We start from the raw sequence: 56,353 nt of genomic DNA, 5'->3' as shown, positions 1-56,353 counted from the left end.
GAGCGTGGATGCGTTCGACCTGGTCGGTCACAAGTCCAAGGCCGAACAGCCACTGTCGAAGGTACTGGTTTTGGGCATTCTCGCTGCGAAGGCGCTTCGTGACTATGTCGCCGTCTCCGGCATGCTTCCGAGCCCCAACAATGCGGACAGCTCAGTCACCTCACTCACTGTTCGCGCAGTACTTGCTCTCGCGCTGCCCATCAGCGAGTACGAGTCGCATCGCGGTAGCTACTCCGCAGGCTTCGTCGGCACCGCCGCCGAACCCCTCGTACACCAGGTTCGAATCAACAACTTCGTCACGCCGATCACCGTCAGCATCGTCTTCGACAACGTGCTGGTTGTACCGGAGGGGGCGAGTGCGCAGTACGCGATCAATTTCTTCGGTGAGCCACTGATGGAACGACTGCTCTCGGACGTGCGCAGCCATGGCGTGGTGCTCGAGGGTGTGGAGGCGAAGCACTTGCTGGCCGCGACGGACACCATTGGAGTCGATGTGGGGGAGGGGACCGTGAACTTCCCGGTGTTCACCGGCGGCCGCTTCAATGCAGACGCATCGCGCACTCTCACCTCGGGTTACGGAACGGTGCTCGAAAATGCCATCGAGTCGATGACGGAGAAAGGCGATGCGCACGGTTTCGCCGGCCGCAAGCAGTTGGCGGACTTCCTTCAGCTCGATGTCAACCCACTCAAGGCCAAGTTCCACGGCCGTGTCGTGGAAGAGACCGAGGTGGCGTCGGAGTTCTTCGTCCGCGAAGTGGCCATGGAGCTTTCGCGAGTCCTCGATCTGGTCGGTGCAGCAACGCAGGCGATCTACGTCTACGGCGGGGGATCGGGTCCGCTGCGCGAATTCCTGCACAAGGCACTGCTCGAGAAAGTGGTCGAGATGAACGGTGAAGACGCCGCGCCGGTGCTCTACCTCGATTCGACATATTCGCGAGGCCTCAACCGTGAAGGTCTCATCATCGCGGCACGCAACCGCGCGGCCTCTCTTGCGGAGGCAACCACGCCGCCGGCAGTCACGAAGACCTCACGCAAAGCAGCAGCCGCGAAGTAACCCGATCTCGACGTCAGGCCCGGACCTTAATGCGAGCTCCGGGCCTGACGTGCACCTCGGGTCGACGATGACGGGCGAGATCGATCTCGCGCCACCGTGAATGGTCGCCCGCGCCCACCCCTATCGCTGTGGTTCTCGGACGATCACAGCGCCCAACTCATGGGCGAGTAGGTCGAGGGCGTCCAGCATCGGATCCGTAGGCGGTGGGCCTGTCGCCATCAGAGCAGCCCATAGTTGTTCGGAATCTCGCTCACCCGGCCCGGAGGGCACCAGGGTCGGGTACTCGGGCGCGTCCATGTCGGGAGCTGCCGGCGTTGCGAACCTGTTGTCGAGCCAGAGTTGCCAGAGCAATCGTTCTGCACGGTGTCGCACGACACGGTCGGCAGCCACGATTTCGAGCCCGTGTGAGGCCGCTACGTCGTCGAGAGAGCGGGTTCCTACCCGCAAGGTCGATCCGTGTCGCTCGATCAGTCCCGCGATCGTCAGGTCGGCGATGATGTCGTATCCGTTGGAGGGTCGCAGCCGCGCACCTGCGAGAACGTCATCGATGTTCGTGGCATGCCCGGCGACGACCAGTTCGTAAGCGGTCCGGCCGCGCAGTCCGAGAACACTCCACGCTGGATGGACAGGTTCGACGCGGGCTCGCTCGATGCGCGTTCTGTTCGGTTTGTCGATCGCGGGGGTGGTCAAGGCGTATCGGTCGGCGTCGCGCCCGGCCCCACGGGCCACGAGCAACACTGGCGATCCGGGGGTGTCCCGGAGAACGCGCAGAGCAGTCCACACGGAGTCTTCTGACATCAGGCCTGCGGCGTGGGACAAACTGCGTCCTCCGACGGCCACCACGGGCACACCCTCGACCAGTTCTCCCGCCAATGCCGAGCTGTACGCCAGAGCCTGGACTACGGCGAGTAGGACAGGCCGATGTCGGGTACCAACGAATTCTCGATCGATCCACAGCTGGGCGTGTGCCAGCCAATCGCGACGAACACGGTCTTTCAGGTAGGAGCTATTGCCCCCTGTGTGCTTGTTCTTGTGCTGTGGTTCGCGGAATTGGTGGGCAATCCCAGCTGCCCACGTCAGGGCGTTGGCGACATCACGTTGCAAGGCCGTCGTGGCATGCCTGCCGTACTTGTCGAGGTACGAGTGGCGGATCCCTACCCACTCTTTGGTGGCCATGGCCGTCTCGATGTCTGCGGCGCTGCAACCCCGTAGGACTGCATGGCTGATAACGGACTGACGTGCTTCCGAGGGTGATTCCCACAGAGCTTTGAGGGGTTTGGTCAATTTCCCGGTGGCCGCGTATGTCACGACGGCCTCCGGGACGCGTGAGCTGCGGTGAAAACGAGGATCCAAGCGTCTATGCCGACCGACGCCGACAAGGCGCTCGTCCTGCGTGAGGGACGCGGCCACCGCGGCCACTGGTGTGCGGTGCCGAGTCGGAGACATGCCGCCGAGCAGCGCCATCAGACGTGCAGCAGCACCACGGTCGGATCGAGTAACGAACGTGTCGATCGCGACGTCCAGAGCGCCATCGAGACGGCGGTAGCCGCCTTCGCGAGTTGGTGAGCCCGGGGGAGTGATGCAGCCCTGAGCTGCATTGAGCATGGGATCGCAGTCGAGGGTGATCAGGCGTGCAGCGAGGAGCTTCATCAGAACTCGGACGTCGTCGACTCGCATAGGACTGTCGGTCGCCAAAGGAACCAGGACGTGGCGGCCGCCGCTTGTCGAACGATCGGTCACGACGCGTGCGCCGCACTCGTGAAGCCACTCGAGAGCGCGCTCGACGTCAGCGTCGACTTGCTCGGGCGTGTGGTGTTTGGCGTCGAAATCGAGCGCTAGCAGGGTCGTGCGGCCGCGCGCATATATCGGCACTGCGGCCGGTACCTGCGGCAGACGCTTTGTCCAGTTCTGCGCTTCGTCGTTGAACAGCCCGGTGTCGGGATTCCACAGCCGCATGGAGCGCCGCGCACGCACGAATGGTGACAGACGTCTCCATACGAGGTCGGGTGTCGACATCGACGACGCGACACGAGCATCAAATCTTGAACCTTCATCAGGGCAGGATGTACCCTGAGACCTGTCTGGCACGACAGTCCCTTTCATTGGGAAACCGCAGAATCGAGAATCGAGTTGGTACCTCGCTTCTCACCAACCTCGAAAACCCTCGTTCTTCGCTACAAGAGCGGGGGTTTTTCGATGGCTGGGGCCGACTCTGCGTGAGTTACAACCGTGGTCGGGTTCCGTCACGACCAGGCGTTCACGCCTATGCAGTCAGAGGCAAGACCTCCTGTGAATTGTTGAGCTCGCGCGCGAGGTCAGGCCGCCCGACATGAATAGCCAGCACGTCGGAGACGTACTGGCTGAAAGACGATGTGCCGGCTTCCATGCGGCCTTGCTGCAGCTTCTCAATGACCTCCTCGGGCAACCGGATGGTGGGTGCTCGACGTGAACCCTTGCTTTGTGGAGCCATCACGATTCCTTTCCTGGCGAGCTCAACGGTCAACCGCGGTGCATGCGGTCGGTGCTCATGGTGACTCAGAATCACCTAGAACAGTGCGCGACACGCGGTGCGGCATAGAATCAGCACAGTTAACACGAAGAAACGTATCAAATCATTCGAAGCTGACTCTGCATTGTGATGTGGCTCCTCGTCAGCAGGGCCATTCACCGGTAGGTTGTCGGGGTCACAAGACACGGGGGTCTTACTGACGGGTAACCGGGAAGGTGTCATGCATCTACGACGTCGGGTAGCGAAGCGAACGTCCTTGGCAACCATCATGGATTCGATACCGTTGACTCCACCCTGGACGGTTGAGGAGTTCGTCCTGTGGTTGTCGGACTTCAAGGGCAAGCCGGTCACGCTCAAGGAACGTTCGTCGATAGCGTCTCGGATCCTGACGTGCGGGACTTTGTACGTGATGGATGACGGTCTGACCATCATGTACAGCCCAGAGCACTCGAAGCGGCACCAGCGCCAACAGATTTTCCACGAAATCGCGCACATTCTCTGCGATCACCGGGGAAGCGACGTCTATGACGTTCCGGCCTCTGTCCTCACCGACGGCATCGACGAGGCGAAGGTACGGGAGATTCTTTATCGCGGATCCTTCGGCACTGCTACGGAAGCTGAGGCCGAGCTGGTGGGCACGCAGCTCGCGGTCCTCAGCCGTGGCAGCATCACCAACGACATGGACGGCAGCCTGCATCGAAGCGCGTCGCTGATCGAGTTCCCGCATAGATGACGCCGAGTGAACTACTGACCCGGGAGGCGACCAGCAGTCTTCCGGTGGCGGTGAGTTGGGCACTGATCATCTGGATCGCAGCTGTCATAACAGTCCGGCAGTTCGTCCTGGTGGACAAACGACCGGTCGACACAGCCGCGCACGCGCTCATCGGGTTTCTAGTGATCAGCGCGCTGCTACGTCAGGCTTCGGTGCAGTCCGTACTGGGAGAGTTGGGACTCTCCCTCGGAACGATAAGGGTCTTGACGCACACCTCGGCAATAGGTTCTGCGGCCTGCGTATTGGTGGTTGGCCTTCTGTGGAAGCGGAAGGAAACCATGAACTTGCGGAAGGCCATTCCGCTGTTGTCCGCGGGAGTCCTGGCATGCGGCAGCGCTCTTTACGTCATCGCGTGGCCGGCTACATCGAGCGGTCTGGCTGTCGAGGAGTTACTGTCCTGGCGAACCGGAATGTACATGGTGGTCTACAGCCTTCCGACCCCTCTAGCAGCCCTTGTGACCGGGCAAACGGCGCTTGCACATGTACGCCGGCATGTGTCGTGGAACAGGACGATGTTCGGTCTTGTGGTGCTGTTGTGCATCACTGGTAGTTTCCTCGACCACGGCACACGGATGGTGTCGGGCCTGATGCTGTCGACAGGTGTACAGAACGCGTTCACCGAAGCGCGCACACACTCCAACGACCTGTTCTTTCTTCCTGTCGTGGCGGTAATGGTGTGCATAGCAATTCCGTCGATCGTCTCCTCGATCCGCGTACGGCGGGGCCGTGACTCCGCGGCGCATCACGCTCGAACCCTCGAACCTATATGGACCAACCTCAGCGAGACCGTCAGTGAAGTCGGGGTGCCGGCGAGTCACGATATTCCGGTCGATTCGTCGTTCACCGAGTGGCGAATGCTCATCGATATCGAGGACGCCATTCATGCTCTCCTGCCCCACTTTCCCCGTGAACAGGGCGACTCGCCGCAGGATCACGCTCGCGACATCCGTATAGCGGTCCAGAGATACCAGAGCAACCAGGACCCTCTTCACCACAGACCGTTTGCACCGTCCTGGCTGAACGAAAGACCACGATTGCTCGCGGTCGCCGCGGCATGGAACGAACAAGACGAACAACCAGATTGGGATAGGACTATGACCGAAAGCAGTTCGGCTGTCACCGCTCGTCCATCGAAGAAGATGCCACACCCCCCACGTCGGGTCCCTATTCTGGGAGACATCCTCGGAATGGATTCCGAGCGACCAAATCAGCGGACGTTGGAGCAGATGGACAGGCTCGGTCCGCTGTACCGCCGTAGTTTCATCGGTGGGGCGAAGCTGACGTTCGTCGGTTCGGCAGCGTTGCTGCGCGAGGTAGCCGACGAAGCACGCTGGGAGCGGTTCGCGGGTCGGCCCATCCAGCGACTGAAGGTATTGGGCGGTGAGGGCCTGTTCACGACGGCGAACGACTCGGCCGAGTGGGCGGTGGGGCACGAAGCCCTCATGCCTGGGTTCACCAAAGAGGCGATGGTCCGCTACCACGCGGCTATGCAGTCGGTCGCTGACGAAGCCTCATCGACGTTGGCCCAGCGGTCGGAGATCGACGACGTAGCGGCGTTCATGGGAAACGTCGCACTCGAGGTCATCGGGCTCTGCGGGTTCGGGTACTCATTCGAACCCTTCACCAGAACCGATCGTCACCCATTCGCAGAAGCACTCACCCGAACCCTCGCCTACACCCAGCAGTCGGCAATTCCAGTGATCGGAGCGTTGACCGGCCGCGCCCGCGCGAAGCAAGCTGCTGCCGACAGGGAGTTCCTGCGCGCAACCGTTCGTGAGGTGGTCGAAGATCGGCAACGTTCGGGCGAACGGAAGCCTGATCTTCTCGACCTCATGCTGCACAGCGACGGAACGCCGATGGACAGCACGCTGATCGCCGATCAAGTCATCACTTTTCTGGTTGCCGGCCACGAAACGACTGGAAATGTTCTCGCGTTCGCTGCGCACTACATTGCTCAGGATCGGGAGATCTCCCGGCGGATACGCGAAGAAGTCTCTGCCGTCTCCGGCGGTGGGTCGATCGCCCACGGCGACGTGAGCAAGTTGCGATACACGCGCGCTGTCGTCTCGGAGGCCTTGAGGCTATGGCCGACCGCTCCGGGATTCTTCCGAGCAGCTCGGGTCGACACAACGCTGGGCGGCTACGCGATCGAGAAGGGGGAGTGGGTATTCACCTTGCTGCTGGGCGTACATCGCGATGCGAGCGTGTGGGGTGACAACGCTGACGAGTTCGACCCCGAACGCTTCATGGGTCGAGCCCCCGATGCGAGCCAATACAAGCCCTTCGGTACGGGGCCACGAGCCTGCATCGGACGGGCTTTCGCTCTTCACGAGGCAGTGCTCGTGATCGCCACACTTGTCCAGGCACTCGACTTCGAGACCGACTCCAGTTCGCTCGACGTCGAGGAAAACCTGACCCTGCGTCCACGCGGACTACGAATGCGCTTCAACCGTCATGAGCACGCTCACGCAGCCGGCAGCGCCTGAACTTCCGCGATAAGGGCCTCGAACTCGACTCGCGTGAGTCCGTTCGCACGAGCTGCGAAGTAGTCGAGGCCCTTATCGCGGACGATGATCCACAGCCTCAGTCGCTGGTCGATATCGATGTCTCGACCGGAGGTTTCGGTCAGGTATGCCTGGTCGACGCCGAAGAACGCGCAGAGGGCATTCCGAAGCTGTTGGTCGACCTCGTTTTGCGAGATCGAGCCCTTACGCATCTCCGACAGGTAGTCGGGATCGATCTGTCGGTCGAGCTTCTGACCGAGCACCACAGCCACCGACTGCACATCGACCTGGGGCTCGCCTCGGCGATGGTAGAAATCGAAAAGCCTGTTCACCTTGTGAGCCAGGCTGATCTTGAGGTAGTCCATCAGTACTCCGATCTGATCGCGTTCCAACGCTGCTCGTAAGTGTGTACCCGGTCCGGCGACAAGTCGTCGGCCCTGCCTAGTAACCATTGCAGGTAACTGAGTTCGGTTTCGTCCTCGGCGGTAGCCGGTGTCGACGCCCGACTCAGATAGTCCTTCAGGAACATGTCGATCATAAAGTCGTTTTGCAGGTCGTCACCGCCGCACAGCCGCGTCTCGACCTGGACGATGATCCATGCTCGCATGACTCGATCCACATGCAGATCGAGTTCGGCCGATGCATCCTTCAATTCAGCCGACGCGGTCTTTGAGCTCGCGATTCGCTCGATTCTTTGGGCTGCCGTGAGCAGATCCCCCACTGTCCGCATCGACACTGTGACGGAGTCAGGGTTCGGTCCACGTGATTGCGACGGTCGATGTCTGTTGCGGACCTCTTCGAGCGCCTCGGGCTCCTGGCCGTCGAAAGCGCGAGCTGCGGACCCCGATTTCCATTTGAGAACTTCGTCGAGCTTCGTGAAGGTCGCGAAGTGGGGTCGGTTCGTCGTCCCCTGCTCGATGTTGCTGACCGTCACCTGGCTCGGGCCGCCGCTTGCTGCCACGTCATCGAGTGATAGGCCCAGTTCGCGCCGCCGCTTGTTGACGATGGCCCCGAAGCGGGCCATATCAGGTCTACTCACGCAGGTCACCTTAGTTGTGACCACGGGGAGAACTGACGACCGGACCGTCAAGTCCGATAATCCGGGTCGGTTGGTGGATGATTTCTGGAACTTTCTATGTGTCTACTGAATCGCATCGCTGCAGAACTGCAGCTCCGGCCGGTTGAAACTATGGCAACTCTATGTCTATTCTGAGGGTGAGCAGGTTCACCGGGCAGCGTCGCCCGGGAAACATCCTGTGCAGCGTCAAACAGACGCACACCCTCAGCGCCCCACCGTTCGATTTGAGGTCTTCGACGGCACTGAGGTCGCTCTTTCGCGATCCAACGACCAATTACCGATCTAGGCGAAGACGGGCTGCAACCCGCTCATGCCGCAAGACGAACTGCACTCGGTTCGGAGGACGACCATGACATCTTCTTATCCAGGCACAGTGTTACATCGCGATTCCGACCGTAAACCCCTGCTGTGCCAGACGGTGAACATTTCGGTCCCTGGTTTTGCTGTCTGTTCGTTGCGTGAGGGCACGCACGATGTGCATCAACTTCGGTGCGAGGCGACCGGCGAGCTCCTCGGTGAATGGACCGACGCGGACACGACGTTCCGCGAGCCCACCAACGAAATTCAGCGCTATATCGAGTTCAGCAGCACACCGATGCATGAGATCGGCGACGTCGCCTGATTCCCCAATCTCGACTGGTGTCACCCAGTGACCCCGGTCGTGAGTTGCAGGACCCCCTACTTCCTGCAACTCGACGATGGACCGGCGCGAGGATCGCACAGTGACGCTTCACTCATCATGTGCCGAACTGCGCGATCCCGCCGGGACATCAACCATTCCCTGAAAGCCGAACTGATAGAGAGGAATTCACCCCATGCTTTGGATCTTCACGCAGGATTGGTTCTGGCGCACCATCTTCGGGTTCTGAGAATCGAAAGCGATGCGCCCGCCGGGTCGGCGGGCGCATCGCACAGATACTGCACAACCGGCAACATGTCTCCGCCCGTCAAGGGTCGAGACATGTTGCCGAACTCGTTTCGGCAGCGGTCGCAGAGTTGGCTTTAGCTGCTCCGCACTGAGCCCGCCATACGCGCCTGCAGCTCCTCCAGGTCGGCGGCGAGCGCAGTGATGTGTTCGGCGTCCGCGACTGGGTCCAGGACCGAGATGTTCGCACGCAGGTTTCGCACCTGAACGGACCGCTCGGCGGCCATGCGGTCGGTGTCGGAGATGTCCGCTGCATGGGTCACACGCAGCACCGTAGCGTTCCGCATCGGCTCGATCGTTCCGCGGAGATCGGCCGCGAGCTGCTCGGCGATGCGGTGTGCATCCTCGGGGGAGTATGCGCCGACCTCGGTGTGCGAGTTGGGGATCGGGCCGGGCCGGGTGGAGTACACCTCCACATCGAGAACCTCGACAACGGTAGGACCATCGACCGCCGAATCGGGTAGCGGCGGTGACGCTTCGACGATGGCGGCTACTGCGGCGGTGACAACTTGGGGTGCGGAAATGACGGTGCCCAGTACACCGTTCTTGTATGCAGGCAGTGCCGTCAGCGCTGCCGCGAGTTCGCCAGGAGTGCCGATGAAGTCGACATCACGGTGTGAGCTGCCTGGGAGATGTGATGGCGGCTCGTTCGAGACTGAAGCTCGGTATGACCCGAGCGTTGGCGACACTGAGTGTCATGACGGTCGTCGCCGCGGGAAGTGCTGTTACGGGCCTCCAGACGGCAGCAGCCCAGACCCTCGGCGAGGGATGCACGGAATACATGGCCTACATGGTTCCTGGCACGACCGAAACGACCATCGATGCGGATCCGAGCAAGCCGGCTGGGATGCTGGCCAAGGTCGGGACGAAGCTCGAGCAGAAATTCGGCCAGAAGATCACCGTCGTCTACGTCAACTACTCTGCGAGTGCGTTCGACAAGGGCATGACGTACGAGGCCAGCGAAAGCAACGGCGTGCAGGCGACCGCTGGACTGATGGCGAAGTGCCCGACGTCGAAGATCGTCCTCGCAGGCTACAGCCAAGGCGCGCAGGTCGCCGGTGACGTCGCCTGGCACATCGGCCAGGGCCAAGGGCCGGTGCCGGCTGCCTCGGTTCGCGGTGTGGCACTTCTCGCAGATCCCAAGCGCGGATCCGAGAAGTTGGTCGGAGTGAAGCTGGCGGGCAAAGGTGTTGCTGGAGAACGCCCGGGCGGCTACGGCTCCCTCGAAGGACGCATCAAATGGGTGTGCGACGAGGACGACATGTACTGCAACACCGACTCGTCGAACCCGTTCGTCGGGATCATGGGCAAGGCGGTCACCGGGGCGACCGACGAAACTGTTCCTCCACTCGACGGAACTGTCGGGCCGAGTGCTGGTGGCTTCGAAAACCTGGTCTCGGACTTCGGCGACACAGATCTGACAGCGGTGGCGGACAAGGCATCCGAGCTGAAGAACCGGACAGAGGCGCTCACCCGTGAGGGTGCAGGTCTGCCAAGCAAGGCACAGCTCGACAAGATCGGACAGCTGGCGGGGAGCCTGAACAACACGTACAGCTCCACGGCGGACATCAAGAACTTCGCCGACACCAGCGGCACCCGTGAGTTGCTCGGGGCAGAGAAGACGGGCACACCCGGCGCTCAGACCGCGGACGTGCTCTCCACTCTCGACGGGGTCGATCTCGGTGGTCTGATCTCGAACACGGCGTCCATTGCGGAAACGGTGGCCGGACTGACGTCGGGTGACACCAGCACTACCAACCTCGCCGGCGGCGGAGAGGCTCTCAAGTCTCTGGCGACGATGGGTCTGAACGTGGCCTCGCAGGGTGAGGCCCTGAGCAGCATGGACCGGTCCAACCTGACTGCCGCCACGGGAGTACTCGGTGAGCTCAAGATCTCGACAGTGGTCGACACGGCGATGATGACGCTCACCACGGTGCTGTCGACCGATTTCGCGGCCATCGCCGCGAAGGTCAATCAGCTCGGGACCCAGCTCGCAGCGATGGACGCCAAGGGTGCACACGCCAGCGCCGGCGACCTGAACAACATGCTCGCACCTTGGGTCGATCTTGCCGCTGCCGGTAACACCAATGTCATGCCTATGGCTGCGAGCATGATCGAACTGATTCCGGATCCGTCCGGTGGTACCAAGATCGCCGCCGAGGTGATGCGCATCCTCGCGAAGGTCGATGTCAAGAGGCTGGCCGACAATGTCGGTCAGGCCCAAGAGGTGGCATGGTCTGTTGTGGAAGGTAACGCGGCCGAGGCGGTCAAATTGGTGCCGATCGGCATAGACATTGGCATGGTCGGCCTGCAGTCGGTGCTCGGTGGAGTGATGGGCACTCCAGTTGAGAAGACCGGCACCAGCGCGGTCAGCGCCGGCGGGGGCGATCTGGTCTCGATGACATCTCAGCTCGTCAACAGCGTCGGTGGAGCAGGCGGTATCGACACCATCGGCAAGTTCGCGGGAGACATGATGGACTTCGGTTCGTTCATCGCCAGCGGCGTCCATACAAGCGCGTACACGTCGAAGACGTTGGTGGGCAACCTGAATTCGGTCGATTACATGGCCGAGTACTTCATAGTTCAGCTCGGCGGCAAGTCCGACACGAAGACGACGACCACCCCGAGGACGACTGCACCGGCCACCACTACATCGGGCAGCAGCGGCCGATGACGGTGACACTCGGGTAATCGATACAGCAGAAAGCAACACCCCGTCCGGCTCACGCGAGCCGGGCGGGGTGTTGTCGTATGTCCATCTTTCTCTCTTGACCCCAGCAGGGGACCCGTCAGAAAGGAGGCTCTTCGTCCGAGCCGCCGCCGAAGGATCCGCCGGCAGGCGCATTGCTCCAGGGATCGTCATTCGCACCACCGCTGCCGCCCGAGCCGGTGCCGCCACTGCTCCCGCCGCTTCGGTAGGCACCGCCTCCACCCCCGCCGCCACGAGATGCCTTGTTGACCTTCGCGGTTGCGTATCGGAGAGAAGGCCCGATCTCATCGACTTCGAGTTCGACGACAGTTCGCTTCTCACCCTCACGTGTCTCGTACGAGCGCTGCTTGAGTCGACCGGACACAACAACCCGCGCACCCTTGGTGAGGGACTCGGCGACGTTCTCGGCGGCCTCACGCCAGATGCTGCAGCGCATGAATAGCGCATCCCCGTCTTTCCACTCGCTGGTCTGACGGTCGAAGGTGCGGGGCGTCGACGCCACAGTGAAGTTGGCGACCGCGGCCCCGGCCGGAGTGAACCGGAGTTCTGGGTCCGCTGTCAGGTTCCCAATGACGGTGATGACGGTGTCGCCTGCCATGTATAAACTCCCTGGATTCGGTTGTGCGAGTGCACTGATCGTAGCTGCTTTCTGCGTGGGTCGACAGGTACACCACCAAGCACTGAACTGTGTTGTCCAGAAACGCGATTCGCTCAGAACTACGTTTCGGCAGTATCCGTGTCGCGTCGTGCCGATCGGCGAGAATGTCTGCCGCTGTTGACGATATGTTCTGTGTCAGCGGATCGAGATACCTGTGTTGGTGCGCACTATCGTGACGACGGTACTCGGGCCGGGATCCCCGACTTCGTGCCGCAGTTCCCCCGAGAACTCGGACATGTCCGCGATGAGGATCTCATCGCTGTCACCGTCGGCGTAGTCGACGGCGACGGTGTCGTCGTAGAAGTAGCCGTTGTCCCATAGATCGGAGGTGATTTCGACTCGCCGAACAGTGCGGCCGGTCTTCTCCTCGATGTACGCGACGATCCGGTCCTGAACCTGTTGGAACGGATACTGGTCGGAGAAGTCGAGAGCTGCGACAACGTCGAGTTCGATCGTGTCCAGGTGTCGTTCCCACGCGCTGGAGTCGCCCGTCGGCAGCCGGTGCAGCATCGCGATCAGACTCGGTGCGATGTCTGCATCCACCGATAGCTTCTTCTCAATTCCGTCGACGTCGCACGCGACAGCGTCTCCGATGCACAGGTCACGAATGATGACCCGAGTCGCGGCGGGATACTGGGCTGTTGCCAGACGAGCGGTCGTGTACGCCAGCACTTTCCGCTCCTCATCGAGGAGCGAATCGATCTCGTATTCGAGGTTGTGCGTGTGGCTGCGGATCAGTTGGCGTGTGGCTTCGGTGAACGGCATTGCCGAGGTGGTCGCGGGTGCGGACATGGGTGTACTCCAGTTCGTGTGGTGGGGTGCGGGCCGAAGTTCCCGACCACGCTTCCTTGATTGCTGTGCGGCTTGGATCAGCTATGGGCATGGCGAGCACCGCCCCCCAGCGCTGGGTCAGGGCGCTGAGGGGCGGGCGTTGTGGGGTGCGGGACGGACATGGACGCACCGAGGAGGAGGTCAGAAGGGCGATTCGGGCCGGTCGGTCGCGGCAATGAGAGCTGCGGTTACCTCACGGGCGGAAACGATTTCGGCTATGCGTTCGTCGCGGGTGAGATTGTTCCACCGATCGCACTCACTGCAGTCGTCGCTGTAGCTCTCGCAATCAGGGCAGTTCACGCCGAGGACCGCGTAGGAGTACGACATTCCGCCCGCACCCTCTCTGATCGAATTGCACGAGCACCGAAGCTGTTCTCTGGGTGTGTATCCCATGTCCGCCAGGTCCGATTCGGTGATGTCGAGAGTCATTTGCTCCCCTCCACGCGGTAGCCGGCCTTTCGCATGATGTCGGCGATACTGTCGAGGGTTTCGGGCGTCCAGGTGACACCGTCCATCAGTTCCTGGATTGCCAGTAGTACAGCGTCTGAATTCATCGGTGAGTCCTCGTTGATGGTGGGCGACGAGCCAAGGCTGCGGCGGTCAATTCAAGATCAGGGCGATGGCCGTGGCCATTGGCCAGGTGCGCAGGTGACGGTGTTCATCTGCGAACTGGACTGCCATCTCGTTGACGCCGATGATGACGCCCGACACTGCGAAGATTTGTTCGTGGTGAGCAAAGAACACCGTCGCACTCACCGCTCCGAACCCGACAGTCAGCCGGGACGAGATCAGCTCTGCGACAACGTGTGGAGCACTGTGACCGTTAACGGCGCGGGCGATCGCGGCGGCAGAGGAGACGATTTGATCGAGAGCGGAGTCGAGCGAGACTGCGGCGGCCGAGTAGGGGCCGAATGCCGGGACGGCCCGTTCGGTGACCAGGCCTGCAGGTTCACGTGTCATGAGGTCCATCGGTGACTCCTTGGGATATCGGTCCAGTGAGAGGGGTGCGGCGGGCTTCCGACACGTACGCAGTCGAGGTGCGTTCAGCATCGGGGCTGCTATCAGCCACGCGTTTCTACGTGCACGTCCGGCCTGGGCGTTGCCCTGGCGGCTCTTCCGGCGATGGCATCTGTGCGCTCGTCCGGTCAGGCTCTCTTGCGGGGATTACAGGGGCTGCTATTGGTTCGGACCGCCCGCTCGCGACTCTGCGCCTCCAAGGTCTGTTGCCCAGATGTGCTGTCAGAGTGCGCTATCGAGCACTGCAAGGAGCCGTCCGAGGATGGCGTCGGCTCGGTTTTCGATGTCGTCGAGTGTCGAAGTGACATCGGTCAGTGCTTCGTGCGCCCGTCGGCGGGCCTCGATACCGGCCTCGTAGTGTCGATCGTCCAGCACGACCTCGGGGTACACGATCGGCTCGTACGCCGGGGCGTCATCGGTCCTGCGCGCAGGCCTGCGATGCGGGTGATGCGTCGCCGCTTGGCCATTCACGTGTGCAGTGAAGACTCGCGCGATCGATTGTGCCGATAGGACCGATTTTCCGAAGGGCGTGTGTCCCCAGCGGTCGATGGGCGTGAACAGCGGATCCGCCTGATGTTGGGCGGTGCGTTGTTCGGCAGCCTCGCTTGGCGGATAGCTGGTCGGCAAGGTGTCGGTGTCGAGACGGTTCGCGAGTAGTCGGGTGGAGGGGGCTCGGTCCTGGAACGCGAGGATCTCCGACCACTGTTGGTAGATCTGCGCAGGTGAGAGCGAACCGGGTAGATGAAACGGGGGGAGAGTGAGGGTGTGAATGCTTTCGACAACGAGGGTGTCATCGTCGATATGCAGGTCACAGCGACGTAGCGCGCTGATGTGCTCGAAGCTCAGGCCGGAGACGGCGAGAAGTAGAAGCAACCCATCGCGTCGGCCGAACAGTCCCGCTGTCCATCCTGCGGTGGGCAAGTGATCGACGATCTCGGAGATTGTCGATCGAAGTTCCGACAATCGTTGGGCCCGAACCCGACCGATCATTCGCCGGATTGTGTCCGCATTGCCCGGCGCTGGCAGATCCGCGCTGCGATGCATGGTGTTCACAACAGTGATGCGGCGGCGTTGCGTGGCGAGAGCTGCGGGGTTCTCGGCGATGAATGCCCCAAGAGTGAGCGGGTCGGCGGGGAGGGCCGCCATGTCGGCACCGGCGCACCAGTCGTCGAACAGCGCCCATACAGGCCGATCCTTCGCACTGAGAGAGATGGTGAAACCCATCAGAGTCCGATCTCGTTCACAGCGTTATTCATGAGCGGAGCGTTCTCACGGGCGTAGACCTCGAGCATGTCGGTCGACTTGTGGCCTGTCTGGCGCATGATCGAGTGAGCGTCGGCCCCGTTGCGAAATGCCTGAGTGACGAACCCTGCACGCAGCGAGTGCCCGCCGAGGGAGGCAACCAGGTCTTCGTTGTAGCCAGCAGCTCCGGCTCGACGCCGCACAGCGGCGTGAACGCTCGCACCGGACAGCGCGGTGGACGAGAGGTTTCCGTTCTTGGCGATGGATCGGAAGAACGGAGAGGATGCAGGGGTTCGCGGGCCAGTCGTTCGGCAGAGATGTTCGGTGAAGTCGGAGGGTCCGCGTAGGAGCCTGATCACCGCCGGCCGGCCGCCGCGTTCGTGGGCAGCAACGACCTCCCACCATCGCATCGCGGCGCACGGCGGGCAGCTCTGGTGGGTGACAGTGAACGGCAGAGCTTTGACAGTGCCGCGCCCGCTCTGGTCGGTCTTGGATTTGCGCAGTTGGACATGAAGTCCGTCGAGACGGTTGACGGAGACGTCGGCGCACCGTAGGTCCGCAAGCTCGCTGCGACGAAATGCGCCGGCGAACCCCATCAGCAGGAGAGCACTGTCGCGGCGCTCGAGTACTTCGCTCGCCCAGCCGGTGATGGTCTCGCGGGCGATCCCCACCATCGTCACGATGTCGGTGACGAGTAGTGGGGCCATCTGCTTGCGGGGGCGGTCGCCAGCAGAGGCATAGGTGCGGCGAATTCCCGACAGAGTCGCACGGACGGCCTCGTGGTCGGTAGGACTGATGTGTCCGTTCGTGCGGTGGGTGTGCGCGATCGCGGCCATCCACTTCGAGAGTGTCGCAAGAGCGAAGACGCGGTCACCGTCGGAAGTGAAGGTGTCTGATGCCTCGACGAGGTAGGCGGCGACGGTGACCGGATGCGCGGGGAGCGCGATGTGCCCGTTGGTGCGGCACCAATCGTCGAATCGTCGCCAGGCCGAGGTGTAGGCCTTCAGAGTCCCTGCCGACCGCGAGGCTGCCATCGACTGCACGATTCTCGCGGCCACGGCGTCGGACAGCTGCGGGGGGACGGCCGCAGAGACCTCGTTGGTCACGCTGACAGGGGCCGGTACTTCAGGTCGAGACGCCATAAGCCCACCGTACAGAGCCCCACCGACACTCTGTTATGGGAAAAGTGTGCTGAGGTGGGGTTTTGCAGGAGACGCTGCGGGAAACAGAATTCTCCTGCATCACCGCTGCACAATCAGGAGTGACAACGCGGCGAAGCTGTCCGCAGCGAATTCGGTGGGTATTGATGGATAGCGGAGCCCCCACCCGACAGTGTTCGCGACGTCGACGGCGGCCTCAGTTCCACGGAGGGCCCTGGACGCCGCCAGCAGGCGCGCACCGGATAATCCCAGGTCAGTACACCTGTTTAAGCACAGACGAAAACGGGGCCTGTCCGATGTTCCGGACAGGCCCCGCCTTCGGTAACGCGATCAGGATCCGATCAGCAACTGCTGTACTTGCCACCTGTTGCGGCCCGCACGATCCACGGAGACTTGCAGGCGACACCAACGACGTAGTTGACGATGGACCTACCCCACGAGGTGCTCTGGAGAACCCACGTCGTCGGGCAGTAGCCCACAACGAAGGCGAGCACCTGCCACTGCTTGGCGTTGAGAAGACCCACACACCCGTAGGCGTTGTAGTTCGACGCCAGCTGAATGTCACCGGCACCGACTGTCCGGATCGACGGCGCAGCATCGACGGTCTTGCTCGTCGATGTGTCGATGGTCTGCTCAGCGGCGATCTGCGGCGACGCAGATTCGTTCAGCGTCGCGACGCCGGACGATCCGAACAGTGCCGTGGCAGCGATCGCTGCCACGACCGTTGCGGTCACCACGAGCAACCAGAGTTGAGTTTTGACGGCTGAAATGACGGTGTTCATCGTGTGTCCCTCCGCGTTGGCCGGTCGGGTTGACCAGCGCATGAGAAGCTTTACAGACGTCGCGTAGTAGCAAAACCCAAGTCGGCGATATGTACATTCGAAGTCCACGAGTATCCATAACGATGTCGTAGGTAGGAGTAGGTATGAGTCAGGTATCCAGGGCTTCTTCGGCAGGACGAAGGGACAGTTCCACGGCGATAGACCGCCGAAAGGAGCGAACCCTCCGCGACATCTACACCTGCGCAGCGCGACTCGCGGCGAGTGAGCAGCTGGACGGCATGAGCATGAAGGACTTCGCTGCAGCGGTGGGAGTGGCGGTCAACACGGTCAAGCGGAACGGCTTCGAGCACGTGTCGGATGTCGCTGAATCATTGGTCGAGAACCCCGAGGTCATCGACATAGCGTTGACACCGGCCGCAATCGACCATCTCAAGGTAGCCGGCCGACAGAGCGCCGCTCGATCGAAGAGGGCCGCCGTCCATCGAGCCCAGCAGATCGCCTCCGACATCAAGGGGAGGGTCCAGCACGGACACCACAACGTCGGGTCGGCTATAGGGAAGCTCGAACGTGAACATGCACGGCTGGCCCGTGATCACGCCGACGAGGGTGCCGTGCTGGCTGAAATGAGCAATGTTCTCGCCGAGCTGCACCTCGACCAAGCCGCCGCCGATTCGACCGGAGAATGCTTCGGTAAGGCCTACTCCTGGGTCGACTCCGGCATCAGGGAGTTTCAGAACGACAGTCGCTCCAGAAACTTCACTCTGGGAGTGAAGCTGACCCAGAACGGATTGAGGGCGATTCGCGGCTTGATCGACCAGATCAACAGGGGTCTGCCCGCTGAGCCGTCGGAGAGCGACATCAAGGAAGCCCGCCTTGCAGTGGCACCCCATTTTTCGAAGGTCGCGCTGTTGATGGCAACCGAGCAGAGGTACTGCACGAAGCTCAATCATCCTGTCGGAGCCGCGAATGCAGAATTTCACCGCAGACGCGCCGAGGCTCTTCTCGTCGGCGGCGACGCCGGGGAGCGCGAGGAGATCGGCGCAGTTTTCGAGATGGGCCGAGTGTTGCGACGTACGACCACACGCATTCCCGATGACGTGCTGAGAACGTTCCTGCCGAGACTGTGTGCAACGCAGGTGGCCTATCCGGACAGAATGGTTGCCGAGGAGCACAAGGAGCTTGATTCCATACGCAGGCATCTCGTCGATGCAATCGACGGAGAGAAGTCGAAAGCAATGAAGCGCGCAATACAGACGTTGTTTGCCTTAGCGGAGGTCGATCTCGGCAGATGCGAGGCTGCCAGCGAACGCCCGCCCGACCATCTGTCGGATCTCGTTGTTGTCACCACGTTCGGAGCTATCGGTCGAGTGCTCGTTGCGGATCATCTCCTGCGTGCAGCCGAGACGGCCGGTACGCAGAATGCGCTGTACGAGGAAAGCGATTTTCTGTCGATCAGTGGGCATGACTTTCGCCGAGCTGCCCGGTACTGGTATCGGAAAGCTCCGAGGAACATGAATGTCAGCGGAGCATCATTCAAACTCTCCGAACGTGCCCGGGACTCGTTGCACTCGAGTGGCCTGGCGAGCGAGAGCGAACCGGATCGGTGGGCGATCCTCGACGAGGACTCGGATGGATTGAATATGTACTTCCTCAAGCAGCTGGCGGTCGGGGCTGTCACCAGCAAACCGCCGACCAAGAAGCAGGCGGAGAACCTTCTGGACGAACTCGAGCCGTTCCTCACCGTTCTTCGCTCGATAAGCCAGGGCACAACCGAACCAGCATTCAGGTGACGACAGTGGTACCTACTGACGGTCACAAGTGCCGTGGTCCGGTCCAGGAAAGAAGAACGCCGCCTCGTGGGATGCGAGGCGGCGTTCCGGTTGGGAATCGAGCGATGGTCGATGTTCGATCAGAGTGGAGGCAGGGCGTCGTGACCGACGATGGTGTCTGCGTCGCGTGGTTCGCGTGGTTCGTCGCGGAGGATTCGGTAGATCACGGCTCCTGCAGCTGAGATGAGGCCGAGTATGCCGCCGGTGAGGACGACGGTCCAGGTCATGATGAAGGTGTTGCTGGGGTTGTTGCGGTTACTCCAGAACCCGAGCGAAGTGATGATGATTCCGAAGATCAGGAGCAGTAAGGACCACCTCGCGGCTCTGGTCTGACCCTCGGTGCGGAATGCGTACGACGCGATGGTGGCAATTATGATGACGCTCAGTCCGACGGCATGAATGGTCATGTGGCGTAGCTCCTTACGTTGCGCAGATCCAGCGTGTGGTCCTGTACGAAAAACGCCGCCTCGTGACGGTACGAGGCGGCGTTCTGTGCGCATGGGCGCTGGGGAGAGTTCGACTAGCGGGGAGTGAGCGTGTTGTTGCCGATCACGAAGGGGCCGAAGAATGTCTCTCCGCCGATGTACAAGCGCTGGAAGCCGTCGTCGATGAATCCGCCGACAGGGAGGTCTTTGATCGTGTGCGTGATCGGTCCGATGGGCGAGAAGAGGGTGAGTTTGTCACCGTCTACTCGGGCCGGGGACGTCGACGGAATACCGAAGGCCGTCGTGGTGAAGGTGTAGTCACCGGAGGGGACGGCGGCCGAGGCGGCCGGCGCTGCGATGACCGAGCCGACGATGGCGGCACCGGTAGCTGCAACGGTGACTCCCACGGCGGCGATCCGGCGCGTGAACTTGTTCATGATCGTGTCCTCCCGACATGTCGGCGGCGACTCGGAACGGTTGCTCCGGGCGGTCGGTGCCGACTTCTAGTAAGAGGGTATATCGATAGTCCGCCAGATACTCCAGGAGAAACTCCGAACGGGTCGAACTAGGGGTTCGCAGGGCCGCTGGTCGCTCCGAGAAGACCGGCCGCGTCGAGGATCTCGAACGGATATCCGCATGCCTCTGGTGAGTCGATGCTGGGCTCGGTGATCGCGGCATCCGGAGTTGTGACTCCGAGTTGACCCCGGTCGCCATACTCGGACACCTTCAGAACTGCAGCGATCTGCTCGGGTGTCAGGCCTGCCCGGTCCTGGTCGAGTACGAAGTCGGTGTAGGGCAGGCATAGCCACTGAGTCACGGCGCTGGGGGCATCGTCGTGCGCGGCGACCGTTCGATCGAAAGTGGAGAGCAGGGCCCACCCTGCTGCCATAGCGACGAGAAAGACGACAAGGAGGACTGCCGTCAGGGTGGCCGTCACAGTTTGCGCGAGAGTGCTCTTGGGGCGTGAGGTCGGCTGAGCTTTGGTCGATTCAGGAATCATCGGTGTCCTTCGTGAGGGCCGGTTTTACGGCATCGGGGGCGGGAACAGTTCGGGCCCCGGAGCGAGTGCTCCGGGGCCCGGTGATTGGTTGTGTAGCAATTAGTGATCGAAATGTCAGTCGCCGAACTCCGGTGACTTCTTCGGGGAGGCTGGGAAGCGATCGTTCGGCAAGTTGAGGAGCTTTGTTGCGATGGTGTCGCGATCGGCTCGCAAGAGCTCGTCGAGACTTACTCCCGATGGACGTCCGAGCCGTTGCCCGGTCAAGTGGTAGACCGAGCCGAGTTCGCGCTCACCGAGCTGGATCACCTCTCGAATGGGAGTTCCGCCGGCCTCATCGGCGGGACGTTCTCTCCAGACGAGTCGGTACTTGGGTTTCGAGTCGGGGTCTGTCTGGATGTAAACCTTGTTGCAGTCGGACAGATCGGGGTAGGAACCCATTCGTTCGAGAGGTCGCACGGGGATCTCCCCGTCGCGAATTGCCGCGAGGGCACTCAGCGTGACGGTGAGCAGGCGGCGGGATTCGCCTGTTGGATTACGGGCCGCGGCGGTCGCAAGGCTCTGGAGATCTCGCTCGAAGGCCGGATGCAGCGCGAGCTCGAAGGGTGACCCGGCCATGATCAGTCCTGGTTGGTTCGGGTCTGCTTGTCGGCCCAGTCTTCGCCGACCTCACCGAGCGTTCGCGCGAAGGCCTCGAGATCGGTCGTCGCGATGGTGGTGTCCGAGTCGTTCAGACGCCGATCGAGCTCGGAGTAAAAGAGGTCTTCGGAGTCGAGTACTCGACGGTCGTACTCTCGCAGACGGAGAAGGTCGGCGATGGGAATCAGGGCGGCGACAGGCTTGTCGTTGGCACCGATGATCATGGGCTCCGGCAGACCTTCGGCGAAGCGGCCGATCATCCGCAGAACTAGGCCAGGGGCCTGCGCCAAAGGTATGAGGTTGAAAGGTTCATCAGTATTCTGACTCTGAGCGTCGGGCATGGTGTTCTCTTTCGGTGTCGTGTCGCAACCTGAATCTGAAGTAGTGAAACTGGCTTCGCGGTTCCTCTCCGACGGGCTGCAAAAATCCTAGACCTGCTGGTATCCGACAAGGGGCATGTCATCTCCGGCCGTGGGGCCATCCGGGTCGATGAGAGTCCCTGCTTGGGTCAGATCGGCGGCTGGCTGAGTGTAGTGCTTACCACTTCCCTCCGACCGGTATATCAAGGTCAGCTCACTGATTGGCCGATAATTATTTGTATCCTCCATTACGTCTCCCTAATAATGTGTGACAGATCACAAGTGGGCTGGTGGTTTTATGAGAATTCGGGCTGGAGCCGATCAATCTGATTTGCAGCCGCGCATTCTTTGCGTGGGGCGTTGTGCAACTGACCAGAAGAAGATCAACTCCGGGGCGGTCGATTGGACCGCCCCGGAGTTGATGGTGAACAGATCCTGCATTTCAGGAACGATCACGCTCACCGATCAGAATGGTGTCTCCTGCCCGTCTCCGGCGACCGTGGACGCCGACACCGGTACTCGTGTGTCTATACCGACCTCGATGCCGAGCGCATTGATCTGATCGACGACATCACCTGTGACCAGGTCCGCCTCAGCGACCTCCACAATGCCGACCTCGTCATCACTCGGAGCTGCTGCGTTCTCGATCTCTCTACGACGCAGAGCGTCGACCACAGCTTCGTAGTCGGTCTCGATCCGAGGCTTTGCGGTAGAAACACCCGCGAGGATCACCTCGTCCATCTTGGCCCGAGTCAGTGCCACGTACAGGAGGCGCTTGTACGACTCGTCCTTGCGACTGTTCGAGGTCTCGGGCTGCAGCACGACCACCACGTGGTCGAACTCCATTCCCTTGACACCGTGGACGGTCGAGACCATGAGCTTGGGGTCACGAGCGGCCATCTCCTCTTTGCGGATTGCGTTCTTCTGACCGGTCAGCGAATTCCGGATCGCGTTGTTACGAATTTCGTAGTCCAGAATCGACTTTCGCAGGTACAGGAAGAAGTTGGCATCGGTCATCATTCCCGAGGCCACCATGGCAAGCCATCCCTGGCACGGACCATTGGTCTGCTTCCACCAATCGACCAACGCATCGGTGAGGATGCGCTCGGCGATCTCGGTGTTACGAGGCTCCAGGGAGCTGATCTGCGCGCGGATCTGCTGATGGAACGTGAACGGAGCGACAGCAGGTTCGACACAGGTCACCTGATCCCAGTGACGCGCAATGAAGGTGGAGAAGGTCTTCATGCTGTACGCGCGATCGCTGACGAGGTTGTGGACAGCCTCGTCCGGGAACATCTCGACCAGAACCTCCTGAGCCATCTTGGCGTGACGGCGGGTCTGGCACAGTACGACAGTGGTGTCGCGGGCCGCGAGATTGTTCGTGAAGTACTCCGTGAGTTTCTCGCCGCGGAGATACTGCTTGAGATTCTGATCGAAAGCCTTCTGTGTTCCGCAGGACTTGCTCATCAGACGCACCGAAGCCGTGAAGCTATCCACCGTCGACGTCACGACGGAGTTGGCCTGCAGCTGGATGTTGGTGAACCGATTGGCTTCGATGTCGCTCAGATGGATATTGGCGAAGTCGAGGATTTCCTGAGCCGACCTGTAGTTCGTGGACAGTTTGCAGACCGTGAATACCCCGGAGGCCTCCAGCGCGGACAGTGCCTTCGGATTCGCCGCCCGAAACTCGTAGAGGGTCTGGCTGGCATCGCCGACCATGTACAGCGCGCACTGATGCTTTGCTGCATAACGCATGGCGTAGACGAACTGGAAGGCGCTGTTGTCCTGCACTTCGTCGATGATCAGGTAGGCGGGGCTGGCGTACGGCTCCACAAGCCTGTCGATGAGAAGGTACGACAGAATGATCTCGAGTTCGAGAGTCGTCTGACCGATTGTGTTGAGGATGGTCACGACCTCGCTGGTGTAGCGCTCGATGAACGCACTCATCGCGATGATGTCCGCGTTCGTCTCCTTGGTGATCGAGTTGCTCACCAACCGGTGGAATTCGCTGAGGACTTCGTCGGTGTGGACCTTCGCTCCGAAGTAGATGCCCAGCGAGTTCCTGATTGTCTCCATAGTGGAGAGCTCTTGGTCGGCGAAGTTCGTCGTGTAGATCTCGTGGATCATTCTGGCGATCGTCTTGGACTCGACGCCGGGATTGCGATCTCGGATCTCGTCCGCCGCGGCGTTCGTGAAGGACAGCGTCAGAATCGAGCTGGCCGGAACGGAGCAGCCTTGGGTGAGCATCTTGATGCGTTCGGTGATCGTCCAGGTCTTCCCCGCGCCCGCGCCGGCCACCACCATCACCAGCGGATCGGTCGTCTGCACGGCCTCACGCTGCTGAATCGAGGCGTAGTCCGGAATGGTGTACCGCGCAGGATCGACGGGGCCCGGTACTGGCAGTAGATGTTTGACGGCATTGAGACGTTGCAGTTCAGCGTTCTGCTTGAGCTGCATGTTGCGTGAGATCAGGGCCGACGAGATCGGGCCCGAGCCGTCCAGTTCGAGCAGCCCCGCATAGATCGCGGTGTAGGCCTCCAACGGAGTGGCGAAGTTGTCCAGGAACGCCAGCTCGCGGCCAGCGGAATCCATCTCGACCACCTCGACGCTCGTGCCGCGCGCCGTTGCAAGCCAGTTAGCTGCGGAGTAGAGCCGGTTGATGAAGGACATGATGGGTTCGACGACGAGCTCGGTTTGAAAGAGCTCGGCCGCGCTGCACAGGCGGTCGTAGACCGAGTAGTGATCGAGCGACCAGGAGACGAAGCCTTTCTTGTCGAAAGCCGGCAGGGACACCGAACGACCCGCCAGATAGCCCACTGTGGACTCGATCATCTCGGCCAGCGTCTCGGGGACGTTGAACGAATAGTTGATCGACACGAACGATTCGACGCCTTCGAACCTCAGCGGATCATGGGTCACGACGTCAGTGACAGCGGCGATCTGGCTGATCGACGGAGCAGTAACAGGATGGCCGTCGGAATCGAGAAGCACTGTGGTGCCGTCGACTTCGTACAGCTCGTCGGTGTGCTCGCCTTCTGCGATCACGTACAGCTCCACCCGGTACCGAATGTGGGTGGTCTTGGTCCAGGCGTTCTTACCGGTGCTGACGTCCATGATGCCGCGGTCACGCAACACCACGAGCTGCGGTTCGAGGTTGAGCCACAGGCGGAAACCGGGTACACCGCCGCCGAGGGCCTTGCTCAGGTCGAACATGTCCTCGACGAGACGGACCGAGACCTTCTTGCCCTTCTTCTCTTCCTCGAAGTGGGCGGTGGGCGGCACTGGGAAACGGTAGAGGTACGGGGCGGCGTCGAGCTCGGCGGCCGTCTGGCCCGCCTGGGAACGGGCGACGTCGATCGCGTACACGCGCTGCAGCGCTTCTTCGAAGTGCAGCTCGAGCAATGGCTGAGTGACGAGAGTGCGAACAGAGGTCTCGCCGTCGATCTGCTCCTTGGTCGGAGCATCGACCTTCGGTATGGGGTCGTAGCTCAGGTCGGGATTGGCCGGATGCACGGAGATGTCGATGCGGCCACGGTTGCCACCGGTTCCGCTGATGTCCTTGTGGAAATCTTTCGGGGTGTACTTCGGTTCGAGGTTCTGACCTGAAAGGTCGTCTTCGATGATGAGCGGCTGGATCGGCATGCCGGTCTCCTTTTCACGTGGTCAGTGGTGGCGTCTGTGGTGGTCCAGCTCGCTGAAGTCCCGCGATCCAGCCGGCACTCAGCCCGGCTGGTGAGCTGTCTCTGACTCCCTCCGGCGCGCCCGATGGGCGCGCGCACTGCGCTCTGCAGTCCGATCAAGGCGATGAGCCACCCCATACCGACCCGAATGGATCCTCTCGGCGAAATATCGCGACCGGGGCAGCCAACAAGCCGCCCCGGTCGGAAGGTGGTCTCAGGTCAGAACTGGTCCAGCGCGAGCAGGGAGAGAATCCGGTCCTCTTCGTCGGCCCCCTCGGGCAACCAGTTGCCGATAACAGCAGGCTCGGGACGACCGCGGTCAGGCTTGGCGGTTCCGACGCCGAACAGCGAGAGTGGCGAGGTGGTGACCGAATCGGCGCGCTGATCTTCGTGGATCTGCACCGCTTGGTCGACGAGAAGAGTCAGAGCGTGCTCGAAGGTGAGCAGACCGCCGTTCTCGATGGCCCAGACCAGAGCGTCGGTGGCAGACTCGCCACTGTCCTGATGGATGTTCTCGCATGAAATCACCGTGGTTGCGGCTGCTTCGGTGAGGTTTTGTGCGTAGGCGCTCGGGGCCAGTTGCAGGAAAGTCATGATGTCTCCTCGTTGGTGTCCCCGTGAGTGGGGTGGGTGGGTGTCGGTCAGATGGCCGTGAGCCGTCGCGCTTATCGGCGGATGGCCCGTAATTGGGCCGAACGTGCGGCCCAGATCAGTTGTCGCCGTAGTGATGTGCGACGTAGTCGTCGATCTCGGCCTCGATCGCCGAGGCTGCACCGGGGTCTAGGAGATGCGGAGCGATGGCCAGCCGGTAGCTCGAGCTCAAGTCGGCTATGAGCTCGAAGACCAGTTCCTTGGTGTCGAGGTCGGCGAGTCCTCGTATGGCCTGATCGAGATCGCTCATGATCTCGTCGGGGCTGCGGGTTTCGAAAGGCGTGGTCATGGTTGTGTCTCTTCTCGGGTGGGCGGGCCTGCCCCGTCTAGAGCGCGCAGGGGCCTCGCGAGTCGCGAGGCCCCTGCGCTATGCGGGTGAATTACTAGCTGGGATCGAGAATCTCCTCGATCCAGTTCCGGACCGTCGGCTCGGCCGGCCGCGCGCCCTGGGCGGCCACGTAGCTGCTGTCGATGAAGTCGGCGATCTGGTCGTCGCTCAGCTCCTCGGGCAGGGACGCAGCCAAGAACGGGTTGGTTTTCTCGATCTCGGCACGAAGGCGCACGAATGCAGCAGCGAGCACTTTCCCGTACGTCTGCTCCGAGATCAGGTCGAAGGCGACAATCCAGGAGAACCTGCCCAGCAGCTCGGGCTCGAAACCGCCTCCACCACCATGTGTTTCGGTGAGCGCCTTCGTCAGCTGCTCTCGTGTCAAGGAGTGCGCTCCCGCCGGCGACGTCGAGCTGAAGCCCAGCGACATTCCACCCTTGGAGATCGCGTCACGACCAGCATTGGTGGTGGCGATGATCAGAGCCTTGGAGAAGTCGACCGTTTTGCCAGACGCCATGCGCACCGTGCCTTCCTGCAACGCTGCCAGGAAGATCCGCTGCACGTCGCGGTGCGCTTTCTCGAACTCGTCGAGGACGATCACCTGTCGCGGGTTGGCGTCCAACGGGTCGAAGGGCATCTCTTTGTTCGAGTCCGACCCGACGTACCCGGGAGCGGATCCGAGCAGTCGCGTGATCGACATAGATTCGGAGTACTCGGCCATGTTGAAGATGATCGGCTCGGTACCCATGATCGAATGCGCGATCTGCCGGGCAACCTCGGTCTTACCGACACCGGAGGTACCGGCGAACATCCAGCCCATGGGCTGACGGCGCGGGAAGATCCCGCGAGCGTCCCTGCGCAGAAGTGTGATTGCTCTGGCACACACGAGCTCCTGACCCTCGATGCGGGCGAGTGCTTCCGTCAGAGCAGATTCGTCGAATCCGCGAGCGACGGCGTCGGAGCCGTGCATGCTTTCCGCGGTCTCTTTGATCACTGCTCGGGTCAATGGGAGTGCGTCCGTGGGAGCCATCAGCGCAGCGATGTCCGGCTTGTGCCTCTTGATCGTGAGCTTGGCCAGCGACCTGTCCAGGAGGGTCAGGGCACTGTCCGGGCGGTGGAGGGTGGTGAGGTGCTCGTCGGCAAGGGTGATGACGTGATCGAGAACGGTCTCGTCCGCCGACACAGACTTCTTGTAGTGGGTCAACAGACCCGGCAGGACTGTGCGCAGGACCTGCAGCGTTTGATCCTGGTTGAGCTCGGAGACTCCGATCCGGGTGAAGCGACGCGCGAACGCCGGATCCGACGTCAGACGGCGGCCTTCTTGATCGGTGGTGGCTCCGATGACCCGGAGATCGCCGCGAGCGAGAGCGGGTTTGAGCGATTGTGCGAGTTCTTCGTGCGAAGTGGAGCCGTGGCCGTCAGCGGGAACGAGCTGGTGGATCTCGTCGATGAAGAGGATGACGCCGTTCTTCGGCTCCTTCGCGAAGGCGATGAGCGCCTCGAGCTTCTGCTCCATCATGCCGCGGTACATCGTCCCGGCCATCAGCGACGACAGATTCAGTTCGTAGATCGTCTTGTTCTTCAACCGCGGCGGAACCGACGGGTCCTTGGTAGCGATCCGACGAGCCAACTCCTCGACGATGCGGGTTTTGCCGACACCGGCTGGGCCCAGAAGGATCGCGCTGGGCTTGTTCTTGCTGATGAGGGCTGCTGCCGTGCGGTCGATCACTTCGTCCCGGTACTCGGCCGGCAGCGCGGAGGCGAACTTTTCGTTGTAGTCGGTGAGCATGGACTTGGCGACGTCGTCGGGGTCCTCGGGTGCCGCCCCGCCGGGCAGAAATCCGCCCATGAGCGCACCGAGTGCACTACCCGACATCGGGGTGGCCGATCCGGGGCCGGCGCCGGATCCCGTCTTGTCGTCGTCGGAGAAGTCGTGCATGTCCTTGGCTACAACCGTGAATCCGTTGTCGCGCAGAGCAGTGTGGTGTGTCATGGGTGAGATGTCCTCTCTCGGAATGGATCAGCAGCGCGGGGGTGGCTACGAGGTCTGTGGGGAAGTTCGACTGGCGAAGGGGAGACGAGAGTGGAGATCCCGTCTCCCCGTGTTGGTCAGCGGTTGTCGAGCGCCGCCCCCGCATAGCCCATGCCGAGGATCTTGGCGTCGATGTTCGGATCGAGCGGGCGCATCGAGTTGATGAAATTGGCGCAGTTGTACTTGACCGAATCCCAGCTGTGCACGTTCGAGCGGTCGAATGCCGGGAGGTAGACGACGTTCTCCGGGTGGGTGAACATGTGCGAGGAGTTCGCGACCCAGCCGAAGTCGGTGGCGACGACGTTGAGCCGACGGCGACGGTCCACGCTGGCCTGGACGAAGTCGTAGATCAGGGTGAAGTTGTTGCCGCCCCCGACTTTTGGCACTGCGGCAATCAGTTTTCTCATCTGGTCGATCGACTTGCCTTTGACCGGCAACAGAATCTCCGGAGCGAGCAGGTGGCTGTGCGAGCTGAAATAGAAGTTCATGTCGAACTTCTTGGCCATCATCATCAGGAACAGGGCGCCGTCCATGTAGTCCTCGAGGCTCATCGAGCCGGAGGTGTCCGGGTAGTAGTGAATGTCGGGCATGAACTCCTTGCGCAGGGTGGTGCCCGGTACGTCTGGGCTGTCGGGTCGACGGCGGTTGGCCCGGGAGAAGGTTTTCTGCCGGTAGAGCCGGACGTTCTCCGACTTGTTGACTTTCGCCATGCGGTCGAGCTTGAGCCGCAGGTCCATCAGGATCCGCTTCGGCGGTGGGGCCGAGTCGAAGAAGTCATCTGCCTGGGTATCTCGGCGAGTCTTTTCTTCGAGTTGACTACGTGAGTTGACAGCCGTTCGCTGGGCATTTCGCAGCCGGTTGGCGGCTGCGCCGAGGCGGGTGATCGTCCTCATCGACATGATTTTCAAACCGCTGTTGAGCTGCTTGGTCACCCACGTCCACTGAGTCCTGATGTCGGACGGAACGCGTCGGGCGTGGGCGTCGAGATTGACGAAGACAATGGTCTCGGGGCAGATCAGTTCGCTGAGGTCGAAGGGCATCAGCGCCGCATGCGCCGGCACAGCATCTGCTGCTGCCGTTGCCCGTTCGCTCTTGACGAAGGTGAAGAGCGAGTGCACGACCAGTCGGGCGAACGAGTAGTCCTCGGTGGGTGTGCCGGCGCGCGAACGCAGGCGGAGAGTCTCGGTGAGATCGTTCAGGTCGATGGCTGCACACTGACGGCACTTGTCGAGAACATCCGAGGAGATCTTGCTGCTGGCGTGCAGGGCCGTCGCCACCATCATCAGATGTTCGCCGAAGCGCTCGAAGGTGTCCGGGCCGAGCATCGCGACGCCGAGGGTCGGGGGACGGAAAGTCGCCGCCAGAGCGACGAAGAACTGCGTCCATGCGGTGTCTCCCTCGTCATATGCAGTCGGTGATGCGCCGGCACCGATGAGTGCGAGCAGTTCCTTCGCTGCGGGTGAGACGGAGTTCTCGGCCGAGTAGATCACCCGTCCCGGTTCCGGGGCCGGCATTCCAAGTTCGCCCAGGCCCTGATTCAGGAAAACGTGACGAACGTAGGGATGCGATGTGCGCGAGATGGCAGATGTCGTCTGTGCCAGCAGATCCAGAGCAGCGGCATTGCTCTCAGGTGTGTCGCCGCGGGTCTCGCCGGTGAAGGCGTCGACGAGAATCGGAGTGGCCAGGACCTTTCCGAGAGTTTCTGATGAGATCGGGTTGCCCGACACCGAGTCCACGGCGGTCGCCGGCACGCTGGGGACCAGCGGCGAGAGCAGATGCGAGAAGGCAAATTTCGAGAGCACCGCGGTGGGGTCGTACTCGATGCCGGGATCGGCCGAGTCGGTGACGAGTGGCGGCGGGAAGTCGAATGCGCTGAGACGGTGAGGCGTCTGCCCCGAGATGACGATTGCCATGGGAATGGCCCTTTCTTGGTGTGCGAGAAGTGGTCTCGGATGTGTGTCGAACCATCTCCGGGAACGCCGAAGCCCCGGATCGCAGCGAAGCGATCCGGGGCCGTGGTGTCGAACGGTCAGGCTGCGAGGAAGTCGTGAATCCGCGACAGCGACAGGACCAGTGGGGCGTTGGACTTGTCCAGGAAGTAGCTCACCGATGCGGGGTTGAGCGCATTGGACGTTGCTCGGTTCAGCAGGGCGCTCTGCTGATCTTTCGTGAGCGAGGAGAGCGCGCCGTCGTCGACGATCCGATCGAGAACCTTCTTGGTGAGATCGTTCTCTGCCTTGGTTGTCAGGGCGAAGATGAGCACGTCGGCCTGCTTGTCCGTGGTCAGAGAGGACACGATCTGTTCGATCTGGTTCTGGGTCGTCGCTGCACGCAGCTTGTCCCAGGCCGCCGGGCGGGCGATGGTCATCGACCCCGGTCCTGAGCTCGCGGCGGGTGCCAGCAAGGACACCAGCAGTTTGGCGTGGACTTCGTTCGTGAACGCGGTGTTGCCGGTGTGAGCAAGCATGCCGAGCATCAGCTCGGTGGTCGCCTGCCCGTCGGGACCGACAGCTTCCTCGACCGCTAGTTCCGCCATGACCGTGGCACCGAGCTCGTTCATCCAGAGATTGAGCCCCTCGATGGTGCGCGGTGCCGTGTACTGACTCATGTCTTGCGAGTCGTCCATCTGGGTGGAGAACTCCGCCATCTGCCGATCGGAGACAGCCCCTGCACTGACGCTGGGATCATCGTCGTCGTCCGGAGTGGCGACGATCAGCCCGGCCGGGACTGGGCTCTGAAGAACCCAGTCCGGATGCTCGGTGAGCACCTGCCGGACAGCCGGCTGCATGTCGTCGCCGAGCAGATCCAAGAGGACCTTCGCATCGGGACGCACGGGGTACAGCGCGAAGCGCGTGAGCGAGGCCGAGTCGAGCATGGAGATGTTGCCCTTGTCGTTGCCGGTGACGATGAATCGGATGTTGTCGGCGAGCTTCAGATTGCCGCATCGACGAGAGGTCAGCAGTGTCAGCGCCGCCGAGGTGACGTCGGCGCTGGTGCGGTTGATCTCGTCGAGCAAGATGATGACCAGAGTGTCAGGATTGGCCTCGGCATGATCGTTGGCTTCCTGAATCGTGTAGTGCGGGAAGAAGATCTGCACGAAACGATTGGGGTTCTTCGGATCCGGAACGGTCCGTACGCCGGTCAGATCGGCTGCGTCGGAGAGTGTGTTGACGTCGATGGAGAACACTGCGAAGTCGCCGTTCTTGGCCAGCGCGTTGACTGCCATCGTCTTGCCGATCGCGGGCGGCCCGAGAAGGCAGGGCGCGACCCGCGTATTGCGCAGGTCCGGCCGGAGGTGGCGCAGGATGAATTCTTCGTTCAGGAGGAAGGTCATGTCTGGGATCTCTTTCGTGTCGGTGTGGTGTCGTAAGAGGGGCTGTGTTCGGTCGAGAGGGGTCGTTCGCCCTCGGGGCAGACACCTCGCTCGGACAACCTCCGGTCGCGCCTTCGGCGTCGCCGCCGTCGTTGCACGTCGAGCACTCCTGCCAGCACGCCTCTCTCAACCCACGACTTGCTCTTCAGCTGTGGGTGTCGAGATGATTCAGCGCTTCGGCGCAGCGTTTGAGCAGGTAGGAGGCACCGGATCGGCGTTCGTCGTGCTTGGCCCGAGGAGGGAGGGTGCGGCGAGCGACGTGGTGCACGACCCGCAGAACTTGCTGGGCGGTCTGTTCCGAAGTGGCCGTGGAGGTTCCGGTGATCCGGTCGATCGAATGCCTGACATGAAGTTTGGCGTGTGTGATCGCAGCAATCCGGATCAGCCGGGACATCTCCCAACGGGAGGTGTCCCCACCGAAGTCGTCGTCGAGATCCCGGGCGCTCTCGTGCCCCAGGCTTTCGATCACGGTGTGGACGACCTCGAATTCCATCGGTGTCAGATCGGGGCCGTCGGCCAGTGCGAGCATCTGGTCGTAGTGCCCGGACGTTCCTTCGCTGGCGGCTTCGCCGCCCGGCGCGATCTCGATCAACTGCCCGAACACGCCTTCCCATGTCAGCATCTCGCCCGTCGGTTCGGCTGCCGCAGCAGAGAGCCGTTGCGAGGGAATCTGCCTGCGGGTGAACGTCGTCCAGTGGTAAAGCAGAACCTCGTACCAACGTTGCGGGTGCTGGAGCTTGGTCGCGCGCGCCGCCCGCGGGAACGACGCGATGTTCGATGGCACCGGCAGCAGCACGTGGTATCCACGCCCTGATCCCGATACCTCCGCATAGAGCGCGGCCGGCGCGGGCGACGCGGTGTTTCCGGTCACCAGACGAAGTAGCTGATCGACGACCCCAGTGGGGCACTCGGGCTCGATGTCGAGAACCATCAACCCACTCGTCCGCCAGTCCAGATGAGTAGCGACGTTGCTCGCGTTCGGGAGCGCTGCGGTGAGCTCGTCGAGGGTCAGCAGCTGAGCGTCGGCGTCCGAGAGCTGAGCGCCGTGCACCTCGGAGCAGTCGGCTCTGCCGCAGCGTGAACACTGCGAAACGGCGAGGGCCGCGACGATGTCCACGGGACGTTTGTTTGCATCGGAGACTGTCCAGAGTCGTTGCGCAGCAAGCGATGAACGGATATGTGGGTTCGTGTAGAACTCTGGAAAGGTCGAGGACGGGTGCGGGTGTGTGCCCATGAGTGGAATCGGCCCTTCTGTTCGTGAGTGGTCGGTGTGGGCGAAAAAGCACAGGGCCGCGAGACCCTCTTTCGAGGAGCCCGCGGCCCTGTGGTGGTCGGATCCGAAGATCTGTGACCGGAGGAAAAGCTCAGGCCGGAACCTGGATTCCCGCGCCGCCCCAGCTGGGAGAAGGCGTACCGGCGAAGGGATCGTCGGGATTCCCTGCGGGCGCACCCGGGGCTGCTACCTGGTAAGCGGCGGCCACGGGAACGACCGGCTGTACCGGAGCCATCGGCGCAGCGGGAGCGACCGGTGCGGAAGGTGCCGCGGGCTGTGCGGCTGCGGCCGGCTGGATGGGTGCCACCGGAGCTGCAGGAGCCAACGGCGCACTCGGAGCTGCGGGAGCTGCCGACGCGACGGGAGCGGGTGCAGAAACCGGCTGGACCGGAGCTGCAGGTGCCACGGGCGCCGCCGGCAGGCCCGATGCGTCGGTCCTGACGATCTGGTTGGGAACCTCGGTCTCGACGCCGTTGGTGGCGACCAGAGGCGTCGAGAGCGTGATGCCGTAGGAGCTGAGATCGAGATTGCGGGCACCGGACTTCGGTGCATACGGAACCTCGGGGGTCGAGAGGATGATCGCTTCCAGACCGAGACCGAGCTTCTGGTACTCCCGCCCGTTCTTGTCCTTCGACTGGTAGGTCACGACGACGATGCGGACGACTGTGTCCCTTGCGATTTCACCTTCGACGTCGACGACCTGACGGTACGAGCCGGGGTTCTCCGGGTCCACCGTGAGCAGTGTCGGAAGGCTCTTCGTGACGTTCTTCGCCTCGTATCCGAGTCCCTTCTCGGGGTTCTTCTTGTGCTCGAAGAACAGGCTCTGCACATACGCCTCTTCCCAGCTCAGCTGAACCGGGTTGGCGGGCACGATCTCGGCCTTGGACAGAACCATCAACGTGTGTGGACTGTCGGTCGGATACTGGCTCTTGGCGTTGGCAACACGACGCTGCAGTTCGACACCGTCGATCAGGCTCGCGGTACGTGCGAAGGAGATAGCTCCCTGGACGACGATGACCTGTCCAGGACGGATGTTCTCGGCGGTGGGTGTGGTCGGTGCGGTCATGATGACTTCTTCCTGTGCGTGGTGTGGGCGGGGAGGTCGGTTTCAATGTCCCGACTCGGCGTATGCGCACGAGCGGTGTTTACGTGTGTCAGTCGGGACTCACATGCGTGAGCACGGCGCGCCCCGACAGGGGCTGGCAGCTCGGAGATTTCTTTGCAAGAGGTAGTGGCCGAGCACGGGCGCTCGACCTGTCTCAATCGGTATTCGGGGGTGGGCGTCCCTCAGGTGAGCCGCCCTGGCGCAGTCCTGTTCTTTCAGTCCGCGCCAGGGTGGCTCAACCCCACTGGAGATGACGGGCCTTCCACAGCTCGTTGTTCTCCACTTTTCACAGACACACCGCAACCCTTCCTGCGGGCGCCTCCGGCGCGCGCGGCGGTAACGAATGGTTTCGAAGACGGCTCTTTTTTCGCAGAAGTGTCTTCACTGCCCGAACCGCAAAAACTACAGATTTTCCTATACAAACCACAGATTTCTACGTGATCCAGGTCATGTTTTGATGGCACATCATATAGTTGCCAAGTTTTTCCTCGATAAAAACTTTGTCCCTCCCACACGCGCCTGACCTGTGCAAAGAGAATATCCAGACCGCATCCATGTAATATTCGAGATTAATGAGGCCGGCATGGTGTGGTGGCACAGTGACACAAGGGTGAGGTTGCACGCTGATGACGATCAAGGAATCGACGACGGTCTACAGTGACGCCACGGGTGAGGTGGTCGAGAACTGGTACCGGGTGGGTGTCGTGTTCGACAACGCCATTTGGGTCGTCGACGTAGACCGAGACAAGCTGGAAGACGAGCTGAAGGCGATCACCGTCTACGACGTGGTCAAGAAGGGTCGCCGAGTCAAGAAAGTCGGTCGCAACGCCCACGGGTCATTGAACGCTGCCATGCATCACGAAGCCAGGCTGTGGGCCAAGGCCAACGGTATCGATGTAGGCGATCGCGGGATGGTCAGCAAGGAGATCATCACCAAGTACCACGAGGCCAAAGGCATCGGACCTATCAGCTTGCTGGATCCCGCACACAGCGAGTAACACCGTTTGACGACATAAGACACACCCCCGCACCTTCTGGTGCGGGGGTGTGTTCGCTTCTATCGACTCGAATTGGCTTCGGCGATGGCACCGGCCATCGTTGTCTTGAGCTCGGACCGAGTTGCCTGCATCAGACGCTGCTGACTGGCCTGTTTGTCCGACAGAGCGCCGGGCATCGCCATGTCGATGGTCCCCTCGGTCAAGATCGTATGCACGACAACCGGTTTGCTCTGCCCGAGACGATTGAGCCGGGCCGGGGTCTGTCCGAAGTGTTCGTTCGAGTCCGGCAGGGTCGTCCAGATCAGCGTGTGACCACCGAACTGCAGATTGAGTCCGTGCCCGGCACTGGCCGGATGGACGAGCATGACCGGAATCTCACCTCTGTTCCAGGCCTTCTTGGTGTCGGGCATGCCGTTGTACGCGCGAGCGCCGGGATACCCGGCGCGGTGCAGACGGTGGAGCAGAATCGTCTTCTCGAAGTCGAACCGATAGGCGATCAGGATCGATCCACCATCTCCGCCAGCGAAGTGGCGGTCGCAGATCTCGATCACTCGGTCGAACTTGGCCGAGTGCAGTCGCAATGTCGGCCGAGTGGTCAGTTCGGTCGCCCCGGCGTAGCCGTCGCTGTGCTTGTCGATGTCGAGATAGACCGCACCAGAGGCGAACTGGAGCAGCTTGTTTCGTAGCACACCGCCGTTGACTGCCTCGATGTAGAAGGCGGAGGCGTCATCGAGAGTGACCGCATCGTGTGCAGCCTGCGCACGGGTCCGATCTCCGGTTGCCTCGACAGCGCGACACCTGGCTGCGGCAACAAGGGTGTCGATCTCGTCCTTGCCCACGCCGTTCCTGACTGCCTGCATTCGAGCAGCATCATCGGCGGCGGTGACTGCGTACATCTCCGCTGTGGCCTCCATGGCCTCCTCGTACGCGCGGAGTCGTAATTCGGCGAGACCGGTCAGCAGAACTGATAACAGCGCGTCTCGCCCGAACGTTTCGTAGGCACCGAGTAAGTCCGAGGTCATCGGCACGACGTGGGTGACCGGTGGCGCGAATCCGATGAGCTCGAGTTCGGTGTTCTCCGCAGAGATAGCCAGATGCGAAATCGATCGATGCAACTGGGTTTCGTTGTGGCGACTGATTTCCCACCGAGTCACTTGATTCCGAACGACTTGCTCCGGGGTGAACCAGGTTGCGAGGTGGTCGGTGTAACTTGTGCCGAAGGTGAGGCCCCGATCGAGGAGGAAGATTTGGGGCCAAATTTCGTGCGCCCCCTCGGGCGTCGGTGTGCCGGACAGTTCGATGATGCGCCGGATGTGCGGTCGCACCGCGGCCATTGCCTTCCAGCGCAAGGATTGGGGGTTTTTGAACCCCTGGGCCTCGTCGATGATGACCGTCGGGAACGGCCACAGCGAGTAGTCGGCCTTGGCGACATGAGCGGCCACCCTGAACTTGCGGCCGGTGACATCGGTGATCACCGCGGCGAGGTCTTCGCGCACTTGCTCGGAGCGAAGCAGTTTCGCCGACGCCGGATCGCTGTGTGCAACAACTACTGTCGGCGCGCCACCGGAGGCAGTGGCAGGTTTGAGCTTGGTCAAACTGGCCTCGCTGAAGGCCTTTCCGATTGCCCGATAGTGGCCCTCGATCGCGACCCTTTCATCGTCGGGTGAACCTTCGATTCGAGACAGAAGCAGTGAGGCAAAGCGGCGCTCGATCTCATCCCGTGCATCTCGCACGGCGTCGAGATCGATGACGTCGTCGTCGCGTGTAGCACCGACCGGTCGTACCCGAGGCTTGCCCGCATAGATGATCCGTCTGACCAACTCGGTGAAGCGGTCCGAGCCGACAGTGTAGAAACCGGCGGCGTCGGTTCCCAGGTTGTCCACGAGCGCTCGGAACTCCTCTGGCTTGAGGTTTCGCTGCCCTTTGCTGGGTCGTCCACTCTTGCTGCGCATCCCCGGCGGGGTGATGTTCAGCGAGGTCACGCGCAGAGGAATGTCCCAATCGAAGATCTCCTCCGGCCAAGTATCGACAGCAATGTTCCGAGGGGCGACGACCAGGATATGGCCGGGCTCGCGCAGGTAGGACAGGGCAGAGAGTGTGACCAGCGTCTTGCCGCTGCCCATGGTCATCCAGACCGCGGACGCCGGCCGGGTGAGGATGAATTCGCGTACCCGCTTCTGAAAGGGCTTGAGACTGTCCTCGATCTTTTGCATCCAGGCAGGCACTGCTGGCTGAAGTGCGGCGGATGTCTCGGCCACGGTGGGAAGTACGGCGGTCATCGTCATCTCCAGACGTGAAATCGGGTCAGTGAAGCGGGGGAGTGGACTCAGAGCGTGAAATGTCGAGCAGGGTGCTCGATGCCGAGAGGGGTTGCGGCGCTGCTGCGCGAGAGACCTGTTCGTTGGGGCAGTCGGAATGACTCGCCGCGAGTGCTGCGAAGACATCCGGTCGGATGAAGGGGCAGCTTTGACCCGGTTCGATTGCGGAACCGAGGTCGGCGACGTACAGATCGACCGATGGGAGATCGAGGGAGTCTTCGAGATCGCGCAGACGTGAGCGGATCGCTTTGACGGCGAGCTGGGCGAGATCGGAACTGAACCCGCTGAAGTAGGTCGGTGTCGTGAACGTGTTGTGTATCAGCACGATTGGAGTCTGCGCGACGTGAAGTTCACCGTGGAAGAGCTGGTAGGCGTCGGGCTCGTCATCGAGTGGGGCAGCGACTACCGGGATTTTTGCGGCCTTGAACAGGGTCTTGAGTCGGTCACAGTTCGGGCAGTGCGGCAGGGTGTACATCACGGCGTGGGGGAGCAAGGGGTGCAAGGGTGCGAGCCCGCTGAGGTCTGGTCCTTGTGCGGTCAGTTCGGAATCGGAAACGCTGCTCGATGGAGAGATCATTTGGGTGTTGCCTCTTTTCGTGGTGGTTGTCGATGATCGGCACTGCTGCTGGCCTATCGGGGAGGAGAGTCGGCCGCCGGCGATGCGCTTGCCATGTTCCCGCGTGCGAGCGACGTGGGTTTTTGGTTGGCGGCACGGTATTTCTGGGACGTGTGAGTTCTAGACACCATCGAAGCGCGACGCCCGATTGCGATGCCTGTTGAGCGTGTGGTCGACGAATGAGGAACGACCCTGTTGTAGATCAGCGGGCGTGATCTCGAACAGCTCGGCCGCAGGGTCCGGCGGGAACGCCGATTCCCATGTCGACCGCAGTTTCTGCTGCGGCTGGCAGTGTCGGAACCCCATCGAGAGCAACGCACGACGAGAGTGCTCGTTGTCGCTGTCGACGAAGGCCTCGACCAGCTGGACCCCCTCGGACGAGAAAGCGTGGTCGAGCGCAAGAGCCAGAGCTGCTGATCCGACTCCGCGACCGGTGAACTTGTGACCTATCCAGGCACCCACCCGCACTGCGCGGGTGGGTGCCTGGGTCAGCCCCGTCAATTCCATTTGACCGGCGAACCGGTTGTCGACTTCGACGACCCACGACCAGCCCAGCCCGAGCTCGATGCGCTGCATGGCGGTGCGGTGCACAGTCATCCAGTTGTCCGGACGGTTCTGCTCGGCCCATCGGGCCGCATCGTCGACCGGAACGAGCCCTTCGATGCGAGCAGCTAGACGCTCGGCATCGGCCAAGCGCAACCGCGACCACGCGAGCCCATCCAAGGGGGAGGGCTCGCGTAGTCGCAATCGACCGGATCCGATGATGATCGGACCGACCTCGGGAATACGAACTCGATTCGTCATCGGACTCCTTCGTGGGGATGCGGTCGAAACATCGGGCTTGGTCATCGTGATGCATTGCGCCAGTTCTCTTCGTACGAGCTGGCGGCCATCGCGATGTAGGCCTCGGTGTCGATCGAGGCCAACAGGTGCTCGAGTAGAGCAGTATCCGGGTGATCGGCGATGGTGTGGTTGAACACCAGCATCGGTGTCGACGGATCCACTCCGCTGTGTCGAGCCAGGATGAGATCTCGGGTTCGGCCCTGATGCGCCGAATCTTCACCAGCGACTGTGAGGAGGTGCTCAGCGATCGGATCGACACCATTGGGGTTCGTCGGTCGCAGACCCTTGTCCTCACGTGAGGTCCAGGTGCTCGCACTGACGACCCGTGCTTTCGCCGCGGCGATCACGAGCGGATCACCGAACAGGTTCCGATCGACCGTGTCGGGTCGCACCAGAAATACCCGAGTGAAATGCCCCAACAGCTGCACCTCTGCTGCCTTCGGATGCCGATTCAAGGTGCCACCCTCACGCAAGAGCTCATCGTTGTCGGTGACGCTGCGCGGGTCACCCGGGAAGGTGAGATGCGCAGTGGCGGTGGCGTCGATGACTACTCCCGACTCAGGGTCGACCCGGTACGGCGCAGCGTAGAGATAGCTGCCCGCGGACGGTGAAGAAGCCAGCAGATTCTGATAGAGCTTGAGCAGGTCGCGAACACCGAGCTGACGGTGCAGCTCGCGTAACACTTCACGCACTGCTGCGGTGTCCATGGACTCGAAGATCGAGACCGGTCCGGTCAGTGCGTACGGAACGGGCCGCTGCTCTGGGGTGTACGCACCGGCGACGAGCTTGAAGTACTCCAGAAGCAGTCGATCGACCATTGCCGGGTGAGCCAGCGCTTTGCGCGGACTCGGCCCAGCCCAGCAGGCGAGAGTCCCGCCACCCGCAGAAGCGACGACGCGGTACCACGGCTTGCCGGCGATTTCCTCGGGTCGATACTGCGGTTCCCCGCGGCTGTCGTCGGTCAGGATCTCGAAGGACTCTTCGGCCGTCAGAAACTCGACACGGTTGTTGGAGTCCTTCGACACCAGGGTCAGCGACTCCGGTTCGATCTCGACACCGATGGCTGCAGTGTGCTGATCGAGTACCTTCTGGTTGGTCTCGGAATCGAGTGTGGAGTAGAGACCGTCCGTGTTCGTCGACACGATGCGGCCGCCGGCGAACGTTTGCGCCTGTCCGATCCGCCAGCTGAAGAGCTGCCCGATGATTCGCATGGTGATGATCATGTTGTTCATCAGGATCGGCGTGTCGTGGCGCGCGTCTGCCGCACCGGACGCCGCGTTGAGGATCAGCTTGGTCCCCTCACGTAGGACGCTGAAGTTCTCACGTTCGGCGGCAGTGAGCGACTTGTCCTTACGCAATTTCCCGTATCGCTCCTTGTCGCCGAAAATCTGGCTGTACTTGTCAGGAGCAGGTTGTCCAGGTTCAGCCAGGTCTGGGTTGGTGAAGGCCGCCAGATTGACCAACATCAGAGGGTAGTAGCTGGTGAAGTCCTCATGGATGACGTCGGCCACGGAGGTGAACCGGTACTTCGGGTCGAGCTTGTTGTCATCGTGAGTGGTGCCGGCCGGGAACAACGGGAACTCCTTGCTCTCACGCGCAGTGAACAGCTCCACCCCCCGGTCGCCCTTTGGACGATCACGCAGGATCGGGTTGCTCGACTTGGATCCAGATTTGAGCATGTCCCCCCACTCGACGGTGACGATCTGATCCGTCGATGGGTCGACCACGTCGATGCGAAGCTTCTTACGGAACCACCACGCAGCCATAGCCAGACGTTCGCCTGAGTAGTTCACACCGGCTGCGTCCACGATGGGCGGCATCGAGGCCGCATTGTCGGCCACCCACTCGGTACCCGTGCGGACGATGACCTCTGTCTTCGCATCGAGAGGTTCCCCGCCGGCCGTCCAGTCCTCCATGACGTGTGCCGCCTGCAGAAACTGCTCTGCCGCCGTGTCGAGCGCGGCGCGAAAAAGTGCCCACCGACTCCGAGAGGCATTTCGTTCGACGGCGAAGGCGCTGAGGTCCGCTTCTGCTCCATGGATCCCACCCGTGGAGAAAGTCGCGAAGCAGCTCGTCGGTTCACCGGCGCTGTCGAAATACGGGATGTTGCACGGCAGCTTGCCGATCGATGCGAGTTCGTAGGACACGTTGGTCGCGTGATTTCGGTCGTTGCGCCATTCGATGAGGGTCTCACTGAACGACGCAGGCCGATCCGCAGGCCAATAGGGCTGAGCGGCATCTGCCCGGGCAAGGACGATGATCTTGAGACGATCAATGTCCGCGACCAGTTCCTTGTGCTCCATCTCCGACGAACTGTGTGTGTTCGCCCATGCGATGAGCGCCTTGCTCAGCGCCGCGAACGCACCGAGCGTGAAGCGACGAGGACCGTCGCCGGCGGCCGACGATGCGCCGCCGAACAGTTCGAGAAACCGCTCCGACAAGTCAGCTGTCGAGACGACGTCGCGACCGCCGGCCGATTCACGAGCCGCGGCCGCCTCTAGTTGCGCCGAGATACGGCCGGTGATCACCACCGGAGCGAACTCCTTGTGCTGTGCATCGTCGAAGTTGAGACCTTCGATACGCCGGTAGTACCGGTAGATGTTCTCGAAGGCCTGATGCGCGGCCAAGCCCGACGCGGTGTCGGCCGGGACAGTCTCGAAGAAGAAGTCTCGGGTCGCGGTGAGAACGTTGGTTGCGGCACCGATGTTTGATCCGTTGTGTCCCAACGGATCAGGGTAGCGGTACGAGACAACAGGTAGATCGGCAATGTGTCCGGGAATGGCTCGCAGATCTCGGTAGGGTGCGAGGATCCTCCCAGCGAATTGCGCTGAGGAAGTGTCCGTCGTCAGACGGGGTCGCGGCCAAGTCAGGACCTGTGCCGTGTCCAGGACGGGAGTTCTGTAGTCGCCGTTGTGGTTGAAGACTGTCTCGGGATAGGTTCGCAGTAGACCCGACCGCAGGTCGAAGCTGCCCGTATACGTGTTGTCGTCGAACAGCAGCGCTGTGCCGACGGTGTCTGAGATGTTGTATGCGGCCAGCTCGAAGAAGTCCTCGAGAGAATCGAGCCGCGCGTTTGGTCCGGCCAGCCTTTCCGATTCGAGTATCTGATGACCGAGCATCCCCAGCAACCGCTTCAGCGCGACTTTCTGCTGTAGCTCGTTCAGCCTGGCGACATCGAGATGGCGACCCGACGACAACCAGTTGCTCCTGATTTGAGCCGCTCGACGGTTACCGCAATGCGATAGGTATCGAGACATCGACGGACGGTCTCCACTCTTGTGGAGGGCGAACATGTCGTTGTTGTGTGCCCTCATCTGCACAGCTGTCACGCGATGGGGCCTGTAGTGCTCGTCGAAGCGAAGGGAAAAATACAGAGCGAGCATCGTCGTGTCGTACTGGTTCGAGTTGTACCCGGCGACGAACGCGTGGTCGGCCAACCGATGGTCGTAGTCCGGGTGTGTATCGCAGACGATCGAGCTCCTGCTGATCGGGCATTCGCTGCGCAGGTGCACGTCGCCTTTGTCCACGACGCCGCCGAGCAGCCGGGCCAAGGACCGGGCATTGCTGTCGTTCGCCAAATCCAGGAACTTGACGATGCGACCAGGCACGCTCCCTGGAGTCTCGCGTTGCCGCGCCAGCAGTGCCGGATTTGAGCGATAGAGCCGAGTCATGAGCTCACCCGACGGGTCAGCAACTGCATTGCGGACCGCGTGCGACGTCAGACCGATACTCGGGTCCTCGTCGATGAGGTAGTAGACCACGGCTGCGGCTTCGGAGGTGCGATAGAGCGCGACGGTGAAGGCGTTGTTCAGTGACTCGATGTCGTAAAACAGAAACGCCGACTCGGCGGCGGTAGCCGGAGCCTTACGGGCGTACGGGGTCGGTGTCATGATCGACGTCTCCTTGTGTCTGGTCGGCCATCGGGGGCGTGATGCGGTCAGCGTGGATTGCTCGACGGGGGTGGGTGTACAGGGTCTTTAGGTGCAGTCCAGGGCAACCGCATCAGCGATAATCTGAAGGGTCTGCAGGATTGGGTTCGCAACTGACAGTTAGGGTTCCGTCGCCAAATCGGCACCGGTCAGGGGCACGCCGTGCCGCTGAGGGGGTGCTTCTGTGGATCTGAGCTACGGAACGTTTGTCATAAACGTTGTGCTCAGCGCAGGCGTGATTGTCGTTCGCTGCGCCGGCACGACGCAGATCAAACGACTGCAGCAAATCGAATGCGCTGCCCGACGGTGGCTCCGATCACCGTGTCGATGAAGAATGCGTCTACCCAGGCTGACTACCCTCATGAAGACAAATACGGTTCAGCGTAGGAATGTCTCGATGAAAGGTCTTCGACTATGGCCAGACAAGAAATAGTTCAACTGATTGACGACATCGACGGTTCGGACATCGACGGGGCATCCGGCGAGACGATTGAATTCGCCGTGAATGGGGTCGAATACTCGATTGATCTGAAAGCGAAGAACGCCAACGAGTTTCACAAGAAGCTTGACTACTACATCGGACACGCCACGCGAATTGGTGGGCGCAAGCGCAAACCCACTCCCGCTGTAGCCGCAACGACAGCAACAGCAGGGACGCCAGGAAGGCGCGGGCCGGAGCAAACACGGGCGATCAGGCAGTGGGCCTTCGACAAGGGGTACGAGATCAGCGATCGCGGCAGAATTCCGGCACATATCGAAGCGAAATTTGAGGCGGCCCACCGCAGTCGCTGAGTTGCGGGACCGAGACCAGCGGGGGTTTAGACGGTCCGGTAGTCCGCTTAGGTTCGGGCTTGAAGATGCGGACCGTCGCCCTCTGTGGCGAGGTCGGGCGCACCCCGTCGTTCGAGCGTCGACAGTTGACTGTCGTTGTGTTTCAGAGAGTTTCGATTTGTAGACGTTCGCGGTCGTATTGCTTGCATGTGGCTATGGCAGCTGCCGCTGCCGCGTCAGATCCCCAGATGTAGCGAAAGAGTGGGGTTTGCACATCGGGTAGCTCCATTCCTTTCGCTACGGCGGTTGGTACCCATGGGCGACGGGAGTGTGTGTTGACGGTCTTTTTGCTCATACCGAGAGTCTTCGCGGTCTCGGTTTGACTGAGGCCACTGAGGAGTGCGGCCTTGACCAGGGCTTGGTCTACGTAGTTGTCGGCGAGATAGGTGACTTGATGGACAAATACGCGCGATCGTCGGCGCTGGTCGGCCAGGGCATCGCGGCCGGAACTATCAGTCATGCCAACAGTATGCCGGTACTTTGCGTGTACCGCAATACCGGCAACTCTGTTGGGATGTGCGTGGTGTCGTCAGCCGGAACTCTGCCGGTTCATTGCGCGGCAGTGAGGGGTGTGCGGACTGTGAGCTCGCCGGCAGGTACGGGTGTCCAGCGCAGGCCTGTCTCGCCGAAGGTGGGTGCGGTGAGGGTGTAGCGGCCGGTGCGGCGCGGTGTTCCGCGGCCGTGGACGGTGGTCTCCAATGTGATCGATTTGATTCGGCCTCGTCCTTGTTCGATGCCGCCGTACCCACAGACGGTGGAGGCGATGGTGAGGTCGATACCGGGCATATGTCCGTCCGTCAGCAGAAGAACACTCCCATGCTCCGTTGACCGGACTACGCAGCGACACGCCTGATCGCATGAATCCGATCCGAGTGTCGCGGGGTAGACATCACCTACCTCGGCCTCAAGAAAGCGGTGTCGCATGATCGACGAAGCAGAGCGAAACATCGAGCAAGTCCAGATCCCCCGATGGGGCAAGGTCGAAAAATCCGACGGAACCATCCCCTGGCTGGTCGTCGACGAGGATCTGGTGCCGGTAGAGCCGATCCGGCGGTTCCTCCTCGACTTCGTCGCACGGGGTAATCGACCGTGGTCGGTCCGCAGCTACGCCTACGACCTTTTGCGATGGTGGCGATGGCTTCGTGTCTACGAGATCGACTGGGAAAGAGCGACTTCCGCTGAGTCACGGGATCTGGTTCTGTGGATGATGCGGGCCGACAAGCCTCGGAACGCAGCGCGGACCAAATCGCGGACCACTGTGGGAACAGTCAACGTGATCACCCGCAAGCGATATCTCGACGACCGATATTGTGCCCGCACCATCCGCCATTCCAATGCAGTGGTGCGGGCGTTCTACGAGTTCTGGATCGAACGCGGTGAAGGCCCACTGGTCAATCCGATGCCGGTGGCACGAGGGGCGGCCCGGGTGAATGCGCATCACAACCCGCTCGAACCGTTTCGGCCCGGTGGACGGTTGCGGTACAACCCGAAACTTCCCGTCCAGCGTCCCCGGTCCATACCCGACGATCGGTGGCTCGAGCTGTTCGGTGCGCTGCGCTCGAACCGGGATCGGGCATTGTTGGCTTTGGCGGTCAGCAATGGTGCACGAGCTGCGGAAATCCTCGGAATTTCTCTCGAAGACATCGACTGGGGAGACCAGTTGATTCGAGTGACACGTAAGGGGACACGCGTCGATCAGTGGCTCCCAGCCAGCCCGGAAGCGTTCGTGTGGCTTCGCCTGCATCTCGCGGACCTGGGAACATCCTTGGACGTGAACGGATCGCTGTGGCTCACCCTCCGCCGCAGATCCGACTCCTCCGCTGCTCTGGAGTATCGACCATTGACCTACGACGCGCTGCGCAAGGTGCTGACGCGGGCAAACGACGTTCTGGGCACCAACTGGACGATGCACGACCTCCGCCACACCGCAGCCATACGAATGGCACACGACGGAACACTCACCTCGCGCGACATACAGACGATCCTCGGGCACGCGCACCTGTCGACCACGACCGAGATCTATCTCGTCGAAGACCAAGACGACACCATCCGAAGGGTCCAGCATCATCTCGCGCACCGAGCCGAACACATGATCAGCAATCCCCCTACCGTGGCCGCTGGTTACGACTCTGCGGATCTGAATGTGCTGTTCGGAGCGGTCGAGTCATGAACGTGACACCCACCGAGCTGCCGGTCGCACAGCGGGCCAACCCACGGTTGCAGTACCGATTCAAGCGCCACGAAGACCTTGCCGACTCCGCTCCGATCGGCGGGGCCAAGGATCTACTCGACATCGAAGAGATCCTCGATACTGTTCCAGTATTTCTGTATCCCAATGGTTCTCGTGAACACGGTGCCAAAAGGGCATGCCGACTGATCCTGGAGTGGCTTCTGACCTTCCCCGGCGCGGGATGGCAGGAGCGCTGGGTTCATTCCGGTGCCGACGTAGGATCGTCCGACTGGCTCGACACCTTCCACGACAATGCCGACCCACGAACAGTGGTGACCCGAAGCCAAGAACTGCGGCGCGGCCTGATCCTTCTTCTGGTCGCGCGGGTTGTCTTTCCCAGTTACGAGTCCATGTCAGCAATGCAGTGGACCGGGCTATACGCCAAGCTGCGCACCGCTCACCACCCCGAGATGTTCACAGCGTTGGAGGCCCGTGTCTCGGTTCTGGCGGCGAACTCCAAACAATGCAGCACCGCGATGCTGGTGGCATGCAAGATCGTTCTGCATACGGGGCGCGATCTCCATGAACTCACTCCGGAAGACCTGCTGGGCTACCGCGCCTGGAACATGGTCAGTGATCGCCCGACCTCGGCCAGCGTGCAACTGGTGTGGGCGGGACTCGACGGTATCGCCGACCTGCGGGGAATCAAGAGCTTCGCTGCAGCAATTCGGCGCGGACCCCGCCCGACGGGTGAATTGGTCGACCGATACAACCTCGTGAACACGACGGTGCGGAACGTTCTGGTGCGCTACCTCGACGAACGACGACCGAGTCTGGACTACGGCGGCTTCGCCGCCCTTACCGGAGTTCTCGCCGGCAACTTCTGGGCCGATATAGAACTCCACGATCCAGGCCTCGACACCATCGACCTCCCGCCGGACGTTGCGGCCGGGTGGAAGCAACGACTGTCGGTGATCACCGACAAAGACGGAACCACACGCCCACGAGCAGGGCGACTGGCAGTGATGATGACAGTGCGCGGCTTCTACCGCGACATCGCCGAATGGGCAGCCGAAGACCCCACCTGGGTGCAGTGGAGCGTTCCGAACCCCATCCGCAAAAGTGACGTCGAGGGATACAGCAAAGAACGCGCGAAGACGACAGCGGTCGTGCACCAACGAATTCGCGAGCGTTTGCCGCACCTTCCCTCGTTGGTCGATGCCGCTCACGATCGCCGTGACCGATCGGCCGCGCTACTCGCTGCCACCGCGTCGGTGGCGGTCGGAGAGACCTTCGAGCATCTCGGAGTGCGCTACCGCCGGTCCATCGCGCCCTCGTTCACGAAATCCAGCTACCAGCACGATCATCCACCGGTGCTCGCCGAAGTCATCGACACCGGCGAGATCATCGAAATCGAAATAGAAGAGCACGAGGCATTCTGGGCATGGGCGGTGATCGAGACGTTCCGCCACACCGGAATTCGAGTGGAGGAACTCCTCGAACTCACCCACCTCGCAGTCGTGTCCTACACACTGCCATCGACCGGCGAGATCGTGCCGATGCTGCAAATCGTCCCGTCCAAAACCGGCGAAGAACGCCTTCTGCTGGTCAGTCCGGAACTCGCGAGCGTGCTGGCAACGATCATTGCCCGCCTCCGAACCGCCAATGACGGCACAGTCCCGCTGACCGCGCGATACGACGGCCACGAACGTATTACCGATCCACCGCTACCGCATCTGTTCCAGCATCGAATGGGCTGGCTATGGACGGTGCCGACTCGAAACTTGATCCAGAAGTGGCTCAACCAAACCCTTGCCGCCACCGGAATCGTCGACAACGCGGGCAACCCGCTCCGATACACAGCACACGATTTTCGGCGGATGTTCGCCACCGAATCGGTCGGCAGCGGACTGCCGATCCACATCGTCGCAAAACTGCTCGGGCACAAGCACATTTCCACAACGCAGATCTACACTGCCGTGTTCGACGAGGAGCTCGTTCGTTCCTTCCGCACCTTCCTCGACGCACGCCGCGCCCAGAGACCGGAGGACGAGTACCGCAGCCCCACCGACGCGGAGTGGAACGAATTTCAGCAGCACTTCGAGCATCGCAAACTCGAACTCGGAACCTGCGGGCGTCCCTACAACACCCCATGCAAGCACGAACATGCCTGCATCCGATGCCCCAGCCAGCAGGTTGACCCCAACGCCCGCGTACGGCTGACGGAGATCATCGCCAACCTCCGCGACCGCATCGCTGAGGCACGCAACAACGGCTGGACCGGCGAAGCCGAAGGCCTCCAAACCAGCCTCACCGCGGCAGCAACGAAGCTCGTCAGCCTCGACCGAACGGCAGGCCCGAACGCCATGACATCGCTCGGAATCCCTGCCATGCCTTGAGGGAGCTCCATCAGTTTCTACGCGGGCCGGAGACAGGTGCGCTGCATCTAATTTGGTAAGGACACGGCGACCAGGTCATCTGTTCGCGGCTCCATCTCGCGAAGTAGGTCGAAGGCCTCGGTGTCGGGTCTACCGCAGTGATTCTTCGGAAACTGCGGCCGGTACCCGGCTCCGGACGCATCGACGAGCCACACCGCCGGAGGGTTGAGATAGTCACCCGAGCACGAGTAGAGGATCGACACCCGAAACCGGTAAGACGTGGCCTCGAATGCTGCCGCGACTTCATCGACGCCGTCGCCGGAGTAGGTCAGTTGCCGCACCGCGTAGAACGGAACCTCCACCAACTGCTGGTCCGGGCTCCCACACACCATCACCGACGCGACCGTGAAATCGGCGGGTCGGGAACCGAATTCGGGACTGTGCGGAATGCTCAGTGTTGCCCCCGACAGCACACCGCTCGACACTTCGCGATCGGCGACACACGACGGCACCGTCGCAATCGCCGTCCTCGGGGAGGGCTCAGGCCAGAAGTAGACAGACAAACCCGCAACCAGAACTGCCACCACAGGCAGCACGATCAACCATCTCCGTCGGGTCACGTCAGCTCTCCTCGGTGCGAGCCCTTGTGGTGCAGGGCGTTTCGCTATGACCATCGAGGGCAGCAGTCACGACCGGCGTCGAGTCAGAGACAAGCCCGCGACCGTCGAGACCAAGATCCACCAGCGCACCGTAGAACCAAACCACGATCTTCGGCCATCGGCGAATACCTCACAGCTTCAGTGTGCGAACTCGCCGCGTTGCGGCTGCTGCCGCATGCTGCTCGTGGGCGAACAGCAGTCCGTAGGTGAAACCGTTCTCTGCGGGTCGGGTTCCCGCCGCGGCTCCGAGGCGACGAAGGAACCCTGCTGCGACGAGGCTGTCCTGGTGTTCGCCAAGTACTTCTTGGAAGTGTTTGTAGCGCCGGATCGTTTTCTTCGAGCGCTTCGTGCCGAGTAGCGGTGTCGCCAGCTCCGCGGCGTACCGCGCACGCTTGAACGCCTTACGTGCTCGGTGCAGAGCTTCGTCATCGCCGGCCACGCCTGAGACTGCGGTCTTCAGGCGGATGCGGGCTTTCTTGCCGGCCTTGGTCGCCAGCGACGTCACGTTCCTGCGTGGGAGTGACCGCACCGAGGAGTCGAGGGTGTCGAGGGCCTTGATCAGGGTGGCATACCGGTCACCGGCGAGGACGGTATCGACGTCGGCTCGGTAGGTGCGCTGTTCGGCAGCGAGGGTGGTCTCGATATCGGCGGCCACGGGACCAAGCACCCACTCGTCGGGAAGATCGGCCACCGCTTGAGCGAAGCGGGCGCGCTGTACTTCGTGGTCGCGGACGTGGCCGAGGATTCCGGCGTACCAGGACAGTTCCTCGTCCAGACCGGTGGCGACGGCCGGGTCGAAGGCGCCGCCGAACACTCGCACGGTGCTGCGGAGTCGCCGGATCGCAACGCGGGTGGCATGGATCGGATCCTCACCGCGCCGCAGCGCTGCATCTCCTCCTCGAATGGCACTGATCTGCTCACGCACGTAGGCGGCAACGGGCGCTGCGCCAGCATCTCGAGTCGATGTCGAAGGTTTCGTCGATGTCGTCATCGTTATGGATGCCCCGGATGCGTGCCGATCGAAACCACCACGGTCGATCCACGCAGTCGCCGACCCACCCGCGCGGAGAACGGCTTCACATACGGCATATTGTTCGCGAACGAGCCTCAGGCGGCCGGAGCCGCGCAACGACGCGCTCGCGCACTGAATCTCTGACCGGTGGTCGCAGCCGCTGAGCGTCTGGCGCGCTGTCGGCCCCCTGCGTGTCAGCGATCGTCAGTTCGGGCGTGAACGACTCGCATCACGAACCCTGGATGCCGATCGCGACCGTACTCCCAGCGGATGGTTCGGGTGGGACCGTCCCGAGGAGGCCTGACGCTGATTCCGCGGTAGTCGTACCCGTCTTGCGGTACCTGCTCCCACTCGAAATCTACGGTCTCACCTTCGACCAGGTCGACGCTGGAGCCTGTGATGTAAACCGTCTCGTGCTCGCGTGTCGGAGGCAGGGTGATCGCCCGCAACATGCTGATGTGAACCCAGCAGCCGCTGGGAGTGTCGGCCGACTCGACGACGCCCCACCCTTCTTCACCACTCCACACCGCAACGACACCTGTACAGGTCACCGGCTCAGCGTAGCGACGCCGGTCGCTCCGACTCCACGCATTCCCCCCCTGCGGCGAGTTCCCACAGTGTCAGGTGAGCCGCCTGCCCTGACACGGGCATGCAGGGTGGTGGCGCGTAGAGCGGGGGAGCTTGAGGGCTTCTATCTCTCCTCTAGGGGTGCGGTAGTCGAGGAACCTGCTCCAGTAGTCGAGATGCGTGAGTCGATCGAGAACCAGTGGATCCGTACACCGAATAGTCAGGCATTCGGTAACGCAGTGGGAGGTGCGCCGTCCGTGGCGCACCTCCCACTGCCTTACGCCGGGAGTTCATACTCCTGTGTGGTGACCGCAGGTACTCTTTCGATGGCCGTGAGCGGGTCGCCCTTGAGTTGACCACAGCTGTCTTTCGGCAGCTCGAGGCGCACTGCGCGAGATTGTGGATCTACAGCCCACACCACCGGGATCGGCGCTGAGCCGACAGCATCGCAATCCTCTGGATCGCGGGGTGGGTCGGTCGGTGTGTTCACAACCGCTAGCGCACCGACCACGTCCCCGCCTGCGCGTTCGGTCTGGCGCATTATCTGCGTGCCGTTCTCCGGTCGGTCACCGTAAAATTCACACACCACAAAGCCCACTGCATCGAAGGTGGCCGGAAGTGCGCCTGCGACTGGGGCATTAGGGATACCGGGATTACTGGTCGCGGCACCAGGCATCGCACTCACGACGACGTTCGGGGCAAGGCAAGATGCCTGCGGGACGACCTGACCTGCCGGTAAGGCTACCGATTCGCCGCGGGATTGAAACCAGAACGTAGCCCCGGCGACAACAATGAGCAGCGCGACTCCACCGATAGCCACGCTGCGTCTTCTAGACATGGTCGCATCGTAAGCGCACCACACCCCTAGAGCTTGCTGGTCAGATGTAGAGCAGGTGGGTGGCGGTACCGTCGAAGCGTTCGAGGTTGTCGAGGACGCCGGTGTAGTTTGCGGGCCCACAGGCGACGATAATCCATGGGTCGGCATGGCACCGATCGAGTCGCCCCGTCGATATCGATCATCGGCGACCCGCTCGTCCTCAGGACTGGGCCGGGGCCAGCCGCGCGGACGGGTCGGTGTCGTAGTGCTCACGGGTCTGCGTTCCTGACAGAGTGGAGTCACATTCAGGGCGTTTGTTCACTGTTCACCTGTCCGTCGCCCTATGGTTGCTCGCGGCGGCTGCGACGGTCGACGGGCCGGGTGATACTGCAGTAATGCCGCCGACACCTGACACCCCGCACGAGCGAGATCGGATGCTCGCGTTCGCCGTGCAGTGGATGCCGTACGGGGGCGGCGACGCCGAGGACATCATGGTTGCCTTCGGGATTCCGCCGGAGACGTATTTCCGCAGGCTGCGACACCTGCTGGCCGACCCCGCGCGGCCCGTCGACCTCGATTCCCGGACCACGGACGCTTTGCTGCACGTATGCCGTCGTCGCCTCGAACACAGCGCGGCATCCGCCGGCCGCCCACAGGTAGGGCAATGACCAGCACACGCGAAGCGGCCACCGCCAGGGAATCGGCGCAGTTCATCACACATTCACCTGGGGCGGAACACTCGCCACGTTCCGGTGGCCAGAAGATGAACGCACCCAGCACGAAACCGTCGTCGACCACATCCCGGCGAGGGCCCGACAGCTCCGATCGTGCGCAGGCGCAGATCTTCGCGGCAATGCTGACTGTCGAGATCAACGCTGTTTCGGCGCTCGTCGACGAAGCCGAACAACTCGCCCACAAAGCCGGGCGAATCGGCCAAGGCACCGCCCGGCTCTGGCACAACGAAGAAGCCCGGTCGCAGCGAAAATTGCTGTACGCGCTGCACCGCCAACTCGACGCCCTCCACACACGGTTTACCGATGTCTCGGGGTAGGCACCGACTGCCCGACTCCGGAACCACGCCGGACACCCAATTGACCACACCCCGAACAGAGCGGATCGTTCAAAAGATGACTACCACCGAACACGAGCACATCGACGCCGTCCGCGATCGCCTCGGTGCCCAGTTTCCCGATGTGCCGCGCCCGGTCATCGACGACACCATCGCCGCCGAGCATGCCCGTTTCGAGGGCAACTCCATCCGCGATTTCGTCCCGTTGTTCGTCGAACGCAAAGCCCGCCAAGCACTCCAGGCCCACGCCCACTAGCGGTCCGCGACACTCCGCCGGTTCAGGTCGAGGGAACGCTTTGGTGCAGCCACGAACTCTGCCCGTTCTCGGCAGCACGATCAGCTTCACCGATGCGGGTACCGGTCCACTCGTACTGTTCCTGCACGGCAATCCCACCTCGTCCTACCTGTGGCGCAACATCACGCCCGCCGTCGCAGCACACGGCTACCGCACAATCGCGGTGGATCTGATCGGCATGGAAGCCTCAGGCAGGGTACGGTCCGTCGAGAGCGTGTGACTGGCTAGCTCAGACACCTCGACTTGCTAACCCCGCTTAGTCCGGATAAGTCGCCTGTTCCTGGCAAGCAAAGCCCTTGCGCGCGTGGGTGGTACGTCGCGGCCGTGCACGGTGGTGACGACGAGATCCAGGCCGTCGAGACATATTGACGCTGCGTCGAGTGGGTCTGTTTTTGCTGGATCGACGAGATGAACTTTCGCCAGATTTCCGCCGTGTTCGTGGACGGCGAGCAGGTTCAGTCGGGGTTGGCCAATGAGGGCAACGTGATGGCCGGCGGCGGACGCTTCGGCGATGAGTGCGATGAGCAGGGACCCGGCGCCGGTAACGGTGCCGGCAGTTCCACGGGCCAGGGCTCGACGTGGGAGCAGTCCCGCGAGCGGTGGGGGTACCGGCATGGTTCGGAGGGTTTTGCCGCGTACAGCGGCGCTGAGCGGTTCCGCATCGCCGCGCTCACCCGCGAGGTCCGCACCGCCTGCCGCGGCTGGAGTCGGTTCGGGTGAGGTGATGGTGGGTAGGTCGGTGGGTGCGTGCTCGCGCCGGCCGCCGGGGACGGTGGCCATGCGGCGGCGTAGGACGTCGAGTTGAGTGGCCTTGTCCATGCCGGCGAGGTCAGGAATGGTGTCGACGGTGGCCATGAGGATCGACCTTTCGCCGCGCCGGTAGGAACTATCGCCAGAATAGTCGAACTCGTGTTCGACTGGCGAATGCGCTGGTTCAGAGCGGTAGGTAGTGGCCTGGGCGGCGGCGGAGAAAGTCTGGGCGAGATAGCGGCACAGGTGCAAGGTGTGTTTGAACTGGTCGAGAGCATGAGAGACGGCCGTGTGGCTCGGATCGATGTCGAGCCGCCAAATCGTACGGGCGACAACGCCGGAATACGTTGGTGCCGCAACGGGTCGAGTGGGACAATTGTCGGTCTGCCGAGAAATCAGGGGGGCCTATGGGAAGCAAAGTCCGGCTGTTCGCGCAACGGGGCGAGAGCGACGACTTCCGCTACTTGGCGTGGTTCAAGCTCGATGGCTCACACGACCTTCATTGGGGAGGTCCAAAGCCGACACTTGATACGCCGGCAATGCCCGTCCCCGGCGGGCAGAAGAGACTGACCATGGATCCGCCGGATGGCTGGGAATCCTTACCGGAAGTCAGTGTGCACCGGACGTATCACGAATCCGGAGTGATGCACGTGCAGGCACCCAGCGGCGAACACGCATCAGTTCGAGACGTGTGGCTCGGCAGGCCGGAAGACATCACCGGTCCGACTCTCGTCGAGATCCTTATCTCGAAACCGTTTTCTCACATGGAGCCGTACAGGCGGAAACTGGATCGGGACGGTGCCAACCCAGCGGTACTGAGGATCCCTGATGAGCTGTGGCATCGGAGATGGAACTTCGAGTTCCACCTCACTCCTTCAGGACAGGTCAGCTTTCCGGATCCGGAACTGAAGGTGCCGGCTGGCTATAAGGACCATTTATCTTGGTTCACTCTGGACGTTGAGCGCGATCGCTTGATTGCAATCAGGGCGTACCCGACCCTGGAGGACTTCTCGAACGTCCCACCCGACGAGCGTGTGCTCTCGTACTCCATCCTTCCCGGTTCGGAGTATGCGGCGATGAAGGCTGCCCGTGCAGAACGAAGCTAGCGACGTGGCGAGCGGTTGCGATGGCGGCGGCACATCGGATGCTTTGTCGTGGGAGGGATGGTTGTGTCTCAAGGATCGGACATGGCAGCAGGTCGCAGGCCCGGCCGACTGGCCTCGCATCCTGCTTTGGGAGGTTAAGGATCGAATGTCGGATGAGGTACTCAGCGATGCGATCCGAGACGTCTGGACTGGACTCAGCGGCAACCACGGTCTCGTGGACTTGCCCGGAGTGCCCTTGCCTCAGTACGAGGGGCGGATTCCGGATCGTCTCACCGCAGCGGAATGGCACGTACTTTTCGACAGGGTCGGCTATCTCTCTTACGAGGACGCCCGAGGCGAGTCGACAACGTGTGAGCGGCCGACGACCCTGTATCGCTACGCAGAACACGGCGGAGAAATCGGGTGGGCTTGGACTGTCAGTGCCGAGGCGGCCGCAGTATTTGAAGACGAATTCGACGATGCCGTTCGCCCGGGCTGCATTTGGATGGTCACCGACGTCGATCCCGACCGATTGCTGGCGCATTTTCACTCGACACCGCGACCGGGGGACGATTCGGAGAACGAGTACGTCTTCGAGCCATCTGCCTCGGAGATCAACCATGTCAGATCAGGCCGGGGCTGCAACTTCGTCTGATTCGAGCTTGGGTACATCGGGCGAGACCGCGACGTACTTCGTAACCACTCAGTTGTGCTGACGGTCTTCCTCGACGCCACGGAGTCGATCGAGTTCGGCACGCTGCAACGAGATCTCCTCTCTTAGATCCGCGGCGATCGTCTTCTGCTCGTCGATTCGTTCGGTGTAGTCGCGGCGCAGCTCAGCCTCACGTTTGGTCGCATCGGTGCGTTGTTGCGCGAGTGTTGCTGTGTTGCTGCGATTATCGTCCTGGTGCGCGGCGCGTTCGGCCGCCAGATCGGCACGCAAGGCCTTCGCCTCGGTGCGTACCTCTGCCAGGTCGGCTTCGAGGCGGCGTTCTTTTTCGTCGTAGCGGTCGACCACCTCGCGGTGGCTGCCCTTGAGCGAGGCCACGATGGAGTCGTGGTTGTCCTGCAGGGCAGTCATTTCCGCGCGTTGGCGTGCGTCAAGCTCGTCGAGAATGCGCCGGTGCGCTGCTTTCTGTTCCTCGAGGTCTGCGCGGGCCTGTTCGGCAGCGGTCTCTGCTGCCTCTGTGTGCTGCCACGCGTCGGCCGCGTCGGCGCGGAGCTCGTCGTTCTCGGCGTCGAGTGCATCGGCACGGACAGTAGCTGCATGCGCGGCAGCCTCAGCGGACGCGGCGCGCTCCTCGGCGGCGGAAACGGTGCGTGCGGTTTCAGCGCGCATCAGCTCGAGACGCTGGTCTAGGGCTTTGGGGTCCGCGACGGTCCCGATTGCGGATTCGACCCGTTGGACCAGGGCTGTGATTTTCCCGAACTGGGCTTCCAGTTCCGGGAGGACTGCAGCGAGGGATGCGACGGCAAGTTCTGGTGTGGCGGTATCGACCTCGTCGACTATGGCAGCTTTGGCTGCCTTCTCGGCCGCCCGGGCGCGGTGCGCCTTGACACGGTCGGCGGGGGACGCGTGAATCTTTGGCCGGCCTGGCTTGAGAGGTGGTTCGGCTGAGGTCATGACCGAACAGTATCATTTCATTTCGTTACATGTAACGAAATGAAATTAAATGCGCCTGGAACACTGCCAGGGTGGGTTGGCTCGCCATCTCGGGCGTCAGCACCCAACCACCTGCGCGACCCACCTATCCAGATGACTAACAGCAGCATGGCGGGGGCCAGCGAGGGGTCCTTAATTCATGCACCAGAAGGACGCGACCGGGATACCTGCGTCTGGCACTCCCGCACACCAGAGGCAGGTGCTGTCGTGCGCAAGGCGGCTGAGCACACCTTTGGCTTCTTCAATGAGGATGGGTAGTTCCAGGACCCGAGCGAGGGCGAGTGCTTCGGTGGCCCATGGCACGGCTCGCGGATCGGCGGCGGAGGCCACGGCGGCCGCCCCGATGAGGCCAGTGATTCTTTGATGGCTCTTCCCAGATGAGGGTGTAGGTCGGCCGGGCGCGTCGGTCCGCAGATAGAC

At 62.0% G+C, this 56,353-nt stretch carries 57 protein-coding genes (1 of these 57 cut by a window edge); 17 read left to right on the top strand and 40 right to left on the bottom strand.

Annotated elements, in window-relative coordinates; genetic code table 11:
* Positions 1-1,054, top strand: partial view of a hypothetical protein gene (locus H7C86_RS28245; protein WP_182262665.1) — the 3' portion only. 326 nt of this gene lie to the left of the window's left edge; only the last 1,054 of its 1,380 coding nucleotides appear in the window; its start codon lies off the left edge, out of view; the stop codon is at positions 1,052-1,054.
* Positions 1,055-1,174: 120 nt separating this feature from the next.
* On the opposite strand, the gene H7C86_RS28240 is transcribed toward H7C86_RS28245, so the two are convergent.
* Positions 1,175-3,070: a hypothetical protein gene (locus H7C86_RS28240; RefSeq protein WP_220463479.1), complete on the bottom strand. Its 1,896-nt coding sequence runs from the start codon at positions 3,068-3,070 to the stop codon at positions 1,175-1,177.
* A gap of 247 nt (positions 3,071-3,317) precedes the next feature.
* Positions 3,318-3,524: a hypothetical protein gene (locus tag H7C86_RS28235; protein WP_032373290.1), complete on the bottom strand. Its 207-nt coding sequence runs from the start codon at positions 3,522-3,524 to the stop codon at positions 3,318-3,320.
* A 259-nt stretch (positions 3,525-3,783) separates the two neighbouring features.
* Between H7C86_RS28235 and H7C86_RS28230 the strand changes: the two genes are divergently transcribed.
* Both H7C86_RS28230 and H7C86_RS37435 read left to right on the top strand, forming a co-directional pair.
* Positions 3,784-4,296, top strand: coding sequence for an ImmA/IrrE family metallo-endopeptidase (locus H7C86_RS28230; RefSeq protein WP_082519174.1), 513 nt, complete (start codon positions 3,784-3,786; stop codon positions 4,294-4,296).
* A complete protein-coding gene (locus tag H7C86_RS37435; RefSeq protein WP_259349314.1) occupies positions 4,293-6,821 on the top strand; it encodes a cytochrome P450 in 2,529 nt (842 codons plus the stop codon). The genes H7C86_RS28230 and H7C86_RS37435 overlap by 4 nt, the downstream gene beginning before the upstream one ends.
* Here H7C86_RS37435 and H7C86_RS28220 read toward each other — a convergent pair.
* Both H7C86_RS28220 and H7C86_RS28215 read right to left on the bottom strand, forming a co-directional pair.
* Positions 6,800-7,204 (bottom strand): hypothetical protein, encoded by a 405-nt coding sequence (locus tag H7C86_RS28220; protein ID WP_032373246.1) that lies wholly within the window; start codon positions 7,202-7,204, stop codon positions 6,800-6,802. The genes H7C86_RS37435 and H7C86_RS28220 overlap by 22 nt on opposite strands.
* The gene (locus H7C86_RS28215; protein ID WP_156394470.1) at positions 7,204-7,878 is read right to left on the bottom strand and encodes a helix-turn-helix domain-containing protein; all 675 of its coding nucleotides are present in this window, start codon (positions 7,876-7,878) and stop codon (positions 7,204-7,206) included. The genes H7C86_RS28220 and H7C86_RS28215 overlap by 1 nt, the downstream gene beginning before the upstream one ends.
* Positions 7,879-8,266: 388 nt before the next feature.
* Here H7C86_RS28215 and H7C86_RS28210 point away from each other — a divergent pair, with 388 nt between their 5' ends.
* Positions 8,267-8,539: a hypothetical protein gene (locus tag H7C86_RS28210; RefSeq protein WP_220463478.1), complete on the top strand. Its 273-nt coding sequence runs from the start codon at positions 8,267-8,269 to the stop codon at positions 8,537-8,539.
* A gap of 380 nt (positions 8,540-8,919) precedes the next feature.
* Here the strand turns inward: H7C86_RS28210 and H7C86_RS28205 are convergent, their stop codons facing one another.
* Positions 8,920-9,531 (bottom strand): hypothetical protein, encoded by a 612-nt coding sequence (locus H7C86_RS28205; protein WP_182262662.1) that lies wholly within the window; start codon positions 9,529-9,531, stop codon positions 8,920-8,922.
* 8 nt (positions 9,532-9,539) lie between these two features.
* Here H7C86_RS28205 and H7C86_RS28200 point away from each other — a divergent pair, with 8 nt between their 5' ends.
* Positions 9,540-11,516, top strand: a complete 1,977-nt coding sequence (locus H7C86_RS28200) for a cutinase family protein (protein ID WP_182262661.1) — start codon at positions 9,540-9,542, stop codon at positions 11,514-11,516.
* 115 nt (positions 11,517-11,631) lie between these two features.
* Here the strand turns inward: H7C86_RS28200 and H7C86_RS28195 are convergent, their stop codons facing one another.
* The 8 genes from H7C86_RS28195 to H7C86_RS28165 form a co-directional block, all read right to left on the bottom strand.
* Positions 11,632-12,150: a single-stranded DNA-binding protein gene (locus H7C86_RS28195; protein ID WP_182262660.1), complete on the bottom strand. Its 519-nt coding sequence runs from the start codon at positions 12,148-12,150 to the stop codon at positions 11,632-11,634.
* A gap of 195 nt (positions 12,151-12,345) precedes the next feature.
* A complete protein-coding gene (locus H7C86_RS28190; protein ID WP_182262659.1) occupies positions 12,346-13,002 on the bottom strand; it encodes a hypothetical protein in 657 nt (218 codons plus the stop codon).
* Positions 13,003-13,182: 180 nt separating this feature from the next.
* Positions 13,183-13,470, bottom strand: coding sequence for a hypothetical protein (locus H7C86_RS28185; RefSeq protein ID WP_182262658.1), 288 nt, complete (start codon positions 13,468-13,470; stop codon positions 13,183-13,185).
* Positions 13,467-13,595, bottom strand: a complete 129-nt coding sequence (locus tag H7C86_RS37430; RefSeq protein ID WP_259349313.1) for a hypothetical protein — start codon at positions 13,593-13,595, stop codon at positions 13,467-13,469. Before H7C86_RS37430 ends, H7C86_RS28185 begins: the two co-directional genes overlap by 4 nt.
* Positions 13,596-13,641: 46 nt before the next feature.
* Positions 13,642-14,010: a hypothetical protein gene (locus H7C86_RS28180; RefSeq protein ID WP_182262657.1), complete on the bottom strand. Its 369-nt coding sequence runs from the start codon at positions 14,008-14,010 to the stop codon at positions 13,642-13,644.
* A gap of 270 nt (positions 14,011-14,280) precedes the next feature.
* A complete protein-coding gene (locus H7C86_RS28175) occupies positions 14,281-15,282 on the bottom strand; it encodes a recombinase (protein WP_182262656.1) in 1,002 nt (333 codons plus the stop codon).
* Positions 15,282-16,442 (bottom strand): site-specific integrase, encoded by a 1,161-nt coding sequence (locus tag H7C86_RS28170; RefSeq protein WP_182262655.1) that lies wholly within the window; start codon positions 16,440-16,442, stop codon positions 15,282-15,284. The genes H7C86_RS28175 and H7C86_RS28170 overlap by 1 nt, the downstream gene beginning before the upstream one ends.
* 359 nt (positions 16,443-16,801) lie before the next feature.
* Positions 16,802-17,242 carry a hypothetical protein gene (locus H7C86_RS28165; RefSeq protein WP_182262654.1) on the bottom strand — a complete coding sequence of 147 codons (441 nt, stop codon included), beginning with the start codon at positions 17,240-17,242 and terminating at the stop codon, positions 16,802-16,804.
* Positions 17,243-17,385: 143 nt separating this feature from the next.
* On the opposite strand from H7C86_RS28165, the gene H7C86_RS28160 reads away from it, so the two are divergent.
* Entirely contained in the window at positions 17,386-19,032 is a 1,647-nt protein-coding gene (locus H7C86_RS28160) for a hypothetical protein (protein WP_182262653.1), read from the top strand.
* 119 nt (positions 19,033-19,151) lie between these two features.
* Here the strand turns inward: H7C86_RS28160 and H7C86_RS28155 are convergent, their stop codons facing one another.
* The 14 genes from H7C86_RS28155 to H7C86_RS28090 form a co-directional block, all read right to left on the bottom strand.
* Positions 19,152-19,478: a hypothetical protein gene (locus H7C86_RS28155; protein ID WP_182262652.1), complete on the bottom strand. Its 327-nt coding sequence runs from the start codon at positions 19,476-19,478 to the stop codon at positions 19,152-19,154.
* A gap of 113 nt (positions 19,479-19,591) precedes the next feature.
* On the bottom strand, positions 19,592-19,933 hold the full coding sequence (locus H7C86_RS28150; protein WP_057473039.1) for a hypothetical protein: 342 nt from the start codon (positions 19,931-19,933) through the stop codon (positions 19,592-19,594).
* A 128-nt stretch (positions 19,934-20,061) separates the two neighbouring features.
* Positions 20,062-20,496: a hypothetical protein gene (locus H7C86_RS28145; RefSeq protein WP_182262651.1), complete on the bottom strand. Its 435-nt coding sequence runs from the start codon at positions 20,494-20,496 to the stop codon at positions 20,062-20,064.
* A gap of 114 nt (positions 20,497-20,610) precedes the next feature.
* Positions 20,611-21,111, bottom strand: a complete 501-nt coding sequence (locus H7C86_RS28140) for a hypothetical protein (protein WP_032373175.1) — start codon at positions 21,109-21,111, stop codon at positions 20,611-20,613.
* A 2-nt stretch (positions 21,112-21,113) separates the two neighbouring features.
* Entirely contained in the window at positions 21,114-21,392 is a 279-nt protein-coding gene (locus H7C86_RS28135; protein ID WP_209912151.1) for a hypothetical protein, read from the bottom strand.
* 420 nt (positions 21,393-21,812) lie between these two features.
* On the bottom strand, positions 21,813-21,953 hold the full coding sequence (locus H7C86_RS28130) for a hypothetical protein (protein WP_182262649.1): 141 nt from the start codon (positions 21,951-21,953) through the stop codon (positions 21,813-21,815).
* A 3-nt stretch (positions 21,954-21,956) separates the two neighbouring features.
* Positions 21,957-25,133, bottom strand: a complete 3,177-nt coding sequence (locus H7C86_RS28125; protein ID WP_182262648.1) for a UvrD-helicase domain-containing protein — start codon at positions 25,131-25,133, stop codon at positions 21,957-21,959.
* 257 nt (positions 25,134-25,390) lie between these two features.
* Positions 25,391-25,765 (bottom strand): hypothetical protein, encoded by a 375-nt coding sequence (locus H7C86_RS28120; RefSeq protein WP_182262647.1) that lies wholly within the window; start codon positions 25,763-25,765, stop codon positions 25,391-25,393.
* Between the two features lie 115 nt (positions 25,766-25,880).
* Positions 25,881-26,111: a hypothetical protein gene (locus tag H7C86_RS28115; RefSeq protein WP_182262646.1), complete on the bottom strand. Its 231-nt coding sequence runs from the start codon at positions 26,109-26,111 to the stop codon at positions 25,881-25,883.
* Positions 26,112-26,205: 94 nt separating this feature from the next.
* Complete coding sequence (locus H7C86_RS28110; protein WP_182262645.1) at positions 26,206-28,143, bottom strand: AAA family ATPase; 1,938 nt, start codon at positions 28,141-28,143, stop codon at positions 26,206-26,208.
* A gap of 116 nt (positions 28,144-28,259) precedes the next feature.
* Entirely contained in the window at positions 28,260-30,095 is a 1,836-nt protein-coding gene (locus H7C86_RS28105; RefSeq protein ID WP_182262644.1) for a hypothetical protein, read from the bottom strand.
* Positions 30,096-30,211: 116 nt separating this feature from the next.
* Entirely contained in the window at positions 30,212-31,516 is a 1,305-nt protein-coding gene (locus H7C86_RS28100; protein ID WP_182262643.1) for an ATP-binding protein, read from the bottom strand.
* Between the two features lie 184 nt (positions 31,517-31,700).
* Positions 31,701-32,672 carry a hypothetical protein gene (locus tag H7C86_RS28095; RefSeq protein WP_182262642.1) on the bottom strand — a complete coding sequence of 324 codons (972 nt, stop codon included), beginning with the start codon at positions 32,670-32,672 and terminating at the stop codon, positions 31,701-31,703.
* A 247-nt stretch (positions 32,673-32,919) separates the two neighbouring features.
* Positions 32,920-33,894: a hypothetical protein gene (locus H7C86_RS28090; protein ID WP_182262641.1), complete on the bottom strand. Its 975-nt coding sequence runs from the start codon at positions 33,892-33,894 to the stop codon at positions 32,920-32,922.
* Between the two features lie 665 nt (positions 33,895-34,559).
* Between H7C86_RS28090 and H7C86_RS28085 the strand changes: the two genes are divergently transcribed.
* Positions 34,560-34,931 carry a histone-like nucleoid-structuring protein Lsr2 gene (locus H7C86_RS28085; protein WP_032373169.1) on the top strand — a complete coding sequence of 124 codons (372 nt, stop codon included), beginning with the start codon at positions 34,560-34,562 and terminating at the stop codon, positions 34,929-34,931.
* 59 nt (positions 34,932-34,990) lie between these two features.
* On the opposite strand, the gene H7C86_RS28080 is transcribed toward H7C86_RS28085, so the two are convergent.
* The 4 genes from H7C86_RS28080 to H7C86_RS28065 all read right to left on the bottom strand — a co-directional run bounded on the left by H7C86_RS28080 (position 34,991) and on the right by H7C86_RS28065 (position 42,598).
* Positions 34,991-37,210: an SNF2-related protein gene (locus tag H7C86_RS28080; protein WP_182262640.1), complete on the bottom strand. Its 2,220-nt coding sequence runs from the start codon at positions 37,208-37,210 to the stop codon at positions 34,991-34,993.
* A 25-nt stretch (positions 37,211-37,235) separates the two neighbouring features.
* Positions 37,236-37,826, bottom strand: coding sequence for a glutaredoxin domain-containing protein (locus H7C86_RS28075; protein ID WP_182262639.1), 591 nt, complete (start codon positions 37,824-37,826; stop codon positions 37,236-37,238).
* A gap of 159 nt (positions 37,827-37,985) precedes the next feature.
* Complete coding sequence (locus H7C86_RS28070; RefSeq protein WP_182262638.1) at positions 37,986-38,669, bottom strand: GNAT family N-acetyltransferase; 684 nt, start codon at positions 38,667-38,669, stop codon at positions 37,986-37,988.
* A gap of 41 nt (positions 38,670-38,710) precedes the next feature.
* Entirely contained in the window at positions 38,711-42,598 is a 3,888-nt protein-coding gene (locus H7C86_RS28065; RefSeq protein WP_182262637.1) for a hypothetical protein, read from the bottom strand.
* A gap of 453 nt (positions 42,599-43,051) precedes the next feature.
* On the opposite strand from H7C86_RS28065, the gene H7C86_RS28060 reads away from it, so the two are divergent.
* On the top strand, positions 43,052-43,429 hold the full coding sequence (locus tag H7C86_RS28060; protein WP_032373166.1) for an Lsr2 family protein: 378 nt from the start codon (positions 43,052-43,054) through the stop codon (positions 43,427-43,429).
* Positions 43,430-43,571: 142 nt separating this feature from the next.
* Here the strand turns inward: H7C86_RS28060 and H7C86_RS28055 are convergent, their stop codons facing one another.
* A complete protein-coding gene (locus tag H7C86_RS28055; RefSeq protein WP_182262636.1) occupies positions 43,572-43,928 on the bottom strand; it encodes a hypothetical protein in 357 nt (118 codons plus the stop codon).
* An 89-nt stretch (positions 43,929-44,017) separates the two neighbouring features.
* Positions 44,018-44,254, bottom strand: coding sequence for a hypothetical protein (locus tag H7C86_RS28050; protein WP_259349312.1), 237 nt, complete (start codon positions 44,252-44,254; stop codon positions 44,018-44,020).
* Positions 44,255-44,390: 136 nt separating this feature from the next.
* Between H7C86_RS28050 and H7C86_RS28045 the strand changes: the two genes are divergently transcribed.
* Positions 44,391-45,638 (top strand): site-specific integrase, encoded by a 1,248-nt coding sequence (locus H7C86_RS28045; RefSeq protein WP_008720613.1) that lies wholly within the window; start codon positions 44,391-44,393, stop codon positions 45,636-45,638.
* Positions 45,635-48,037 (top strand): site-specific integrase, encoded by a 2,403-nt coding sequence (locus H7C86_RS28040; protein ID WP_182262635.1) that lies wholly within the window; start codon positions 45,635-45,637, stop codon positions 48,035-48,037. Before H7C86_RS28045 ends, H7C86_RS28040 begins: the two co-directional genes overlap by 4 nt.
* Positions 48,038-48,084: 47 nt before the next feature.
* Here the strand turns inward: H7C86_RS28040 and H7C86_RS28035 are convergent, their stop codons facing one another.
* Positions 48,085-48,636, bottom strand: coding sequence for a hypothetical protein (locus H7C86_RS28035; protein WP_157226224.1), 552 nt, complete (start codon positions 48,634-48,636; stop codon positions 48,085-48,087).
* Between the two features lie 169 nt (positions 48,637-48,805).
* Positions 48,806-49,666 (bottom strand): CHAD domain-containing protein, encoded by an 861-nt coding sequence (locus tag H7C86_RS28030; protein ID WP_051048276.1) that lies wholly within the window; start codon positions 49,664-49,666, stop codon positions 48,806-48,808.
* A 21-nt stretch (positions 49,667-49,687) separates the two neighbouring features.
* Here H7C86_RS28030 and H7C86_RS28025 point away from each other — a divergent pair, with 21 nt between their 5' ends.
* A complete protein-coding gene (locus H7C86_RS28025; RefSeq protein WP_157226225.1) occupies positions 49,688-49,831 on the top strand; it encodes a hypothetical protein in 144 nt (47 codons plus the stop codon).
* Positions 49,832-49,881: 50 nt separating this feature from the next.
* On the opposite strand, the gene H7C86_RS28020 is transcribed toward H7C86_RS28025, so the two are convergent.
* Together H7C86_RS28020 and H7C86_RS28015 are read right to left on the bottom strand one after the other, a co-directional pair.
* Positions 49,882-50,238, bottom strand: coding sequence for a hypothetical protein (locus tag H7C86_RS28020; RefSeq protein ID WP_051048277.1), 357 nt, complete (start codon positions 50,236-50,238; stop codon positions 49,882-49,884).
* Positions 50,239-50,531: 293 nt separating this feature from the next.
* Positions 50,532-51,092 carry a hypothetical protein gene (locus H7C86_RS28015; RefSeq protein ID WP_182262634.1) on the bottom strand — a complete coding sequence of 187 codons (561 nt, stop codon included), beginning with the start codon at positions 51,090-51,092 and terminating at the stop codon, positions 50,532-50,534.
* Positions 51,093-51,466: 374 nt separating this feature from the next.
* On the opposite strand from H7C86_RS28015, the gene H7C86_RS28010 reads away from it, so the two are divergent.
* The 4 genes from H7C86_RS28010 (at position 51,467) to H7C86_RS37425 (ending at position 52,655) form a co-directional block, all read left to right on the top strand.
* Positions 51,467-51,739 (top strand): DUF3263 domain-containing protein, encoded by a 273-nt coding sequence (locus tag H7C86_RS28010; RefSeq protein WP_241257575.1) that lies wholly within the window; start codon positions 51,467-51,469, stop codon positions 51,737-51,739.
* Complete coding sequence (locus H7C86_RS28005) at positions 51,736-52,122, top strand: hypothetical protein (protein ID WP_008720645.1); 387 nt, start codon at positions 51,736-51,738, stop codon at positions 52,120-52,122. The genes H7C86_RS28010 and H7C86_RS28005 overlap by 4 nt, the downstream gene beginning before the upstream one ends.
* 76 nt (positions 52,123-52,198) lie before the next feature.
* Positions 52,199-52,396: a three-helix bundle dimerization domain-containing protein gene (locus tag H7C86_RS28000; RefSeq protein WP_008720647.1), complete on the top strand. Its 198-nt coding sequence runs from the start codon at positions 52,199-52,201 to the stop codon at positions 52,394-52,396.
* A 43-nt stretch (positions 52,397-52,439) separates the two neighbouring features.
* Positions 52,440-52,655, top strand: a complete 216-nt coding sequence (locus H7C86_RS37425) for an alpha/beta fold hydrolase (protein ID WP_259349311.1) — start codon at positions 52,440-52,442, stop codon at positions 52,653-52,655.
* A gap of 26 nt (positions 52,656-52,681) precedes the next feature.
* Here H7C86_RS37425 and H7C86_RS27990 read toward each other — a convergent pair whose 3' ends face one another.
* Positions 52,682-53,290, bottom strand: coding sequence for a hypothetical protein (locus tag H7C86_RS27990; protein ID WP_259349310.1), 609 nt, complete (start codon positions 53,288-53,290; stop codon positions 52,682-52,684).
* A gap of 302 nt (positions 53,291-53,592) precedes the next feature.
* Here H7C86_RS27990 and H7C86_RS27985 point away from each other — a divergent pair, with 302 nt between their 5' ends.
* A complete protein-coding gene (locus H7C86_RS27985; protein ID WP_182262632.1) occupies positions 53,593-54,291 on the top strand; it encodes a hypothetical protein in 699 nt (232 codons plus the stop codon).
* 145 nt (positions 54,292-54,436) lie between these two features.
* Complete coding sequence (locus H7C86_RS27980) at positions 54,437-54,925, top strand: hypothetical protein (RefSeq protein WP_182262631.1); 489 nt, start codon at positions 54,437-54,439, stop codon at positions 54,923-54,925.
* Between the two features lie 48 nt (positions 54,926-54,973).
* Here the strand turns inward: H7C86_RS27980 and H7C86_RS27975 are convergent, their stop codons facing one another.
* Together H7C86_RS27975 and H7C86_RS36995 are read right to left on the bottom strand one after the other, a co-directional pair.
* Positions 54,974-55,894: a hypothetical protein gene (locus tag H7C86_RS27975; RefSeq protein ID WP_182262630.1), complete on the bottom strand. Its 921-nt coding sequence runs from the start codon at positions 55,892-55,894 to the stop codon at positions 54,974-54,976.
* Positions 55,895-56,065: 171 nt separating this feature from the next.
* The coding region (locus H7C86_RS36995) for a hypothetical protein (protein WP_310649167.1) at positions 56,066-56,353 on the bottom strand (288 nt) is incomplete at its 5' end.

The sequence above is a fragment of the Rhodococcus sp. UFZ-B548 genome (assembly GCF_903819475.1).
Lineage (GTDB): Bacteria > Actinomycetota > Actinomycetes > Mycobacteriales > Mycobacteriaceae > Rhodococcus_F > Rhodococcus_F erythropolis.
This window is presented reverse-complemented; position numbering and strand designations above follow the sequence as displayed.

Coding starts and splice junctions, on each gene's coding strand:
- H7C86_RS28075 (WP_182262639.1), bottom strand. CDS start 37,826: ATGATCTCTCCATCGAGCAGCGTTTCCGATTCCGAACTGACCGCACAA.
- H7C86_RS28005 (WP_008720645.1), top strand. CDS start 51,736: ATGACCAGCACACGCGAAGCGGCCACCGCCAGGGAATCGGCGCAGTTC.
- H7C86_RS28110 (WP_182262645.1), bottom strand. CDS start 28,143: ATGACACACCACACTGCTCTGCGCGACAACGGATTCACGGTTGTAGCC.
- H7C86_RS28125 (WP_182262648.1), bottom strand. CDS start 25,133: ATGCCGATCCAGCCGCTCATCATCGAAGACGACCTTTCAGGTCAGAAC.
- H7C86_RS28010 (WP_241257575.1), top strand. CDS start 51,467: ATGCCGCCGACACCTGACACCCCGCACGAGCGAGATCGGATGCTCGCG.
- H7C86_RS28040 (WP_182262635.1), top strand. CDS start 45,635: ATGAACGTGACACCCACCGAGCTGCCGGTCGCACAGCGGGCCAACCCA.
- H7C86_RS28240 (WP_220463479.1), bottom strand. CDS start 3,070: ATGTCGACACCCGACCTCGTATGGAGACGTCTGTCACCATTCGTGCGT.
- H7C86_RS28210 (WP_220463478.1), top strand. CDS start 8,267: ATGACATCTTCTTATCCAGGCACAGTGTTACATCGCGATTCCGACCGT.
- H7C86_RS28180 (WP_182262657.1), bottom strand. CDS start 14,010: ATGGACCTCATGACACGTGAACCTGCAGGCCTGGTCACCGAACGGGCC.
- H7C86_RS28230 (WP_082519174.1), top strand. CDS start 3,784: ATGCATCTACGACGTCGGGTAGCGAAGCGAACGTCCTTGGCAACCATC.
- H7C86_RS28030 (WP_051048276.1), bottom strand. CDS start 49,666: ATGACGACATCGACGAAACCTTCGACATCGACTCGAGATGCTGGCGCA.
- H7C86_RS28060 (WP_032373166.1), top strand. CDS start 43,052: ATGGCCAGACAAGAAATAGTTCAACTGATTGACGACATCGACGGTTCG.
- H7C86_RS28055 (WP_182262636.1), bottom strand. CDS start 43,928: ATGACTGATAGTTCCGGCCGCGATGCCCTGGCCGACCAGCGCCGACGA.
- H7C86_RS28195 (WP_182262660.1), bottom strand. CDS start 12,150: ATGGCAGGCGACACCGTCATCACCGTCATTGGGAACCTGACAGCGGAC.
- H7C86_RS28065 (WP_182262637.1), bottom strand. CDS start 42,598: ATGACACCGACCCCGTACGCCCGTAAGGCTCCGGCTACCGCCGCCGAG.
- H7C86_RS28175 (WP_182262656.1), bottom strand. CDS start 15,282: ATGGGTTTCACCATCTCTCTCAGTGCGAAGGATCGGCCTGTATGGGCG.
- H7C86_RS28015 (WP_182262634.1), bottom strand. CDS start 51,092: ATGTCTAGAAGACGCAGCGTGGCTATCGGTGGAGTCGCGCTGCTCATT.
- H7C86_RS28145 (WP_182262651.1), bottom strand. CDS start 20,496: ATGATTCCTGAATCGACCAAAGCTCAGCCGACCTCACGCCCCAAGAGC.
- H7C86_RS28185 (WP_182262658.1), bottom strand. CDS start 13,470: ATGACTCTCGACATCACCGAATCGGACCTGGCGGACATGGGATACACA.
- H7C86_RS28165 (WP_182262654.1), bottom strand. CDS start 17,242: ATGAACACCGTCATTTCAGCCGTCAAAACTCAACTCTGGTTGCTCGTG.
- H7C86_RS28220 (WP_032373246.1), bottom strand. CDS start 7,204: ATGGACTACCTCAAGATCAGCCTGGCTCACAAGGTGAACAGGCTTTTC.
- H7C86_RS28155 (WP_182262652.1), bottom strand. CDS start 19,478: ATGACCATTCATGCCGTCGGACTGAGCGTCATCATAATTGCCACCATC.
- H7C86_RS28140 (WP_032373175.1), bottom strand. CDS start 21,111: ATGGCCGGGTCACCCTTCGAGCTCGCGCTGCATCCGGCCTTCGAGCGA.
- H7C86_RS28080 (WP_182262640.1), bottom strand. CDS start 37,210: ATGACCGCCGTACTTCCCACCGTGGCCGAGACATCCGCCGCACTTCAG.
- H7C86_RS37435 (WP_259349314.1), top strand. CDS start 4,293: ATGACGCCGAGTGAACTACTGACCCGGGAGGCGACCAGCAGTCTTCCG.
- H7C86_RS28090 (WP_182262641.1), bottom strand. CDS start 33,894: ATGACCGCACCGACCACACCCACCGCCGAGAACATCCGTCCTGGACAG.
- H7C86_RS28135 (WP_209912151.1), bottom strand. CDS start 21,392: ATGATCGGCCGCTTCGCCGAAGGTCTGCCGGAGCCCATGATCATCGGT.
- H7C86_RS28160 (WP_182262653.1), top strand. CDS start 17,386: ATGAGTCAGGTATCCAGGGCTTCTTCGGCAGGACGAAGGGACAGTTCC.
- H7C86_RS28050 (WP_259349312.1), bottom strand. CDS start 44,254: ATGCCCGGTATCGACCTCACCATCGCCTCCACCGTCTGTGGGTACGGC.
- H7C86_RS28190 (WP_182262659.1), bottom strand. CDS start 13,002: ATGTCCGCACCCGCGACCACCTCGGCAATGCCGTTCACCGAAGCCACA.
- H7C86_RS28200 (WP_182262661.1), top strand. CDS start 9,540: ATGACGGTCGTCGCCGCGGGAAGTGCTGTTACGGGCCTCCAGACGGCA.
- H7C86_RS28105 (WP_182262644.1), bottom strand. CDS start 30,095: ATGGCAATCGTCATCTCGGGGCAGACGCCTCACCGTCTCAGCGCATTC.
- H7C86_RS28045 (WP_008720613.1), top strand. CDS start 44,391: ATGATCGACGAAGCAGAGCGAAACATCGAGCAAGTCCAGATCCCCCGA.
- H7C86_RS28085 (WP_032373169.1), top strand. CDS start 34,560: ATGACGATCAAGGAATCGACGACGGTCTACAGTGACGCCACGGGTGAG.
- H7C86_RS27980 (WP_182262631.1), top strand. CDS start 54,437: ATGTCGGATGAGGTACTCAGCGATGCGATCCGAGACGTCTGGACTGGA.
- H7C86_RS28150 (WP_057473039.1), bottom strand. CDS start 19,933: ATGAACAAGTTCACGCGCCGGATCGCCGCCGTGGGAGTCACCGTTGCA.
- H7C86_RS28070 (WP_182262638.1), bottom strand. CDS start 38,669: ATGACGAATCGAGTTCGTATTCCCGAGGTCGGTCCGATCATCATCGGA.
- H7C86_RS28115 (WP_182262646.1), bottom strand. CDS start 26,111: ATGACCACGCCTTTCGAAACCCGCAGCCCCGACGAGATCATGAGCGAT.
- H7C86_RS27990 (WP_259349310.1), bottom strand. CDS start 53,290: ATGGCCACCGTCGACACCATTCCTGACCTCGCCGGCATGGACAAGGCC.
- H7C86_RS28170 (WP_182262655.1), bottom strand. CDS start 16,442: ATGGCGTCTCGACCTGAAGTACCGGCCCCTGTCAGCGTGACCAACGAG.
- H7C86_RS28100 (WP_182262643.1), bottom strand. CDS start 31,516: ATGACCTTCCTCCTGAACGAAGAATTCATCCTGCGCCACCTCCGGCCG.
- H7C86_RS28000 (WP_008720647.1), top strand. CDS start 52,199: ATGACTACCACCGAACACGAGCACATCGACGCCGTCCGCGATCGCCTC.
- H7C86_RS28120 (WP_182262647.1), bottom strand. CDS start 25,765: ATGACTTTCCTGCAACTGGCCCCGAGCGCCTACGCACAAAACCTCACC.
- H7C86_RS28235 (WP_032373290.1), bottom strand. CDS start 3,524: ATGGCTCCACAAAGCAAGGGTTCACGTCGAGCACCCACCATCCGGTTG.
- H7C86_RS27975 (WP_182262630.1), bottom strand. CDS start 55,894: ATGACCTCAGCCGAACCACCTCTCAAGCCAGGCCGGCCAAAGATTCAC.
- H7C86_RS37430 (WP_259349313.1), bottom strand. CDS start 13,595: ATGAATTCAGACGCTGTACTACTGGCAATCCAGGAACTGATGGACGGT.
- H7C86_RS27985 (WP_182262632.1), top strand. CDS start 53,593: ATGGGAAGCAAAGTCCGGCTGTTCGCGCAACGGGGCGAGAGCGACGAC.